General features: G+C 66.4%; 54 protein-coding genes (1 of these 54 running past the window's edge). 34 read left to right on the top strand and 20 right to left on the bottom strand.

Going from position 1 to position 56,060, the window contains the following annotated elements:
* Positions 1–52 carry the 3' end of an IclR family transcriptional regulator gene (locus tag ACN8ZM_RS32180; protein ID WP_043180948.1) on the top strand. The gene continues 722 nt to the left of window position 1, outside the view, so 52 of the gene's 774 nt are visible here — the last part of the coding sequence; its start codon lies beyond the left edge, outside the window; its stop codon occupies positions 50–52.
* 30 nt (positions 53–82) lie between these two features.
* Positions 83–1,615 carry an SLC13 family permease gene (locus ACN8ZM_RS32175; protein WP_420211808.1) on the top strand — a complete coding sequence of 511 codons (1,533 nt, stop codon included), beginning with the start codon at positions 83–85 and terminating at the stop codon, positions 1,613–1,615.
* 109 nt (positions 1,616–1,724) lie between these two features.
* Here ACN8ZM_RS32175 and ACN8ZM_RS32170 read toward each other — a convergent pair whose 3' ends face one another.
* Positions 1,725–3,236: a PLP-dependent aminotransferase family protein gene (locus ACN8ZM_RS32170; RefSeq protein WP_043180954.1), complete on the bottom strand. Its 1,512-nt coding sequence runs from the start codon at positions 3,234–3,236 to the stop codon at positions 1,725–1,727.
* A 120-nt stretch (positions 3,237–3,356) separates the two neighbouring features.
* Here ACN8ZM_RS32170 and ACN8ZM_RS32165 point away from each other — a divergent pair, with 120 nt between their 5' ends.
* The 6 genes from ACN8ZM_RS32165 to ACN8ZM_RS32140 all read left to right on the top strand — a co-directional run bounded on the left by ACN8ZM_RS32165 (position 3,357) and on the right by ACN8ZM_RS32140 (position 9,133).
* Positions 3,357–4,646: a 4-aminobutyrate--2-oxoglutarate transaminase gene (locus ACN8ZM_RS32165; RefSeq protein WP_420211807.1), complete on the top strand. Its 1,290-nt coding sequence runs from the start codon at positions 3,357–3,359 to the stop codon at positions 4,644–4,646.
* 89 nt (positions 4,647–4,735) lie between these two features.
* Complete coding sequence (gene gabD / locus ACN8ZM_RS32160; protein WP_021156413.1) at positions 4,736–6,205, top strand: NADP-dependent succinate-semialdehyde dehydrogenase; 1,470 nt, start codon at positions 4,736–4,738, stop codon at positions 6,203–6,205.
* A gap of 694 nt (positions 6,206–6,899) precedes the next feature.
* Positions 6,900–7,466: a PAAR domain-containing protein gene (locus tag ACN8ZM_RS32155; RefSeq protein ID WP_420211806.1), complete on the top strand. Its 567-nt coding sequence runs from the start codon at positions 6,900–6,902 to the stop codon at positions 7,464–7,466.
* Positions 7,453–8,124: a M35 family metallo-endopeptidase gene (locus tag ACN8ZM_RS32150; protein WP_420211805.1), complete on the top strand. Its 672-nt coding sequence runs from the start codon at positions 7,453–7,455 to the stop codon at positions 8,122–8,124. Before ACN8ZM_RS32155 ends, ACN8ZM_RS32150 begins: the two co-directional genes overlap by 14 nt.
* Positions 8,124–8,615, top strand: a complete 492-nt coding sequence (locus ACN8ZM_RS32145; protein ID WP_420211804.1) for a hypothetical protein — start codon at positions 8,124–8,126, stop codon at positions 8,613–8,615. The genes ACN8ZM_RS32150 and ACN8ZM_RS32145 overlap by 1 nt, the downstream gene beginning before the upstream one ends.
* Before the next feature lie 71 nt (positions 8,616–8,686).
* Positions 8,687–9,133, top strand: a complete 447-nt coding sequence (locus ACN8ZM_RS32140) for a hypothetical protein (RefSeq protein WP_420211803.1) — start codon at positions 8,687–8,689, stop codon at positions 9,131–9,133.
* 47 nt (positions 9,134–9,180) lie between these two features.
* Here the strand turns inward: ACN8ZM_RS32140 and ACN8ZM_RS32135 are convergent, their stop codons facing one another.
* Positions 9,181–10,725 (bottom strand): methyl-accepting chemotaxis protein, encoded by a 1,545-nt coding sequence (locus ACN8ZM_RS32135; RefSeq protein WP_420211802.1) that lies wholly within the window; start codon positions 10,723–10,725, stop codon positions 9,181–9,183.
* A 413-nt stretch (positions 10,726–11,138) separates the two neighbouring features.
* Positions 11,139–12,683: a methyl-accepting chemotaxis protein gene (locus ACN8ZM_RS32130; RefSeq protein WP_089451779.1), complete on the bottom strand. Its 1,545-nt coding sequence runs from the start codon at positions 12,681–12,683 to the stop codon at positions 11,139–11,141.
* 324 nt (positions 12,684–13,007) lie between these two features.
* Here ACN8ZM_RS32130 and ACN8ZM_RS32125 point away from each other — a divergent pair, with 324 nt between their 5' ends.
* The 3 genes from ACN8ZM_RS32125 to ACN8ZM_RS32115 all read left to right on the top strand — a co-directional run bounded on the left by ACN8ZM_RS32125 (position 13,008) and on the right by ACN8ZM_RS32115 (position 15,039).
* Positions 13,008–13,865 carry a class I SAM-dependent methyltransferase gene (locus ACN8ZM_RS32125; protein ID WP_420211801.1) on the top strand — a complete coding sequence of 286 codons (858 nt, stop codon included), beginning with the start codon at positions 13,008–13,010 and terminating at the stop codon, positions 13,863–13,865.
* Positions 13,862–14,422, top strand: a complete 561-nt coding sequence (locus tag ACN8ZM_RS32120) for a GNAT family N-acetyltransferase (RefSeq protein WP_420211800.1) — start codon at positions 13,862–13,864, stop codon at positions 14,420–14,422. The genes ACN8ZM_RS32125 and ACN8ZM_RS32120 overlap by 4 nt, the downstream gene beginning before the upstream one ends.
* Positions 14,423–14,538: 116 nt before the next feature.
* The gene (locus tag ACN8ZM_RS32115) at positions 14,539–15,039 is read left to right on the top strand and encodes a DUF523 domain-containing protein (protein WP_420212695.1); all 501 of its coding nucleotides are present in this window, start codon (positions 14,539–14,541) and stop codon (positions 15,037–15,039) included.
* 100 nt (positions 15,040–15,139) lie between these two features.
* On the opposite strand, the gene pcaF is transcribed toward ACN8ZM_RS32115, so the two are convergent.
* Positions 15,140–16,342, bottom strand: coding sequence for a 3-oxoadipyl-CoA thiolase (pcaF, locus tag ACN8ZM_RS32110; RefSeq protein WP_043180967.1), 1,203 nt, complete (start codon positions 16,340–16,342; stop codon positions 15,140–15,142).
* A 227-nt stretch (positions 16,343–16,569) separates the two neighbouring features.
* On the opposite strand from pcaF, the gene ACN8ZM_RS32105 reads away from it, so the two are divergent.
* Positions 16,570–17,358, top strand: coding sequence for an IclR family transcriptional regulator (locus ACN8ZM_RS32105; protein ID WP_043180969.1), 789 nt, complete (start codon positions 16,570–16,572; stop codon positions 17,356–17,358).
* 179 nt (positions 17,359–17,537) lie between these two features.
* Here the strand turns inward: ACN8ZM_RS32105 and ACN8ZM_RS32100 are convergent, their stop codons facing one another.
* From ACN8ZM_RS32100 to ACN8ZM_RS32090, 3 genes are all read right to left on the bottom strand, one after another.
* A complete protein-coding gene (locus ACN8ZM_RS32100; RefSeq protein ID WP_420211799.1) occupies positions 17,538–18,641 on the bottom strand; it encodes a PDDEXK nuclease domain-containing protein in 1,104 nt (367 codons plus the stop codon).
* Positions 18,642–19,216: 575 nt separating this feature from the next.
* Positions 19,217–20,332 carry a succinylglutamate desuccinylase/aspartoacylase family protein gene (locus ACN8ZM_RS32095; protein ID WP_420211798.1) on the bottom strand — a complete coding sequence of 372 codons (1,116 nt, stop codon included), beginning with the start codon at positions 20,330–20,332 and terminating at the stop codon, positions 19,217–19,219.
* A gap of 58 nt (positions 20,333–20,390) precedes the next feature.
* Positions 20,391–21,164 carry a transporter substrate-binding domain-containing protein gene (locus ACN8ZM_RS32090; RefSeq protein ID WP_043180973.1) on the bottom strand — a complete coding sequence of 258 codons (774 nt, stop codon included), beginning with the start codon at positions 21,162–21,164 and terminating at the stop codon, positions 20,391–20,393.
* Between the two features lie 136 nt (positions 21,165–21,300).
* On the opposite strand from ACN8ZM_RS32090, the gene ACN8ZM_RS32085 reads away from it, so the two are divergent.
* Positions 21,301–22,221 (top strand): LysR family transcriptional regulator, encoded by a 921-nt coding sequence (locus tag ACN8ZM_RS32085; protein WP_420211797.1) that lies wholly within the window; start codon positions 21,301–21,303, stop codon positions 22,219–22,221.
* 36 nt (positions 22,222–22,257) lie between these two features.
* On the opposite strand, the gene ACN8ZM_RS32080 is transcribed toward ACN8ZM_RS32085, so the two are convergent.
* Positions 22,258–23,589 carry an MFS transporter gene (locus ACN8ZM_RS32080; RefSeq protein WP_043180977.1) on the bottom strand — a complete coding sequence of 444 codons (1,332 nt, stop codon included), beginning with the start codon at positions 23,587–23,589 and terminating at the stop codon, positions 22,258–22,260.
* Between the two features lie 56 nt (positions 23,590–23,645).
* Entirely contained in the window at positions 23,646–24,833 is a 1,188-nt protein-coding gene (locus ACN8ZM_RS32075) for a M20 aminoacylase family protein (RefSeq protein WP_089451771.1), read from the bottom strand.
* A gap of 222 nt (positions 24,834–25,055) precedes the next feature.
* On the opposite strand from ACN8ZM_RS32075, the gene ACN8ZM_RS32070 reads away from it, so the two are divergent.
* From ACN8ZM_RS32070 to ACN8ZM_RS32060, 3 genes are all read left to right on the top strand, one after another.
* On the top strand, positions 25,056–25,694 hold the full coding sequence (locus ACN8ZM_RS32070) for a TetR/AcrR family transcriptional regulator (RefSeq protein WP_420211796.1): 639 nt from the start codon (positions 25,056–25,058) through the stop codon (positions 25,692–25,694).
* 53 nt (positions 25,695–25,747) lie between these two features.
* Positions 25,748–26,731 carry an MDR family oxidoreductase gene (locus tag ACN8ZM_RS32065; protein WP_420211795.1) on the top strand — a complete coding sequence of 328 codons (984 nt, stop codon included), beginning with the start codon at positions 25,748–25,750 and terminating at the stop codon, positions 26,729–26,731.
* An 85-nt stretch (positions 26,732–26,816) separates the two neighbouring features.
* Complete coding sequence (locus ACN8ZM_RS32060) at positions 26,817–27,395, top strand: peroxidase-related enzyme (protein WP_420211794.1); 579 nt, start codon at positions 26,817–26,819, stop codon at positions 27,393–27,395.
* Between the two features lie 118 nt (positions 27,396–27,513).
* Here the strand turns inward: ACN8ZM_RS32060 and gcvA are convergent, their stop codons facing one another.
* Positions 27,514–28,422: a transcriptional regulator GcvA gene (gcvA, locus tag ACN8ZM_RS32055; protein WP_420211793.1), complete on the bottom strand. Its 909-nt coding sequence runs from the start codon at positions 28,420–28,422 to the stop codon at positions 27,514–27,516.
* A 252-nt stretch (positions 28,423–28,674) separates the two neighbouring features.
* On the opposite strand from gcvA, the gene ACN8ZM_RS32050 reads away from it, so the two are divergent.
* On the top strand, positions 28,675–29,451 hold the full coding sequence (locus tag ACN8ZM_RS32050) for a hypothetical protein (RefSeq protein WP_089451711.1): 777 nt from the start codon (positions 28,675–28,677) through the stop codon (positions 29,449–29,451).
* 227 nt (positions 29,452–29,678) lie between these two features.
* On the opposite strand, the gene ACN8ZM_RS32045 is transcribed toward ACN8ZM_RS32050, so the two are convergent.
* Both ACN8ZM_RS32045 and ACN8ZM_RS32040 read right to left on the bottom strand, forming a co-directional pair.
* Positions 29,679–30,554, bottom strand: a complete 876-nt coding sequence (locus ACN8ZM_RS32045) for an SDR family NAD(P)-dependent oxidoreductase (protein ID WP_420211792.1) — start codon at positions 30,552–30,554, stop codon at positions 29,679–29,681.
* A 179-nt stretch (positions 30,555–30,733) separates the two neighbouring features.
* The gene (locus ACN8ZM_RS32040) at positions 30,734–31,312 is read right to left on the bottom strand and encodes a TetR/AcrR family transcriptional regulator (RefSeq protein WP_043180984.1); all 579 of its coding nucleotides are present in this window, start codon (positions 31,310–31,312) and stop codon (positions 30,734–30,736) included.
* 202 nt (positions 31,313–31,514) lie between these two features.
* Here ACN8ZM_RS32040 and zwf point away from each other — a divergent pair, with 202 nt between their 5' ends.
* Positions 31,515–32,990 carry a glucose-6-phosphate dehydrogenase gene (gene zwf, locus ACN8ZM_RS32035; RefSeq protein ID WP_089451708.1) on the top strand — a complete coding sequence of 492 codons (1,476 nt, stop codon included), beginning with the start codon at positions 31,515–31,517 and terminating at the stop codon, positions 32,988–32,990.
* Positions 32,991–33,073: 83 nt separating this feature from the next.
* On the opposite strand, the gene ACN8ZM_RS32030 is transcribed toward zwf, so the two are convergent.
* Entirely contained in the window at positions 33,074–34,015 is a 942-nt protein-coding gene (locus tag ACN8ZM_RS32030) for a LysR substrate-binding domain-containing protein (RefSeq protein ID WP_420211791.1), read from the bottom strand.
* 110 nt (positions 34,016–34,125) lie between these two features.
* On the opposite strand from ACN8ZM_RS32030, the gene ACN8ZM_RS32025 reads away from it, so the two are divergent.
* The 9 genes from ACN8ZM_RS32025 (at position 34,126) to ACN8ZM_RS31985 (ending at position 43,483) form a co-directional block, all read left to right on the top strand.
* The gene (locus ACN8ZM_RS32025) at positions 34,126–35,328 is read left to right on the top strand and encodes an MFS transporter (RefSeq protein ID WP_420211790.1); all 1,203 of its coding nucleotides are present in this window, start codon (positions 34,126–34,128) and stop codon (positions 35,326–35,328) included.
* A gap of 29 nt (positions 35,329–35,357) precedes the next feature.
* A complete protein-coding gene (locus tag ACN8ZM_RS32020) occupies positions 35,358–35,681 on the top strand; it encodes a MoaF-related domain-containing protein (RefSeq protein ID WP_043180988.1) in 324 nt (107 codons plus the stop codon).
* Positions 35,682–35,694: 13 nt separating this feature from the next.
* Positions 35,695–36,654 (top strand): TIGR03571 family LLM class oxidoreductase, encoded by a 960-nt coding sequence (locus ACN8ZM_RS32015; RefSeq protein WP_420211789.1) that lies wholly within the window; start codon positions 35,695–35,697, stop codon positions 36,652–36,654.
* Between the two features lie 133 nt (positions 36,655–36,787).
* A complete protein-coding gene (gene dkgB / locus ACN8ZM_RS32010; protein ID WP_420211788.1) occupies positions 36,788–37,594 on the top strand; it encodes a 2,5-didehydrogluconate reductase DkgB in 807 nt (268 codons plus the stop codon).
* Positions 37,595–37,664: 70 nt separating this feature from the next.
* The gene (locus tag ACN8ZM_RS32005) at positions 37,665–38,780 is read left to right on the top strand and encodes an alkene reductase (RefSeq protein WP_420211787.1); all 1,116 of its coding nucleotides are present in this window, start codon (positions 37,665–37,667) and stop codon (positions 38,778–38,780) included.
* A gap of 22 nt (positions 38,781–38,802) precedes the next feature.
* Positions 38,803–39,804, top strand: coding sequence for an aldo/keto reductase (locus ACN8ZM_RS32000; protein ID WP_420211786.1), 1,002 nt, complete (start codon positions 38,803–38,805; stop codon positions 39,802–39,804).
* Positions 39,805–39,962: 158 nt separating this feature from the next.
* Positions 39,963–40,484 carry a DUF3455 domain-containing protein gene (locus ACN8ZM_RS31995; RefSeq protein ID WP_420211785.1) on the top strand — a complete coding sequence of 174 codons (522 nt, stop codon included), beginning with the start codon at positions 39,963–39,965 and terminating at the stop codon, positions 40,482–40,484.
* A gap of 813 nt (positions 40,485–41,297) precedes the next feature.
* On the top strand, positions 41,298–42,686 hold the full coding sequence (locus ACN8ZM_RS31990) for an NCS2 family permease (protein WP_043181004.1): 1,389 nt from the start codon (positions 41,298–41,300) through the stop codon (positions 42,684–42,686).
* 203 nt (positions 42,687–42,889) lie between these two features.
* Entirely contained in the window at positions 42,890–43,483 is a 594-nt protein-coding gene (locus ACN8ZM_RS31985) for a hypothetical protein (protein WP_420211784.1), read from the top strand.
* 23 nt (positions 43,484–43,506) lie between these two features.
* On the opposite strand, the gene ACN8ZM_RS31980 is transcribed toward ACN8ZM_RS31985, so the two are convergent.
* The 4 genes from ACN8ZM_RS31980 to ACN8ZM_RS31965 form a co-directional block, all read right to left on the bottom strand.
* The gene (locus ACN8ZM_RS31980) at positions 43,507–44,592 is read right to left on the bottom strand and encodes a porin (RefSeq protein ID WP_420211783.1); all 1,086 of its coding nucleotides are present in this window, start codon (positions 44,590–44,592) and stop codon (positions 43,507–43,509) included.
* A gap of 175 nt (positions 44,593–44,767) precedes the next feature.
* On the bottom strand, positions 44,768–45,331 hold the full coding sequence (locus ACN8ZM_RS31975; protein ID WP_420211782.1) for a VOC family protein: 564 nt from the start codon (positions 45,329–45,331) through the stop codon (positions 44,768–44,770).
* Between the two features lie 28 nt (positions 45,332–45,359).
* Positions 45,360–46,136 (bottom strand): SDR family oxidoreductase, encoded by a 777-nt coding sequence (locus ACN8ZM_RS31970; protein ID WP_420211781.1) that lies wholly within the window; start codon positions 46,134–46,136, stop codon positions 45,360–45,362.
* 55 nt (positions 46,137–46,191) lie between these two features.
* Entirely contained in the window at positions 46,192–46,683 is a 492-nt protein-coding gene (locus tag ACN8ZM_RS31965) for a 2,4'-dihydroxyacetophenone dioxygenase family protein (RefSeq protein ID WP_420211780.1), read from the bottom strand.
* Positions 46,684–46,712: 29 nt separating this feature from the next.
* Here ACN8ZM_RS31965 and ACN8ZM_RS31960 point away from each other — a divergent pair, with 29 nt between their 5' ends.
* A complete protein-coding gene (locus tag ACN8ZM_RS31960; protein WP_143331047.1) occupies positions 46,713–47,828 on the top strand; it encodes a helix-turn-helix domain-containing protein in 1,116 nt (371 codons plus the stop codon).
* Positions 47,829–47,989: 161 nt separating this feature from the next.
* Here the strand turns inward: ACN8ZM_RS31960 and ACN8ZM_RS31955 are convergent, their stop codons facing one another.
* Together ACN8ZM_RS31955 and ACN8ZM_RS31950 are read right to left on the bottom strand one after the other, a co-directional pair.
* Positions 47,990–48,391, bottom strand: a complete 402-nt coding sequence (locus ACN8ZM_RS31955; protein WP_043181476.1) for a CopD family protein — start codon at positions 48,389–48,391, stop codon at positions 47,990–47,992.
* Complete coding sequence (locus tag ACN8ZM_RS31950) at positions 48,388–48,696, bottom strand: DUF3817 domain-containing protein (RefSeq protein WP_043181008.1); 309 nt, start codon at positions 48,694–48,696, stop codon at positions 48,388–48,390. The genes ACN8ZM_RS31955 and ACN8ZM_RS31950 overlap by 4 nt, the downstream gene beginning before the upstream one ends.
* A 106-nt stretch (positions 48,697–48,802) precedes the next feature.
* Between ACN8ZM_RS31950 and ACN8ZM_RS31945 the strand changes: the two genes are divergently transcribed.
* The 4 genes from ACN8ZM_RS31945 (at position 48,803) to ACN8ZM_RS31930 (ending at position 53,166) form a co-directional block, all read left to right on the top strand.
* A complete protein-coding gene (locus tag ACN8ZM_RS31945) occupies positions 48,803–49,750 on the top strand; it encodes a GlxA family transcriptional regulator (protein ID WP_420211779.1) in 948 nt (315 codons plus the stop codon).
* Between the two features lie 148 nt (positions 49,751–49,898).
* Complete coding sequence (locus tag ACN8ZM_RS31940; RefSeq protein WP_420211778.1) at positions 49,899–50,819, top strand: LysR substrate-binding domain-containing protein; 921 nt, start codon at positions 49,899–49,901, stop codon at positions 50,817–50,819.
* Between the two features lie 226 nt (positions 50,820–51,045).
* Positions 51,046–51,828 carry an ABC transporter substrate-binding protein gene (locus ACN8ZM_RS31935; RefSeq protein ID WP_043181012.1) on the top strand — a complete coding sequence of 261 codons (783 nt, stop codon included), beginning with the start codon at positions 51,046–51,048 and terminating at the stop codon, positions 51,826–51,828.
* A gap of 222 nt (positions 51,829–52,050) precedes the next feature.
* Positions 52,051–53,166, top strand: coding sequence for a succinylglutamate desuccinylase/aspartoacylase family protein (locus ACN8ZM_RS31930; protein ID WP_043181014.1), 1,116 nt, complete (start codon positions 52,051–52,053; stop codon positions 53,164–53,166).
* Positions 53,167–53,303: 137 nt separating this feature from the next.
* Here the strand turns inward: ACN8ZM_RS31930 and ACN8ZM_RS31925 are convergent, their stop codons facing one another.
* Entirely contained in the window at positions 53,304–54,110 is an 807-nt protein-coding gene (locus tag ACN8ZM_RS31925) for a MetQ/NlpA family ABC transporter substrate-binding protein (RefSeq protein ID WP_043181017.1), read from the bottom strand.
* 308 nt (positions 54,111–54,418) lie between these two features.
* On the opposite strand from ACN8ZM_RS31925, the gene ACN8ZM_RS31920 reads away from it, so the two are divergent.
* The gene (locus ACN8ZM_RS31920) at positions 54,419–55,576 is read left to right on the top strand and encodes a porin (protein WP_043181019.1); all 1,158 of its coding nucleotides are present in this window, start codon (positions 54,419–54,421) and stop codon (positions 55,574–55,576) included.
* 207 nt (positions 55,577–55,783) lie between these two features.
* The gene (locus ACN8ZM_RS31915) at positions 55,784–56,044 is read left to right on the top strand and encodes a DUF2866 domain-containing protein (RefSeq protein WP_011353838.1); all 261 of its coding nucleotides are present in this window, start codon (positions 55,784–55,786) and stop codon (positions 56,042–56,044) included.
* Positions 56,045–56,060 lie beyond the last annotated feature (16 nt).

Raw genomic sequence — 56,060 nt, 5'->3', positions numbered from 1 at the left:
TTCCGCCGAACTCGGCTACGTCCCGGCGCGCGCCGCGCTGCAACCGGCCTGACGGCCCGCTTCCCTCACCGACGAGGATCCGATGCCCGCCTCTTCCCCGAACCCGACCGGCGCGCGCGCCGCCGACGCCACCGCGATCGCGGCCCCGGCCGATGCCTCGACCGACAACGCGACCGACAGCGCAACCGGCGACGCATCGGCCCACGCCGATCGCGCGCCCCATCCGCACGGCCGGATGCTGCATCCGGTCGTGATGATGCTGTGGGTGCTGGCCGTCGCGATCGCGCTCACGTGGAGCGTCGATTCCGGCCGCTTCGAGCGCAACGGCCGCCTCGTCGTGCCGGGCACCTATCACGTGGTGCCGAAGACCACCGCGCTTGCGACGCTCGTCGCGCCGGCAGTCAGCCACAGCACGCCCACGCATGCGATGCCCGCGAGCCTCGTCTCGGCGTTCGTCGCGATACCGGAAGGATTGCTGAAGAATGCGCCGCTGATCGTGATGGTGATGTTCGTCGGCGGGATGTTCGGCGTGATGCGCCGCACCGGCGTGGTCGACGCGGGCATCGACCGGCTGCTGCAGCTCACCGGCAACAACGCGTATCTGCTCACGCCGCTGCTGATGATCCTGATCGGGCTCGGCAGCACGCTGCTCGGCTTCATCTCCGAGTACCTCGTGATCATTCCGATGGTCGTCGTGATCGCGCGGCGCCTCGGCCTGTCGGACCTGTTCGCGGTCGCACTCGTCGCGCTCGCCGCGAAGATCGGCTATATCGCGTCGGTCACGAACCCGCTCGCGCTGGCCGTCGCGCAGCCGCTCGTCGGCGTGCCGCTGTTCAGCGGCGTCGCGCTGCGCGCGGCCGTGTTCGTCGTCTTCCTGACGATCGGCATCCTGTACCTGCTGCGCTACGTGCGCAGCACCGGCTATCGCGCCGGGCAGACCGCCGCCGGCCACGCCGCGCACGCGGCCGCGAAGCTGTCGCTGCGCCACAAGGCGACGCTGGCCGTGTTCGCGGCGGCCGTCGCGATGCTGATCTACGGCACGCGCGAGCTGAAGTGGGGCAACGTCGAGCTGGCGGCGTTCTATACGTTCGTGAGCATCGCGACGGCCGTGATCGGCGGGCTCGATTCGCGCAGCGCGGCCGATGCGTTCGTCGACGGGATGAAGAACATGATCCTCGCGGCGCTGCTGATGGGGCTCGCCGCGTCCGTCGAGCTGCTGCTGCAGAACAGCCTCGTGCTCGATACGCTGATCCACTTCTTCACGCGGATGGCGGACGGCCAGTCGCCCGTGTGGGTCGCGAACGGACTGATGGGCGTGCAGATGGTGCTCGACGTGTTCATTCCGTCGGTGTCGGGCAAGGCCGCGGTCAGCATGCCGATCATCGGGCCGATCGCGCAGCTCTCCGGCGTAAGCGGCCAGACCTCGGTGCTCGCGTTCGTGCTCGGCGGCGGCCTGACGAACCTCGTCACGCCGACGTCGGGGATGCTGCTCGCGTATCTGGCAACGGCACGCGTCGATTTCGGTGCGTGGATCCGCTTCGTGCTGCCGCTGTTCCTGACGCTGCTCGCGCTATCGTGCGTCGTGCTGACGTTCGCGGTGTGGATCGGGTATTGAGGGTCGGGGCCGCCGTGAAACGCGCATTCTCTCCGCCCTGCGGAGAGAATGGCTTGGTCGGCCATCAGCCGTGTGCATCACGACGCCATGCCGCCGCTGGATGCGCCGTTCAAGCCACCTCGACCGCCCCGCCGAACGCCCGCTCGTCGATCGCCTCGGCGAGCGTTGCGAACGCGGTCGCGATCTCGTCCTCCGGCACGCACGCATAGCCGAGCAGCAACCCCGACGCCGCGCGCTCGCGATCCGCGTAGTAGCCGGACAGCGGCCGCACGACGATGTTGCGTTCGAGCGCGGCCTGCGCAACCGCGCGATCGTCGACACCCTCCGGCAACTGCGTGACGAGATGCAGCCCCGCATCGCTGCCGAGCGCGTGCAGCGTGTCACCGTAACGTTGCGCGACCGCGTCGAGCAGCACTTCGCGGCGCTGCCCGTACAGCGTGCGCATCTTGCGGATGTGCGACACGAAGTGCCCTTCCGCGATGAATTCCGCGAGCACGGCCTGCTGCAGCAACTGCCCTTCGCGATACAGCTCGGCGCTCGCGGTCGCGAAGCTTTCCGCGAGCGGCTCCGGTGCGACCAGGTAGCCGACCCGCAGCCCCGGGAACAGCGTCTTGCCGAAACTGCCGACGTAGATCACCTGCCCCGACGTGTCGAGGCCCTGCAGCGACGCAAGCGGCCGGCTGCCGTAGCGGAATTCGCTGTCGTAGTCGTCCTCGATGATCCAGCAGCCGTGCTGGCGCGCGTATTCGAGCAGCATCCGCCGCCGCGCGAGGCTCATCACCATGCCGAGCGGATACTGGTGCGACGGCGTAACGAGCATCAGCTTCGGCGGCTCGGCGAGATCGGCGGCCGACGGCGCGATCCCTTCGTCGTCGACCGGAATCGGCCGCGTCGTCAGCCCCGACACGTTCAGCACGCTGCGCACGCCCCAGTAGCACGGATCCTCGGTCCAGATCGCGTCGCCCGGGTCGGTCAGCAACCGCACCGCGAGGTCGATCGACTGGTGGATGCCGGTCGTGATCACGATCTGCTCGGGCGTGCAGCGCACCGAGCGCGACGTGCGCAGGTAGTCGGCCAGCGCCTCACGCAGCAGCGCGAGCCCGCCGCCCGGCGCGTAGGTCAGCAAATCGGGGCGCAGGCGCCGCCAGTACTTGTTGTGCAGCCGCGTCCACACGCGCGCCGGAAATCGCGACACATCGGGCACGCCCGGCATGAACGCGCCGCCCTGCCGCTTCGACACGCCGGCGCCTTCGACGAGCCGCGTGCCACGCGCGGACAGCCGCCGCGCCGACGACAGCACGAGCGCCGGACGCGCGGCGGCCGCGTCGGGCGGTGCGCCGACGATCTCGTCCGGCGCGCTGTCGGCCACGAAGGTGCCGCGGCCCGTCGCCGAATTCACATAGCCTTCGAGCGCAAGCTGTTCGTAAACCTGCGTGACCGTGTTGCGCGCGATCCCGAGCTCGGCCGCGAGCAGCCGCGACGACGGCACGCGCGTGCCGGCCGGCAGTTCGCGCGACAGGATCGCCTGTTGCAGCAGCCGGTGAAGCTGCCGGTAGATCGGCTGTTCGCCGCCGCGCACGAGGCGCTGCGCCAGCCAGTCCGACAACACGCTCGCGCGCATGATTGGCTCCTGTATATTTATTGAAATGGCTCTGATTGTCAGAGCCAAATGTGATTATAGTCGCCTCCATGGGCTGCCAACGCGCCCGATTCCCTACTCACCGGAAAGAACATCAAGGAGATGACCGTGAAGAATGCCGACCTGCTGGCCCGCAAGAACGCCGCCACCCCGCGCGGCGTTGGCGTGATGTGCGAGTTCTACGCAGCCCGCGCCGAGAACGCGGAACTGTGGGATGTCGAAGGCCGCCGCTTCATCGATTTCGCCGCCGGCATCGCGGTGCTGAACACGGGCCACCGCCACCCGAAGATCGTCAAGGCAATCTCGGATCAACTGAACCTTTTCACGCACACCGCTTACCAGATCGTCCCGTACGCGTCGTACGTCGAGCTGGCTGAAAAGATCAACGACCGCGCACCGGGCGACTTCCCGAAGAAGACCGCGTTCTTCACGACCGGCGCAGAAGCCGTCGAGAACGCGATCAAGATCGCACGTGCAGCGACCGGCCGTCCGGGCGTCATCGCCTTCGCAGGCGGCTTCCACGGCCGCACGATGATGGGCATGGCGCTGACCGGCAAGGTCGCTCCGTACAAGCTGAACTTCGGCCCGTTCCCGGGCGACGTGTTCCACGCGCCGTACCCGAACGCCGTGCACGGCGTGACGACCGCCGACTCGATCAAGGCGATCGAGATGCTGTTCAAGGCCGACATCGATCCGAAGCGCGTCGCCGCGATCATCTTCGAACCGGTCCAGGGCGAAGGCGGCTTCAACCCGGCGCCGGCCGAGTTCGTGCGCGCGCTGCGCAAGATCTGTAACGAACACGGCATCCTGCTGATCGCCGACGAAGTCCAGACCGGCTTCGCGCGTACCGGCAAGCTGTTCGCGATGCAGCACTACGACGTGCTGGCCGACCTGATCACGATGGCGAAGAGCCTCGCGGGTGGCATGCCGCTGTCGGGCGTCGTCGGCCGTGCGGACGTGATGGACGCGGCAGCGCCTGGCGGCCTCGGCGGCACGTACGCGGGCAACCCGCTGGCCGTCGCATCGGCACACGCGGTGCTCGATATCATCGACGAAGAGAAGCTGTGCGAGCGCGCGACGCAACTCGGCGACGTGCTGAAGGCGAAGCTGAACGCACTGCAGGCCGACGTGCCGCAGATCGCCGACGTGCGCGGCCCGGGCGCGATGATCGCGGTCGAGTTCCTGAAGCCGGGCTCGGGCGAGCCGGATGCGGACTTCACGAAGCGCGTGCAGGCGCGTGCGCTCGAGCGCGGCCTGCTGCTGCTCGTGTGCGGCGTGTACTCGAACGTCGTGCGCTTCCTGTTCCCGCTGACGATTCCGCAAGCCGTGTTCGACGAAGCACTCGTGATCCTCGAGGAAGTGCTGAAGGAAACGGTCGGCGTGCCGGCCTGAGTTCCCGTCGACTTCAATTGAATGCGCCGCCGCCGTCTTCATGACGGCGGCGGCCGTTTCATCCGTCCTTTTCGAAGCAGGTGATTCATATGAGCACTGTTCAGGAAACCCTGGCACTGAAAGACCCGTCGCTGTTCCGCCAGCAGGCGTACGTCAACGGCGAATGGCAAGGCGCGACGAACGGCGAGACGTTCGAAGTCCGCAACCCGGCAACGGGCGGCCTGCTCGGCACCGTGCCGGCGATGGGCACGGCCGAGACGCGTCACGCGATCGAAGCCGCGAACGCCGCATGGCCGGCGTGGCGCAAGAAGACCGCGAAGGAACGCGCGGTCGTCCTGCGCAAGTGGCACGACCTGATGATGGAAAACGCCGACGACCTCGCACTGATCCTGACGACCGAGCAGGGCAAGTCGCTGGCTGAAGCGAAGGGCGAAATCGGCTATGCCGCGTCGTTCCTCGAGTGGTTCGCGGAAGAAGGCAAGCGCGTGTACGGCGACACGATCCCGACGCCGGCGAGCGACAAGCGCATCGTCGTGACGAAGGAAGCGATCGGCGTGTGCGCGGCGATCACGCCGTGGAATTTCCCGGCGGCGATGATCACGCGCAAGGTCGGCCCGGCGCTCGCCGCAGGTTGCCCGATCGTCGTGAAGCCGGCCGAGGCAACGCCGTTCTCCGCGCTCGCGATGGCCGTGCTGGCCGAGCGCGCGGGCGTGCCGGCCGGCGTGTTCAGCGTCGTCACGGGCGACCCGAAGGCGATCGGCGGCGAGCTGACGTCGAACCCGATCGTGCGCAAGCTGTCGTTCACCGGCTCGACGCCGGTCGGCCGCCTGCTGATGTCGCAGTGCGCGGCGACGGTCAAGAAGGTGTCGCTGGAGCTCGGCGGCAACGCACCGTTCATCGTGTTCGACGACGCGGATCTCGATGCGGCCGTGCAGGGCGCGATCGCATCGAAGTACCGCAACAGCGGCCAGACCTGCGTGTGCACGAACCGTTTCTACGTGCATGAAGCCGTGTACGACCAGTTCGCGCAGAAGCTCGCGGCGGCCGTCGGCCAGCTGAAGGTCGGCCGCGGCACCGAGCCCGGCGTCACGCAAGGCCCGCTGATCAACGAAGCGGCGGTACTGAAGGTCGAGGCGCACATCGAGGACGCGCTCGCGAAGGGCGCGACCGTCGTGACGGGCGGCAAGCGCCACGCGCTCGGCCACGGCTTCTTCGAGCCGACCGTGCTGACGGGTGTCACGCCGGCGATGAAGGTCGCGAAGGAAGAAACGTTCGGGCCGCTCGCGCCGCTGTTCAAGTTCGGCAGCGACGACGAAGTGATCCGTCTCGCGAACGACACCGAGTTCGGCCTGGCCGCGTACTTCTACAGCCGCGACATCGGCCGCGTGTGGAAGGTGGCGGAAGCGCTCGAATACGGGATGGTCGGCGTGAACACGGGCCTGATCTCGAACGAAGTCGCACCGTTCGGTGGCGTGAAGCAGTCGGGCCTCGGCCGCGAAGGCTCGCACTACGGCATCGACGACTACGTCGTGATCAAGTACCTCTGCCTCGCCGTCTGACGGTTCAGGGCCTGGCGCGCCAGCGACAGGCCCTGACCGCCCGGCCGGAACCGGGCGGTCCGACGCGGGCCGGTGTCCCTCTCCGCCGTGCCCGCGTCATCTTGATATGCGCGATGTCGCTCCGCTCTGCGCACGCGATTTCGACGCCGTATCCGCCGATACGTCATATCGCGCACGAATTTCGTTCAAGTCTCGTTTCCCATTTCGCAGCAAGTCGCTAGATTGAGCGCTCCGCCTCGATCCGGGTTGCTCGCGTATGCACACCTCACCTGATGGTCCGGCGTACAAAGAGCCCGCATGGCGTACGGGCGGGTGACCTTCCCGCCGCACTCCTGGCATCGCTCCGCGTGCTCATCCAAACACGCTCACCGTTTCCACCACGCGCATCGCCTGCTGCCTCAGGCGTACCGATGCTGCCGCTTTCTGCTCGATCACCCCTCGCACCGGTTTCGATGGCCGTTTCACACCATCAAATTAAGTCGGACTACGAACCAGAAATCGTACTCGTTCTATAGACAGCGAAAAGCTCACCGGCCATTGTCTATGGCTTGTCCCCACACAACGCATCCGGGTCGATGGAAGAAGAACATGCCGCCGGTTATCTCCGTTGAAGATGCCGCGATCGGTCAATGCGCGATGCATGACTCGAAGTCAGCCGAACAGGTCCTTACCAACTTCAATTGAGGATATAACCATGAGCCGACGGGCAGTGAGGATCGGCGACCCGACGACGACAGGCGGAATCGTCATCAGTAGTTCGTCAGATATGCTTAGCGAAAACAAGACCATCGCCGTAAATGGCGACAAGGCGACATGTGGAAACTGCGAGGGGATGTTTCCGATAGCTGGCAGCGCGGTGGGCGTGATATCCAACGGGCGATGTATGGCTTTGGAGGGCGACGCGGTGCTCTGCCCGTGCGGACAAAACCTTCTCATGTCCGGCGGCGATTGCACGTTCTTTTACGAGGACGACGATGGCCACGGCGACGGCGACTACTACGCGGCAAACCCAACCACCACGCTTTCTTCGTTCGGGCCCAGGCGATACGGGCCTGCATCTGGCATCCATGACGAACAGTATGTGTTACGTGAGGCGGACAGCGGGCGACCTCTCGCGAATGTCCGATATCGGATTCGCCTATCGTCCGGAAAGATATTCAGCGGCGTGACAGACGCGACAGGTCACACGCAACGCATCACATCCGCGTATGCGGAATCGATCAAGTTCGAGATCACGAGGAACGGAAATGTCGAATCCTGACGACTACGTGCTGGTACACGACACGGCCATGACGAACACAAGGCCCGGTTCCAAGGTGTATGTCGATATCAACACGAAGCCGATTTGCCCGAACATGAGCAATGAAGCGTTCAGAAAGATCGTGATGCGCGCGCGCGATGAAGCCGTCCGTCTGATTAATGCCCGTATTGCAGCACTAGCAAGATGGGACGCGAACGAACAGGCGCGCGTCACCACCTATTTTGGACGTGCCAATGCGCAGATTCGCAACACGTTATCGGCCGGTCTTCCACGATTGCGCTCCGCGATGCAAGAGCTAGTGCCAGAAAAAATTGTCCGATGGGACAGCGAAACCGGCAAGAATCTATCTTGCACAGTCGTACCTGACAGCGGTCAAAACCGTGCTGCCGTTTGCAAGCCCGACTCCAATAAACGAGTCGTTGCTATCTATTCGTCATTTTGCAGCGACCCGTTTGGCGAGTTGTATCATGAGGCGCAGATAAAGGTGCTAATTCACGAATGCACCCACTTCACCGACACATTCGATGCAGATGACGCCATGTATGGAAATAGCGAATCCGGAATGAAATTTTTTGCGATGAACAACCCGGACCTCGCCATTAATAACGCCGACAGCATCACCGGATACATAGCAACCTTTGACAAGACGATCGAATAATGAATAGAAATTCTTTCAGATCCAGCGTTGCAGTCTGCGCGCTCACGCTGTCGTCAATGCTATTGACCTCAGCGGTGGCGTGCACGATCGGCGAGGAAGCACGTTTGCAACTTCCACTCAACACGACCACGCTTTCCAATGCAGACAGAGTGACGATAGCCGATAGCGTTATCGAGGCAAAAAAATGGCCGAATGTTGAAATTCAAGCAATAATCATTGCAGGTGCTTTTGTTTACGAGAGGAACATCGAAAAACTGAAGGATATACGCGGAGAAAATGCAAAGGAATATTTGCAACAGCTTGGGATCCGCACCGATCACATCCTCATCGACAAAAAGACATTTACCGATGAAATGATTACGCGACGACCGGACGGCACAATAAAAACCAATCAGCTCATCGTGGAATTTACGCCGATATGTAAAGGCGGCTGCGCATGGATGTGTGACGACCCTCGCGTGAAGCCACACAGCAAGCTCATCAATCGCTGACCACGGGGTGCCCGCGTATGCGGTGTTCTCATTCCAAAATGCCAGCAGTGTCGCCGGGTACGATATCGACGGTGACTCAGCTCGTGACCGCCCTCACGCTTGCGTTGAGCTGCGCACACACGGCGTTCGCCTGTGACGGCGCATCGAACATGCCCGCCCACTACATCGACATTGTTTTCGATGCTGATTCAAGCACGATTTCTTCGACTGAACTGTCGAGATTGTCCGCATGGTCGAGCGACATGCACAAGCGCTTTCCGATCATAGATACGGTATGGCTGATCGGACTGGCCGAACAAACCGAACTCGACGCGCAACAACTTGCAACGCGACGAGCGGAAAACGTGATGGCGGTCCTGGATCAGCATTCGATCCGTGGCGAGAAAAGCGCCTTGGCTGGGAAAATTTTCAAACCGGACGAGTTCGACCAATCCGGGCGACGCGTCGAAGTGAACGTTGGTCCGGGTTGCCCCAACCACTGTTGCCCGAACCTCAATCCCAAACCCAAGGTGCAATGACGTAGACGGCCAGCGCAACGCGGGCCGTCTACGTCCCGCACCACACATCACCGAAACACGTTCACCGCCTCCACCAGCCGCGTCGCCTGCTGCTTCAAACTCTCCGACGCCGCCGTGCTCTGCTCGACCAGCGCTGCGTTCTGCTGCGTGATGTTGTCCAGATGCACGACCGCCTGATCGACCTGCGCGACCCCCGTGCTCTGCTCCGCCGTCGACGAGCTGATCTCCGCGATCAGGTCCGACACGCGCTTCACCTGCGTGACGATGTCCTCCATCGTCTTGCCCGCGCCGTCGACGATCCGCGCGCCCGATTCGACCCGTTCGACGCTGGCGCCGATCAGCGTCTTGATCTCCTTGGCCGCGTTCGCGCTGCGCTGCGCGAGCGCCCGCACCTCGCCCGCAACCACCGCGAAACCGCGCCCCTGATCGCCGGCCCGCGCGGCCTCCACCGCCGCGTTCAGCGCAAGGATGTTGGTCTGGAACGCGATGCCGTCGATCACGCCGATGATGTCGGAGATCTTGCGCGAACTCGCGGTGATGTCGTTCATCGTCGTGACGACCTCGCCCACCGCCTGCCCGCCGCGCTCGGCCGCGTCGCTCGCCGACACCGATAACTGATTCGCCTGCAGCGCGGTTTCCGCGTTGCTCGACACGGTCGCCGTCATTTCGGCCATCGACGCGGCCGTCTGCTGCACGCTCGTCGACGCCTGCTCGGTGCGCGCGCTCAGATCATTGTTGCCCTGCGCGATCTCGTTGCTCGCGCGCTGCACGTTCAGCACCTGTTCGCTCACGTCGTCCACGAGCCAGCGGAACATCAGCCCGAGCTGGTTGATCGTACGCAGCGTCATGCCGATCTCGTCGACGCGATTCATCGCCACGCCGCTGCGGCTTTCGCCGGTCGCGACGCGCAACGCCTGGTCGCGCAACTGCATCAGCGGCCGCGCGATCTGCGCATCGAGCCACAGGCCCGCCGCCGCCGCGGCACCAGCCGCCACCGCAGCAAACGCGGCGAGCGCGCCGCCTTGCAGGCCGCATGCCCAGCCGCCGGCCACCACCACCGGCGCGAGCACGCACAGCGACGCATGGAGCCGCGCGCGCACCGACATCGTCTGGAACAGCGACATGAAGCCGGTCACGCCCTTGCGGACAATCAACCCCTTGTGGAAATGCCGGTTGCCGGCGTTGCCTTCGCGGAACGCCTTGTAGAGCGCCTCGGCAGCGGCGATCTCGTCGCGTGATGCCTTCGTGCGCACCGACATGTAGCCGGTCGGCTGCCCGTTGCGCATCACCGGCACCGTATTCGAGCGCACCCAGTAGTGATCGCCGTTCTTGCGGCGGTTCTTCACGAGCGCGGTCCACGGCTCGCCGCCCTTGAGCGTCGCCCACATGTCGGCGAACGCCTCCTTCGGCATGTCCGGGTGCCGTACCACGTTGTGCGGCTGGCCTTCGATCTCTTCGGGGGAAAATCCGCTGACCTGGATGAATGCCGCGTTCGCGTAGGCAATGTAGCTGTTCGCGTCGGTGGTCGACATCAGCGTCGCGTCGTCCGGAAAATCGAATTCGCGTTGCGTGACGGGCTGGTTGTTGCGCATGGTGTGGAGCTCCGGGTAGCGGATCTTGCGCCCGCTTGTCGATTGATTCTCGACCCCGCGCATTGCGGTCGATCCGCATGCGCATTGGTCTGGCTCCTGCGCTTTCGGCAAATTCGGCGAAAACATTATGCCGTATTCGGGTAAATATGCATTAAAAATGCATCATCTTGTTTTTACCAAACAATTCGTTTATGGATGAAACTAAACACCAGGCCGGGCAAGGGTTTGACGGCCACTCATCAAATTATTCCTGACTTGATCATCCCGACTCGATTCAACGCATCGACACACAATCCCAAATACGAATATTTCTCGTTTGGCGCAATGCGCTTGAATCGAAAAACCTGAATGCGCATCGCGCTTCAAACAGGATGCAACGCTTGGGCGCGCACACCGTGTGCGCGCCCCGACGATCACCGGAACACGTTCACCGCATCCACGAGACGCGTCGCCTGCTGCTTCAGGCTCTCCGATGCCGCCGTGCTCTGCTCGACCAGCGCCGCGTTCTGCTGCGTGATGTTGTCCAGATGCACGACCGCCTGGTCGACCTGCGACACGCCGGTGCTCTGCTCGGCCGTCGACGAGCTGATCTCGGCGATCAGGTCCGACACGCGCTTCACCTGCGCGACGATGTCCTCCATCGTCTTGCCTGCCTCGTCCACGCGCCGCGCGCCCGACTCGACGCGGTCGACGCTCGCGCCGATCAGCGTCTTGATCTCCTTGGCCGCGTTCGCGCTGCGCTGCGCGAGCGCCCGCACCTCGCCGGCGACCACCGCGAAGCCGCGTCCCTGTTCGCCCGCACGTGCCGCCTCCACCGCCGCGTTCAATGCAAGGATGTTGGTCTGGAACGCGATGCCGTCGATCACGCCGATGATGTCGGCGATCTTGCGCGAGCTGGCGGTGATGTCGCTCATCGTCGTGACGACCTCGCCCACCGCCTGCCCGCCGCGCCCGGCCGCCTCGCTGGCCGACATCGCGAGCTGGTTCGCCTGCAGCGCCGTCTCCGCGTTGCTGTCGACAGTTGCCGTCATCTCGGCCATCGACGCGGCCGTCTCCTGCACGCTCGACGCGGCCTGCTCGGTGCGCGCGCTCAGGTCGTTGTTGCCCTGTGCGATCTCGTTGCTCGCGCGCTGCACGTTGTGCACCTGCTCGCTGACGTCGTCGACGAGCCAGCGGAACATCAGCCCGAGCTGGTTGATCGTGCGCAGCGTCATGCCGATCTCGTCGACGCGGTTCATCCGCACGCCGCGCCGGCTTTCGCCGGTCGCGACGTTCAGCGCCTGGTCGTGCAGCCGCTTCAGCGGACGCACGATCTGCGCATCGAGCCACAGGCCGGCCGCCGCCGCCAAGCCGACCGTCGCCGCGGCAAAACTCGCGAGCCCGCCGCCGGCCAGCCCGCATGCCCAGCCCGCGCCGACGACCGCCGGCGCGAGGACACACAGCGCCGAATGCACGCGCGCGCGCACCGACATCGTCTGCGACAGCGACGCGATGCGCAGCAGCCCCGTGCGGATCACCAGTCCCTTGTGGAACCGGCGCTGGCCGGCCTTGCCTTCACGAAATACCTTGTAGAGCGCCTCGGCGGCGACGGTCTCGTCGTGCGGCGCCTTCGTGCGCACCGACATGTAGCCCTGTGGCTCGCCGTTGCGCATGACGGGAATCGCGTTCGCACGCACCCAGTAATGGTCGCCGTTCTTGCGGCGGTTCTTCACGAGCGCGGTCCACGGCTCGCCGCGCCTGAGCGTCGCCCACATGTCGGCAAACGCTTCGCGCGGCATGTCCGGGTGGCGCACCACGTTGTGCGGCTGGCCGACGAGTTCCTCGTTCGTGAAGCCGCTCACCTGCGCGAACGTCGTGTTGGCGTAGGTGATGATGCTGTCTGCATCGGTCGTCGACATCAGCGTGACGTCGTCGGGAAAATCGAATTCCTGTTGAGTGACGGGCTGGTTATTGCGCATGCAAGGCTCCGAAAGGCGGATCTGTCGTCCGCGCCGCGCTGAAATCACGCTCAGTAGCCGAAAAACGGTTTATCGCTTTACGACGGTCTTCATCTAACTGTCGGCACATCGGGGGAAAACCTTACCCTTTTCTCGCATAAAATATTCAATTCGGCCGCTGCCATGATTTCGATCAAATGATTCGGCAATAATCGCCGCGCGCGTTCATCCGCCTGTCATGCCACGCAGCCCGAACCCGCCGGGCGACATATCAATGCCGGCGACCGTTACACGCGGCGAAACGATTCCGTCTACCCCGCTCCATTCACCCGGCATTCGAATTCAATGAAAAAGGCATGGCACGAACTGAACCGGCTGTCCTGGAATAGGGCGACAGTCGCGCATAACAGTCATAAAGGCGATCAGGCCGCGTTTTTCCGCAAAGGCGGCTCGACGCTCTTTCCGGAAGAACGTGAGCTGCTCGGCGACGTCACCGGGCTGCGGCTCCTGCACCTGCAGTGCAACGCGGGGCAGGACACGCTGAGTCTCGTGCGCGACGGCGCGCATGCGACGGGCATCGACATTTCCGACGAAGCGATCGCCTTCGCCCGGCAACTGTCGGCCGACGCGGGCCTGCCCGCGCGCTTCGAGCGCGCCGACGTGCTCGACTGGATGCCCGAGGCTGCCGCGCGCGGCGAGCGCTTCGATCGCGTGTTCACGTCGTACGGCGCGATCTGCTGGCTGTCCGACCTGCACGCGTGGGCGCGCGGGATCGCCGCGCTGCTCGCGCCGGGCGGCCGTTTCGCGATGGTCGAGTTTCATCCGTTCGCGCTGTATTTCGACGAACACTGGGCGCCGCGCTACGACTATTTCAAGACCGACGCGACCGAGGAGCCGGCGGGCGTCGGCGATTACGTCGCCGCATCCGGCACGGGGCTCGGCGCGCAGCACGACCATCCGGGCGTCGTCGATTTCGCGAACCCGCATCCGAGCTACGAGTTCATGTGGGGCATCGGTGAGGTCGTGAACGCGCTCGTGTCGGCCGGGCTCGCGATCGACCGCCTGACCGAATATCCGTATGCGAATGGCTGGAAGGGCTTCGACGGCATGCGTGAACTGGACGGCCACCGGATGGTGCCGCCCGATCACCTGCCGCGCCTGCCGCTGATGTATGCGATCGCCGCGCACCGGGTGGCCGCATGACGCGCCGCACCGCCGCCGAACGCGACGCGCTTTGCCCACGCCCGCTCGCACGCGACGAGGTGCCGCTCGTGTGGACCATCGACCGGCGCGAGATCATCGAGCACCTGTATGTACTGCGCGACGGCGCGCTGCATCTCGTACCCGAGTTCTACGACGTCCGTGGCTGGCCGGATGGCGAAGCCGACCACTACACGCCGATCCTGCTCGACTGTCACGATCGCGGCGGCTGGTGCGTCGGCATGTTCGACGACGCACGGCTCGTCGCGGCGGTGGTCGTCGACAGCCAGCCGCTCGGCCCGCACCGCGACATGCTGCAGCTGAAGTTCCTGCACGTGAGCCGCGACTGGCGCGGCTGCGGGCTCGGCGAGCAGCTCTACCGCGCGGCCCGTGAGCAGGCGCGCGCGATGGGCGCCGCACGCCTGTATGTATCCGCGACACCGTCGCAGCGCACGATCGACTTCTACCTGCGGCTCGGCTTCACGGTCAGCGCATCGCCCGACCCGGCGCTGTACGCGCTCGAGCCCGAAGACATTCATCTGGAAAGCCCGGCGGCCTGACGCACCGGCACGCGGGTGAAGCGTAGAATTTCCCGCTTTGCCACTGCCGCTATCAGCCATCGGCCATCGCGGCATCACGGAGAGCGAAATTGCAGAACGAAGCGCAGCCGCCAGCCATGCCGAAGATCCTCGTCAGCATGTGCGTGGTCGGTCATCCGGTCCGTTACAACGGCTCGGCCAAGACTGCCGCGCACGACGCACTCGAACGGTGGCAACGCGAAGGGCGCCTCGTGCCCGTCTGCCCCGAACTGGCCGGCGGCTTCAGCGTGCCGCGCCCGCCCGCCGAAATCGCCGGCGGCGAATCGGGGCAGCGGGTGCTGTCGGGCGCCGCGCGCATCGTCGACGTGAACGGAACAGACGTGACGGCGCCGTTCGTATCGGGTGCGCACACCGCACTGGCACTCGCGCGCACGCACGATTGCCGCTTCGCGATCCTGGCCGACGGCAGTCCGTCGTGCGGCAGCACGTTCATTTATGACGGGAGCTTCGAGAACCGGCGGCATGCGGGCGCCGGTGTCACGGCGGCATTGCTGCGCGAGCACGGCATCGAAGTGTTCGCGGACACCGAGATCGACGCACTCCAGGCGCGCCTCGCGCAGTTGTCGCAGGCCGGTTAACGACAATGCGCGGCACGAGAATCCTCGTGCCGCGCATCGTTTCGGAAACGGCGAAGCGGTTAAGCAGCGCGTGCCCTACCGCTTCGCCGCGAGACGCGGATCAGACGCGTTCGATCGCGATCGCGATGCCCTGGCCGACGCCGATGCACATCGTGCACAGCGCAAAGCGGCCGTTCGTGCGATGCAGCTGGTACATCGCGGTCGTCACGAGACGCGCACCCGATGCGCCGAGCGGATGGCCCAGAGCAATCGCGCCGCCGTTCGGGTTCACGCGCGGATCGTCGTCGGCGACGCCGAGCATGCGCAGCACCGCGAGACCTTGCGAGGCGAACGCCTCATTCAGCTCGATCACGTCGAACTGGTCGATCGTCATCCCGAGCCGGGCGAGCAGCTTCTGCGTGGCCGGCGCGGGGCCGATGCCCATCACGCGCGGCGCGACGCCGGCCGTAGCAATCCCCAGCACACGTGCGCGCGGCGTCAGGCCGAAGCGCTTCGCGGTTGCTTCGTTCGCGAGCAGCAGCGCGGCGGCGCCGTCGTTGACGCCCGACGCGTTGCCGGCCGTCACCGAGCCGTCCGGGCGCACGACACCCTTGAGCTTGGCCAGCGTTTCGAGCGAGGTCTCGCGCGGATGCTCGTCGCGCGACACGATCACCGGATCGCCCTTCTTCTGCGGAATCGTGACCGACACGATTTCCTCGGCGAGCGTGCCGTCCTGCTGCGCACGCGCGGCCTTCTGCTGGCTGCGCAGCGCGAACAGATCCTGGTCGGCGCGGCTGATGTTGTAGTCGACCGCGACGTTCTCGGCCGTCTCCGGCATCGAATCGACGCCGTGCAGCTGTTTCATCAGCGGATTGACGAAGCGCCAGCCGATCGTCGTATCGTAGATGTCGGCCTGGCGCGCGAACGCGCTCGCGGCCTTGCCCATCACGAACGGCGCGCGGGTCATGCTCTCGACGCCGCCCGCGATCATCAGCGCGGCCTCGCCGGACTTGATCGCACGGGCGGCCACGCCCACCGCATCCATCCCGGAACCACACAGGCGGTTGATCGTCGAACCCGGCACGCCCTGCGGCAGCCCGGCGAGCAGCGCCGACATGCGCGCGACGTTACGGTTGTCCTCACCGGCCTGGTTCGCGCAGCCGTAGATCACGTCGTCGATCGCCGTCCAGTCGACGTCGCGGTTGCGCTCGACGAGCGCCTTGAGCGGCACCGCGCCCAGGTCATCGGCGCGCACGCCGGACAGTGCACCGCCGTAACGCCCGATCGGCGTACGGATCGCATCACACAGAAAAGCTTCGGTCATCAGTGTCTCCGGTCCCAGGACAGGCTGGGGAATGAACAGGGCGCCCCCCTTGCATTGCCCGCCGGGATGCGCTTAAATGTTCTATATACGAACATAAGATCGTGTATCGAACGTTCAACGCATCATAGGGAGTGCGGGGACGACCTGTCAAGCGCCCGGTCCGCCGGGCGGTTGGCGTGTCAGGCCCCATGCGCTATCTTCTCGGCTGCACGATATTCCCATCGCTCATGACAACCGAAGACACTCAGACGAAACCCGGCGACTCCTATGTCCAGTCGTTCGCGCGCGGCCTCGCGGTGATCCGCGCATTCGACGCGGCCCGTCCGGAGCAGACGCTCACCGAGGTTGCCTCGGCCACCGGGCTTACGCGCGCGGGCGCGCGCCGGATCCTGCTTACGCTGCAGACGCTCGGCTACGTCGAGGCCGACGGCCGGCTGTTCCGGCTCACGCCGAAGATCCTCGAGCTCGGCTTCGCGTACCTGACGTCGATGCCGTTCTGGAATCTCGCCGATCCCGTAATGGAGCAGCTGTCCGCGCAGATCCACGAAAGCTGCTCGGCGGCCGTGCTCGACCGCACCGAGATCGTCTACGTGCTGCGCGTGCCGACCCGCAAGATCATGACGATCAACCTGTCGATCGGCAGCCGGCTGCCCGCGTACTGCACGTCGATGGGCCGCGTGCTGCTGTCCGCGCTCGACGATGCCGCACTCGACGAAACGCTCGCACAAAGCGGCATCCGCGCGCACACGCCGCGCACGATCACCGACCTCGGCGAACTGAAGGCGGCGATCGCACAGGTGCGCCAGCAGGGCTGGGCCGTGGTCGACCAGGAACTCGAAGTGGGGCTGATGTCGTTGTCCGCCCCGATCCGCAACCGGCGCGGGCAGATCATCGCGGCGATGAACATCAGCGGCAACGCGCAGCGGCATACCGCGAAGCAGATGGTGAAGGAGTTCCTCGGGCCGCTGCAGCAGGCCGCGCAGACGGTGTCGGAGCTGGTGGCACGGCGGGGGTGAGCGCAAGCTGTCACACTCGGCGACGATGAAACCGTCGCCGCCCCGCTGGTTCTTCGACAGGGGCGGCGCGGCATCGCCTCCCGGCATCGTCGTTAGTACCCGCCGGCAATGATGTCGTTCCGACGCAGATCGATACCCTCCGCAAAAACCAACGTGGCCAGCCGTATCGGAGCGCGCCGCTACCGTCGCAGCGGCCTGACGCGAGACTCCAGCATGCGTCGCGTGTTCTCCAATTCTCGTTGCAACAACTCGGCATCCGGCAGCATGGTTCGATAGTTCGCTGCCATGACCTTGGTGGGCAAGCCCTCCAGCGCATACCGCGCGAGTGCGTGCCCTTTGTCGGCGCAGAGGATCAGCCCCACCGGCGGGTTCTCGTCGGGAAGCGTCCAGTGCGCCTTGGCGTAGTTGCAATACAGGTGCATCTGGCCCACGTCCGCATGGGTCAGGCTGCCGAGCTTCAAGTCGACGATGACGAGACAGCGCAGCCGGCGATGGAAGAACAGCAGGTCCACCCGATACCAGGTCTGGTCGATACGCAACCGGCGCTGACGCCCGACAAAGGTAAATCCCTCGCCGAGCTCGATCAGAAGATCTTCCAGCCGCGCGATCAGCGCACCTTCAAGGTCGGACTCCGAATACTCGTCCTTAAGGTCCAGAAACTCCAACACATAAGGGTCTTTGATCGCATCGTCGGGCGTGACAGCGTCCGCCGGCTTGCGTACCTTGCCCTTGACCAGCATCGAGGCCTTGTCCTTGGACAGCGCCGTGCGCTCGTAGAACTGGCTGCCGATCTGCCTGTCGAGCTGGCGCACGCTCCATCCACCACGCAGCGCTTCGGCCTCGTAGAACCGGCGGGCCTGGTCGTCCTTGACCGACAGCAGGCGCACATAGGCCGACCACGGCAGTGTGAAGCACTGCGCCAGTTCGTCGAGCCTCCTCGGGTGTACCGGCGCATGGGATGATTCGCCAGACACTGTCTGGCGAATTGGCCAGGTCAGGAAGAATGACCGCATCTGCTGCAGGTTCTGGCGACTGAACCCGCGACCGAACCGCCCAGTGAGATCGTTCGCCAGCCGCTCGATCAACTGCTCGCCGTATCCCGCACGCCGCCTCCCTTGCTGCTCGGCCTCCACGATGCGGCGGCCAATTTCCCAATAACTCGCCGTCATCAGCGCATTGACTGTGCGGGCCGCCGCATGGCGCGCGACTTCGAGCAATTCGACGATGCCACTATGGACGCCGGCATAGCCGGCCGGCACGACAGCTTGTTTCGCGGTTGTCATGGAAAGCTTCCTCTTGCCCATGCAGTCACCTTTGCGGAACACGGCGGTGACCACGCCACACAATTTAGTGACGGGGCAAGACTCGGTCTATCTGACACGAACGAAATTGCGCTGCGCCTGTAGGACACCATACCGCTCACATGGCGATCACCATGCTCATTCGCACCGGCACCGTGCTCGTCCCACGCTCGCCGCGCCTCATGCCGCCTCGGCGAACGCATCCGCGCCGCGCACGTTCAGCGGTGGCACAGAGGGCTTCAGAGTTGGCGACAACGAGCGGTTGAGCAAGCGCCGGATACCCGCCGTCGACAGCGAGTAGCCACCGCCCGCTCAAACCAGTGGCTGCGCACGCTCACCTACGACCTGTGTCACGACCTTCGCCTCGATGCGTTGCCGTAGACGCACCGAAAAAAAACGGGCAGCCCAGGGCTGCCCGTATCAACTCCACTTGGTTACAACGTTCTTCTCACGGAACACGGAGCGAACCCCGCGCCGCACAATTTAGTGACGCACGGAAACACGGTCAATTTGACAAGAACGAAACTGCGTCGCACACCGGTAGGACACCGCGCCGCTCACGCGCCGAGCAACATCCCCTTGCGCACCGGCACCGTGCCCGTCACGCGGCCGAGCGGCGCACCGGCCGTCACGAACCGAATCGCGCGGCGCATATAGAACACACCATCGGTCCCGCTCGAGATCGTCGTGATCGCATCCGTCAGCGGATCGACGATGTCGAACAGCGGATCGCCGGCGCGGATCGTCGCGCCGATCGCCGCGCGGTGCACGAGTATTCCGCTCACCGGCGCATGGAACTGCTCGCTGCCCGCGAGCGGCGTGGCCGGTGCGGCGAGCGGCGGTAACGGCTTGCGTTCGCCGTGTACCGCACCGCGCCACACGAGATAGTCGACGAGCGCATCGGCATCGCGCTCCGCGTATTCGTACGTCACGTCGCGCTGGCCGCGGCACTCGACCGTCACGGCCACGGTACCGGCCGCCATCGGCCTGCCCGCCGGCAAGTGCTGCCGCAACTGCGACCACAGCAGATGATGCGCATCGTCGAACGCGTGCCCGCCCGAATCCTCGGCGAGCAGCGACACCTCCGAGCCAAGATAACGCGCGAGCGGCTCGACTTCCGGCCATGCGGTATCGCTCGTGTACACGTGCATCACCGCTTCGAGCGAACAATGCAGGTCGATCACGACCTCGGCGTCGAGCGACAGCTTCAGCAGCGCGAGCTGCAGCGCGTCGAACTCGGTGCGCGGTGCGATCTCGCCGAGCGCCGCGCCCACGCATTCGCGCACGATCGCGCGATTGCGTTCGCCGTCGTCGCCGAGCCTGTCGCGCGCACGCGCGGCGATTTCCGCGAGCGGCAGGAAGCCGCGATTGAAATTGCGGCCGCTCGCGAGGTCGAAACGACCGATGAAATGCCCGAGCAGATGGTGATTGAGACCGACCGGGTTCGCGACCGGCACGAGCACGATCTCGGCCGCGAGCCGGCCTTCGGCATCGAGCTGCGCGAGACGCTGCTTCAGCACGAACGCCGCGAGCATCGCGGGTGTCTCGTCAGCGTGTAGCGCGGCCTGGAGGTAGATCTTGCGGCCGGCGTCAGCCGGCCCGAAATGAAAGCTCGTCAGCGTGCGCTGCGTGCCGATCGACGGCGACAGGAGCGGCGTGGTGCGAATCTGCATCGATGGTCTCGAACGAAATGAAGACGAAAAAGGGGGGAACGGCGGAGTGACTCGACGCTCAGTCGCCGTACGGGTTGAAGTCGAAATACTTCTTCGCGATCCGGTCGTACGTGCCGTCCTTCAGCATCGACGCGATCGCGCCGTCGATCGACGCCTTGAGCGCCGTATCGGACTGCCGCATGCCGATGCCGACGCCACGATCGCCCATGTCGAGCGGTGCGCCGACGAACGCGAAGCCCTTGCCCTTCGGCGTGCGCAGGAAGCCGTAGTCGGCTTCCACGGTGCCGAGCAGCGCCGCGTCGAGGCGGCCGTTGACGAGATCGGCGAACACGTCGTCCTGGCTCTTGTACGGCACCACGCTGACGCCGGCCGGCGCCCAGTGCGCGAGCGCCCACGATTCGAACTGCGTACCCGACTGCACGCCGACGCGCTTTCCGGCCAACGATGCGGTCGTGCTGTCGACGCCACTCCCGGGCCGTGCGACGAGCCGCGACTTGAAGCGAAACAGTTTCGACGAGAACAGGATCTGCTTCTCGCGCTTCTCGGTGATCGCCATCGACGACAGGATCGCGTCGATCTTGCGCGCCTGCAGCGCCGGAATCATCCCGGAGAATTCGAGCTCGACCCACTGGCAGCGCAACTGCGCGCGGCGGCAGATCTCGTTGCCGAGATCGACGTCGAAGCCCTTCAGGCTGCCGTCGGGCGCCTTCGAATCCATCGGCGGATAGGTCGGATCGATGCCAAGGCGCACGGGGCGCGCATCGAGTGCGTGCGCGGCGCCGGCCGCGAACGCAAGGCATAAGGAGACGAGCGGAAGGAAGGTGCGTTTCATGGTCGACGAAGGACGGGACGATGGGCAAACGGCACGAGCCGGACTGCCTGCGATCGTAGTGCGCACGCGCCGCCGCCGGAATCGCCCGCTGCCTTATCATGATCACTTTTCCCGATCACCGGCCCCGCGCTTGCCCATGGCGTTCACGCTCTCCCAGCTCCGCATCTTCCAGGCCGTCGTCGAGCACGGCAGCCTGCGCGCCGCCGCACGCGCGCTCGATCTCGCGCAGAGCGGCGTCACGCAGCAGTTGCAGAGCCTCGAGGCGACGCTCGGCGCGACGCTGTTCACGCGCACCAATCGCGGGATCGTGCCGACGGCCGTCGGCCAGCGGCTACTCGCGCGCTCCGGTTCGATCCTCGGCGAATGCGAACAGGTCGAGCGGGAAATCCGGCAACTGAGCGGCGCGTACGAAGGCACCGTCACGCTCGGCCTGGTGGCCGAACCGCTGATCGACGCGTTCGCGCCCGTGCTGAGCGCGTTCCGCGCGCGCTTCGACAAGGTCGACGTGCATCTGCGCACCGGCACGTCGCGGATGATGATCGCCTGGCTGCGGGAAAGCGCGGTCGATTTCGCGATCGCGCTCGTCGCGAAGCAGACCGACACGACCGATCTCGCGGTCACGCCGCTGCGTGCTTCCGCGCCGGTGGTCGTGTGCCGCAACGGGCATCCGGCGATACATGCGCAATCGCTCGCCGAACTGGCCGACTACGCATGGGTGTCGACGCGCTCGCCGAACCTGAGCGCCGACCCCGTCGTCAACCGGCTGCTCGCGTACTTCGACGTGCACGGCCTGCCGCCGCCGAAGATTCTCGCCACCGTCGAAGGGATGTTCGAGACGCTGCAGCTCGTTACGCAGACCGACTGCCTGTCGCTCGAAACCGAAGCCGTGACGCGGCACGGGCCGTTTGCCGGCGCGCTCGCGAAGGTGCCGGTGCGCGAACAGGCCGAATCGCAGGACATCTGCCTGCTGCAGCGCGCGGCCGTGCCGCTGACGCCGGCCGCACAGGAACTCGCGACGATGCTCGCGTCATACCTGAGGGTCGTGCGCGGGCGGTAAGCACGGATTGCCGCGAGCCGCCCGCCGCGCCGCCCGTCAGTCGATCGCGTCCTGTGCCGTCTCGCGCAGCATCGCCACCGCGACCAGCGACAGCACCACGCACGCGGCCACGTAGCCGGCCGGCGCGAGCTTGCTGCCGGTCGTCTTCACGAGCCAGGTCGCGATCAGCTGCGCGGTGCCGCCGAAGATCGTCACCGCGAGCGCATATGCGATCGAGATGCCGGTCGCGCGCACGTGGCGCGGCAGCGACTCGCACATCAGCGCCATTTCCGACGCCGAGCCGAGCGAATAGAACAGCAGCATCAGCGCGGTCAGCGGCAGGATCACCGACAGCGTCGGATGATGGTTCATCAGCCAGAACGCCGGGAACAGCAATACGACCAGCACACCGCGGCCGACGAAGATCGGCAGGCGCCGGCTGCCGAGCCGGTCCGACAGCCAGCCGAATAGCGGGCACGTGACCAGCATCACGCAGCCCGACGCGACGCCGACGAACATCGACAGCTTCATCGGCAGGCCGAGTGTGTGGATCGCATAGGTCGGCATGTAGAACGTCAGGATGTAGGTCGACACCGTGCCGCCCATCACCGTGAGCATCAGCAGCACCACCGTGCGCGTGTGCTTCGAGAACAGCTCGTGCAGCACGCCGCGCTCGATGCCGTGATGGCGATCGCCGGGCGCATCGTCGGCGAGCCGGCGGCGCAGATACATGCCGACCGGCGCGATCAGCACACCCACGAGGAACGGCAGCCGCCAGCCCCAGCTTTCGAGCGCATCCTTCGTCATCGTGTTCGACAGCAGCGCCGCGAAGCCCGAGCCCATCAGCGCGGCGCCGCCCTGCGTCGCGAGCTGCCAGCTCGCGCGGAATGCACGGCGCGACGTGCCACCCTGTTCGAGCAGCGTCGACGTCGCCGCGCCGAATTCGCCGCCCTGCGAGAAGCCCTGCAGCAGCCGCGCGAACACGACCAGCAGTGGCGCGGCCACGCCGACCTGCGCATAGGTCGGCGCGATCGCGATCAGGCCCGTGCCGAGCGCCATCAGCATGATCGTCAGGTTCAGCGCGGCCTTGCGCCCCTTGCGGTCTGCATAGACGCCGAGCACGACGCTGCCGAGCGGCCGCGTGAAGAAGCCGGCCGCGAACGTCGCGACCGACAGCAGCAGCGACGTGGTCGGGTCGCTCGACGGGAAGAACAGCTTGCCGATCAGCACCGCGAAGAAGCCGTACACGGTGAAATCGAAGAATTCCAGCCAGTTGCCGATCACGGCCGCCGCGATTGCACCGCGCCGCGTGACGGCCGGTGCGCCTGACGTGCTGGTTTCGGCGGCCCCCGTCGACGCGGGGTGCAGCGCGAGATGGTCTTTCTGCATCGTTATCGTCTCCTCTCAATGCGGCCGGAAGCGCCGGCCGCCCTCCGCCGCCGCGCTCACTGCCCGAGGTAACGCTCCACGAGACGTGTCCAGTACGCCGCGCCGATCGGCAGGTTGCGATCGTTGAAGTCGTACTTCGGGTTGTGCACCATGCAGCCGTCCTCGCCTTCGCCGTTGCCGAGCCGCACGAACGAGCCCGGCCGCTGCTGCAGCATGAACGCGAAATCCTCGCTGCCCATCAGCAGGTCGGTCTGCTCGACCACGTGCGCGTCGCCGACGAGTTCGCGCGCGACCTGCGCGGCGAAATCCGTTTCGGTATCCGTATTGACGACGACCGGATAGCCTTCGATGTACTCGACGTTCGCGCTCGCGCCGTAGCTCGCCGCCTGCGTTTCGGCCAGCTCGGTGATGCGGCGCTTGAGCAGTGCGCGCACGTCGGGGCTGAACGAGCGCACGCTGAGTTCGAGGCGCGCGCCGTTCGGGATCACGTTGTTCGCGGTACCCGCATGCATCGAGCCGACCGTGACGACCGCCGGCTGCGCGGGGTCGACGTTGCGCGCGACGATCGTCTGCAGCGCCATCACGATGCTCGCCGCGACGACCACCGGGTCGACCGTCAGGTGCGGGCGCGCCGCGTGACCGCCGACGCCTTCGATCGTGATGATCGCCTTGTCGCCGGCCGACATGAACGGGCCGCGCCGCGTGAGGAACACGCCGGGCGCCGCGCCCGGATGGTTGTGCATGCCGAACACGGCGTCGCACGGGAAGCGTTCGAACAGGCCGTCGTCGATCATCTTCTTCGCGCCGCTGTCGACGCCATGCTCTTCCGCCGGCTGGAAATACAGGTGCACGGTGCCGGAGAAATTGCGGGTCTTCGCGAGGTGCTGCGCGGCGCCGAGCAGCATCGTCGTGTGGCCGTCGTGGCCGCATGCGTGCATCTTGCCGTGCGTGCCGCTCGCATAGGGCAGCCCCGTCGCCTCGATGATCGGCAACGCATCCATGTCGGCGCGGATGCCGATGCTGCGCGTGCCGTCGCCTACGCGCAGCGTGCCGACCACACCCGTCTTGCCGACCCCGCGCGTCACCTGCCAGCCCCACTGTTCGAGCTTCTCGGCAACGAGCGCGGCCGTGTCGTGCTCTTCGTACGCGAGCTCGGGATGGTGGTGGATGTGGTGACGGATCTCGCGCAACCCGCCGGCGGCGGGCATCAGATCCTCGATCTCGGTGAATCGGGCGTCGGTCATCTAAGGGGCTCCAGCTTGTTTGTGTGTGCACGCGTGTCGCTGCGTGCGGGAAAGCGAGCCACTATAGCGAGCCGATATCAGTTCAATAAGATGCGGAATTTTTCACCGCGATAAGGTTTTTTAATCAGGGTTAATACGGGCACGACTCGCCGCAGCGACCTCATCGAACGCGCTCGACACACGACCCGTTGATTTTTGAGACGAACGGTCTATTATTCGCACATGGACGTTCGAACTGATCCGCCTCGCCGTCGCGGCAGGCCACCGAAGCAGCACGAAGAACTCGTCGCCACGCGCGACATGCTGTTGCGCACCGGGCTGGTAGTGCTCACCGAGAAGGGCTTCTCGGCCACCGGGCTCGACGAGATCCTCCGGCGCGCGGGCGTGCCCAAGGGCTCCTTCTATCACTACTTCGACAGCAAGGAGGCGTTCGGCCTCGAACTGATCGACCGTTATGCCGACTTCTTCGCGCGCAAGCTGGACCGTCATTTCAGCGACCCGGCGCGCTCGCCGCTGCAGCGCGTCCGCGCGTTCGTCGACGATGCCCGGGATGGCATGGCCCGCTACGCATACAGTCGCGGCTGCCTGATCGGCAATCTCGGGCAGGAAATGGGCGCGCTGCCCGAAAGTTTCCGCGCCCGCCTGCGCACCACGTTCGAGGACTGGCAACGCCGCCTCGCCGATTGCCTGGCCGCCGCGCAGCAAGCCGGCGAGCTGGCCGGTTCAGCCGATCCCGCCGAGCTGGCCGCCTTCTTCTGGATCGGCTGGGAAGGCGCCGTACTGCGCGCGAAACTGGAGCGCAGCGACGGGCCGCTGGCATTGTTCGCGCAGTTTTTCTTCAATGGATTACCACGCCGCTGAATTTTTTTGCCATTAACTAGACGATCGGTCTAGAAATTAGGAAGGAGGACGGGATGTTCCAGGGCATCGTGATCGACAAGGACGAAACCGGCCAGCACGCGCGGCTGCAAACGCTGGACGACGCGCAGTTGCCCGCGGGCAACGTGACGGTGCGCGTGGGTTATTCGACGCTGAACTACAAGGACGGGCTGGCGATTACCGGCAAGAGCCCGGTGGTCCGCAAGTTCCCGATGGTGCCCGGCATCGATCTGGTCGGGGAAGTCGAAGCGAGCACGCACCCGGCCTATCGCCCCGGCGACCAGGTCGTACTCAACGGCTGGGGTGTCGGCGAAACGCACTGGGGCGGCCTCGCGCAGAAAGCCCGCGTCGATGGCGACTGGCTGGTGCCGCTGCCGTCCGCCTTTTCGCCGCAACAGGCGATGGCCATCGGCACGGCGGGCTACACCGCGATGCTGTGCGTGATGGCGCTGGAGCGACACGGCGTGCGCCCGGACGACGGCGAGATCGTGGTGACCGGCGCGGCAGGCGGGGTGGGCAGCGTCGCCACGGCTATCCTCGCGCGGCTCGGATACCGCGTCGTCGCGGTGACCGGCCGCCCCGCCGATGCCGACTACCTGCGCCAGCTCGGCGCGGCGGAGATCCTGGAGCGATCGCAATTCAGCGAACCCGGCCGGCCGCTGGGCAAGGAACGCTGGGCCGGCGCGGTCGACGTGGCGGGCAGCCACGTGCTCGCCAACGTGTGCGCGACCACGCGGTACCGCGGCGTCGTGACGGCCTGCGGCCTGGCCGCCGGCATGGATTTCCCCGCGACCGTCGCGCCGTTCATCCTGCGCGGCGTGACGCTCGTCGGGATCGACAGCGTCATGTGCCCGCGCGCCGATCGCCTGGAGGCATGGCGCCGGCTCGCGTCCGACCTCGACGTCGAGAAGCTGGGCACGATCAGCCACCAGGTCGGCCTGGGCGACGTGATTCCGCTTGCCGAGGCATTGATCGGCGGCAAGGTTCGCGGCCGCATCGTCGTCGACGTCAACGCGTGATGCCGCCGACGGCTCCCCGCGTTTCTTTATTCGGACGGCAGCTCGCGCATCGAGCGCGCCCGTGCCACTTTATCCAGGAGACCTCATGACCGCCGCAAACACCGCCCCCATCAGCCGCTTTCCCGTGCCCGCGCTCGACGATTTGCCCGAGGACATTCGCGAACGCATCGAGGCCGTCCAGGAAAAGTCGGGCTTCATCCCGAACGTGTTCCTGACCCTCGCGCATCGTCCGGACGAGTTTCGCGCGTTCATGGCTTATCACGACGCGCTGATGGACAAGCCGGGCAACCTGAGCAAGGCCGAACGCGAGATGATCGTCGTGGCCACCAGCAGCGTGAACCAGTGCCAGTACTGCGTCATCGCGCACGGTGCGATCCTGCGGATTCGCGCGAAGGATCCGCTGATCGCCGACCAGGTCTCCACCAACTACCGCAAGGCCGACATCACCGCCCGGCAGAAGGCGATGCTCGACTTCGCGATGAAGGTGTCGCAGGCCGCGCATCTGGTTGGAGAAGCAGACTTCGACATGCTCAAGTCGCATGGTTTCGTCGAAGAAGACGTGTGGGACATCATGGCGATCTCGGCGTTCTTCGGCATGTCCAACCGCATCGCGAACGTGACGAACATGCGGCCGAATGCGGAGTTCTACGCGCTGGGGCGCTGAGCGCGCACGCCGTTCGGCCGCGCGGGCGGGACGCGGCGCGTTCGTCGCGCCCGCCCGTCGTGTCGTTGAAGGACGCGAGCGCAAAGGTGCCCGCCGCAGCGGCCAAGGTCGCCGGCGTTCAGCTCGTCCCGTGCAAAAACAATCGGATCTCCTCAGCGAGCCAGTCGCGCAACGCACACACCTTCGGATCGTCGCGGCTGCCGATCCGGTAGATCAGGTCGTGACCGCGCTCGGCCTGCAACGCGTACTGCGGAAACGGCGCGACGAGACGCCCGGCGGCGATGTCGTCCGCGACGATCACGCTGCGCCCGAGCGCGACGCCCTCGCCGCGCATCGCCGCCTCGATCGCGAGGCTGCCGTGGCTGTACGCCGGCCCGCGATCGCTGCGCACCCCGCGGATCCCAGCCAGCGCGAACCATTGCTCCCAGTTCGCCAGCATCCGGTCCTCGTGCAGCAACGTGCAGCCGGCGATGCTCTCGACCGACGTCAGCCCGCCCATCTTCGCGCGATAGGCAGGACTGCAGACGGGTGTCACGGTTTCCTCGAGAATCCGCTCGGCCAGCACGCGCGGATAGCGGCCGCTGCCGTAGCGGATCGCCACGTCGGCCTCGCCTTCGTTCAGGTCGACGTGCGCGTCGGTCACGTCGAGATGGATGTCGAGTTCCGGATGCAGCGACTTCAGCCGGTGCAGCCGCGGCGCGAGCCACTTGTTCGCGAACGACACGCTCGCGTTGATCTTCAGCCGCGTGACGCTGTCGTGCGCGCGTAGCCGCTCGGCCGCCTTCGTCAGCTCGCCCAGCGTGCGGTTCACGTCCAGCAGGAATTCGGCGCCGGCCTCGGTGAGGACGATGCGCCGCGTCAAGCGCCGGAACAGCGCGACGCCGAGATGGGCTTCGAGGTTCTTGATGTGCCGGCTCACCGCGCCGTGGGTGACGTGCAGTTCCTCGGCCGCCAGCGTCATGCTCAACAGCCGGCCGGTCGCCTCGAAGGCGCGCAGCGTTTGCAGCGGGGGAAGCCGGTCGAACACGATGACGTGACGTGTGAGTTGGACTCACGCATTGTATGTCGATAAATGATTTGTCAGCGCGGGCGGCGGCTCGCACTATCGAAGGCAGGCGCAGCAATCGACGGCCGTGCCGGCCGATATGGCGAATGCGCTCGTGCACCGCCTTGCGTCGCATGTCGGCGCCGGCATCGCGGCTGCGCTTCGTGCCTGAAGCCGCGACGCCCGGCGCGCGCTTCATTTGAGGCAGGCAGGCGCCGGGACGTAACGCTCATCATGGATCATCTTCTTTTCAAGCTCGTCGCCACCCCGCTGCTGCTCGTGGCGGCCACGCTCGCCGCGCGCCGCTGGGGCGAAGCGATCGGCGGGCTGCTGGTCGGACTGCCGCTCACGTCGGGGCCGGTGTCGGTATTCCTCGCGCTGGAGCACGGCCCGGCGTTCGCCGCGCACGCGACGGCCGGCTCGCTCGTCGCCACCGCCGGGCAGGCCGCCTTCTGCATCGCCTACTGCAAACTGGCGAAACGCGGCTGGCCCGCTGCGCTGGCCGGCGCCGGCATCGCGTTTTCCGTCGTCGCGTTTTTGCTCAAGGCGAGCGCGCTGCCGGAGACGAGCCTGTTCCTGATCGCGATCCTCGCGGTCGCGCTCGTGCTGAGCATCGTGCCTGCCAGCCCGGTCAGGGCCGCGCGGCTCGATCCGCCGCGCTGGGACTTGCCGCTGCGCATGGTGCTGATCGCGGGCCTCGTGGTCGGCGTGACGATGATCGCGCCCTACGTCGGGCCGGAAACGAGCGGCGTGCTCGCGTCGTTCCCGTTCATGGTGATCATCCTGGCCGTCTTCGCGCATCGCATGAACGGCCCGGCCGCCGCGCAGCAATTGATGCGCGGGATGGCCACCGGGCTGCTGAGCTTCGCCGCGTTTTTCCACGTGCTGAGCCTGACGCTCACGCGGCTGCACCTCGTGCCGGCCTACGGGCTCGCGATCGTCTGCACGCTCGCGGTTCAGGCCGTGTCGCTATACCGGATGCGCGTGCCGGTCGCGGTGTCGACCGAGTAAGCCGAACCGGGCGGTGCGTCGAAGGCACCTCGCAGGGCGCGGAGGCGGCGCAAGCGGCGATCGCGAAAACCGGGCAGGCATTGCATGCGCTGGTGGAACAGGCTGGTTGATACGAAGGCGCGCCCGTCGATCGCATGGGCGCTGCCGACCGATGCCGGCGCGCAGGTGCATGCGCCAGCATCGGTCAGCCGCTCACGCCGCCTGCGTAGCACGGCGAATGTCAGCGCTCACTCCAGCCCCTTCAGCACCTCCAGCCCGTCCGGCAGCTTCGCATCCGGAAACTGCGTCGACAGCGTCGCGTCACGCCACCGCGCGGCCTCTTCCGCGCGCTGCTTCTCCGCCTGCTCGCACACGAACAGCGCGTCGCCACCGAGCAGCAAACGCATCGGCACATCCTCGCGGCGCGACAGCTCGACGATCAGCGCCGCGATCCGCGCCGGATCGCCGACTTCGTGGCCGCCGTACGCGCCGAGCAGCTCGAGAATCTTCCCGACCGACGGCTGATAGTCGGGCAGCAGACCGTCGACACCGCGCTTCGCCTGCGCGGCCCAGTCGGTACGCATCCCGCCCGGCTCGAGCGTGCAGACGCGCACGCCGAACGGCGCGACTTCCTTCGACAGCACGTCGCTGAACCCGCCGACCGCCCACTTCGCGGCCTGATACGCGGACAAGCCGGCCGTGGACGTACGCCCGCCGACCGACGACACCTGGAAGATGTGTCCCGCGCGCTGCGCGCGCATCGTCGGCAACACCGCACGCGTCAGGTTGATCACGCCGAACAGGTTCGTTTCGATCTGGTCGCGGAAATCGTCGGCACCCATCTGCTCGAACGGCGCCGTGTGGCCGTAGCCCGCGTTGTTCACCAGCACGTCGATGCGGCCGAACGCGTCGCGTGCCGCCGCGACGGCCTGCGCGGCCGCCGCTTCATCGGTGACGTCGAGCGCGACCGGCAGCAAGCGGTCACCATGACGCTCGGCCAGATCGGCCAGCCGCGCGGGATCGCGCGCACCGGCCACCAGCCGGTCGCCCGCCGCCAGCACGGCTTCCGAAATCGCTCGCCCCAGGCCGCGCGCGGCCCCTGTTACCAGCCAGACTTTCGACATTTTTCCACTCCTTGATCGTAGTGAAACCACAAAATGAATGATTACTCACTCATTAATAACGGCGATGTATCGGTCGTTCATGACCTCCATCGCCCTGCCTGAAACCCGCCACCCGTCATCACCGCGGCGCGGCGCGTGAGCGTGAAACCGCACACGCCGCCACGACGGCAACTCTTGCCTCACACCGCGTGCAACACGGCCCACAACGCGCGAAACCCGGCCTCCCGGTACGCGTCGGCCCGCGCCGGATCGCGTGCGATCGACTCCATCGCCGTTTCCGCGATCGACGTAAACAACGCTGCGCAGAACGCATGCGCTTCGTCGGGTTTCAGCGCGCCCGACGCCGCCACCTGCTCGCGCAGCAGCGCATTGATCCCGCCGAAGCCTTCGGCGCCGGCCGCGCGATGCGCATCGTCGATGCGCCCGCTCACGCCGAGCTGCTGCAGCGCGCGCCGCCCGTCCGGATTCGCGACGCCCCACGACACATAACCGTTCCACGCATGCCGCACGGCCTGCTCGACCGGCGCGTGTTCCGGAAACCCGGCCATCATCGCTTCGCGCATCCCGGTCTTCAGGCTCACGTACAGCGCGTTCAGCAACGCGTCCTTGGTCTCGAAATACGTGAACACCGTGCCTTCCGCCACGCCGGCGAGCCGCGCGATGCGCGCGGTCGTCGCGGTTGCGCCGTCCTCGGCGAGCGCGCGAGCGGCCGCGGCGAGGATGGCTTCGTGCTTGTCGGGACTGCGCGGTCGGGCCACGTTCGATTCCTTTAATGAGTGAGCGCTCAATCATAATGGGGCGATCATGCGGAATGCAAGGCCTGTTACATCCGGGCGAACCCATACACAATCCGTCAAAACCGGGCACTATTAGCGTTTTCACGTACTGGTGCGTTCACGTATCGGCGCCCGGTGCCTTGACGTTCGTTTCACGTTCACCGTTTCACACCGCGAACCTCCCATGACGAATCAGCCTACCCAGACCGCGGCCGACCGGCCCGTCGACATGATCATCTTCGGCGGCGGCGGCGACCTGGCCGCCCGCAAGCTGTTGCCCGCGCTGTACATGGCGCACCTGCACTGCAACCTTCCGCCCGAGACACGCATCATCGCGGTCGGCCGCCGCGACTGGGGCATCGACGGCTATCGCAAGTTCATGGACGAGCAGTCGCGCCCGTTCATCGACGAAAAGGCGTTCGACGCCGCGGCCTGGAGCCGTTTCCTCGACCTGTTCAAGTACGTGCTGATCGACGTGAACGCGCCGGACGACTACCTGCGGCTCGCCGAAGCGGCGCGCGGCGATGCGATCCGCGTGTTCTACCTGTCGACGTCGCCGGAGCTGTTCACCACCATCTGCGACAACCTGTCGGCCGCGCACCTCGTCGACAAGCACTCGCGCGTCGTCCTCGAGAAGCCGCTCGGCCACGATCTCGCGTCCGCGAAGGCGATCAACGATGCGGTCGGCAAGCACTTCGAGGAATCGCAGATCTATCGGATCGACCACTATCTCGGCAAGGAAACCGTGCAGAACCTGATGGTGCTGCGTTTCGGCAACCCGATCTTCGGGCCGCTGTGGCAGGCGCCGAGCATCCGCAGCGTGCAGATCACGGTGGCGGAGTCGGTGGGTGTCGGCAGCCGCGCGGGCTTCTACGACCATACCGGCGCGCTGCGCGACATGGTGCAGAACCACCTGCTGCAGTTGCTGTGCATCGTCGCGATGGAACCGCCCGTGTCGCTCGACCCGGACGCGGTGCGCGACGAGAAGCTGAAGGTGTTGCGCTCGCTACGGCCGATGGCGGTGGCCGACGTCGCGCGCGACACGGTGCGCGGCCAGTACACGGCCGGCGCGGTCGACGGCCAGCCGGTGAAGGGCTATCTCGAGGAAGACAACGTGCCGGCGGACAGCCGCGCGGAAACCTTCGTCGCGCTGCGCGCGCACATCAACAACTGGCGCTGGGCGAACGTGCCGTTCTTCCTGCGCACCGGCAAGCGGCTGCAGCGCCGCCAGTCGGAAATCGTGATCGAGTTCGCGGACATGCCGTTCTCGATCATCCCGACCGGCCCGCGCCACTACAGCAACCGTCTCGTGATCCAGCTCCAGCCGGAAGAGTCGATCCAGCTGCAGATGCTCGCGAAGGAACCGGGCAGCGGGATGAACATGGTGCCCGTGAGCCTGAACCTCGACCTGCAGCAGGCGATTCCGGAGCGGCGCGCGGAAGCGTACGAGCGTTTGCTGATCGACGTGATCCGCGGCCGCCTCACGCACTTCATGCGCCGCGACGAGCTCGAAGCCGCGTGGTCGTGGGTCGAGCCGATCCTCGACGGCTGGAAGCAGCTCGGCGACCGGCCGCGCCTGTACACGGCCGGCACGTTCGGTCCCGCGGCTTCGTCGGCGCTGCTCGCGCGCGACGGGATGTCGTGGTCTGAAGAGGCGTAACCGCCGCACGACGGCGTGCCGTCAGTGCGGCACGCCGGATCGCACCTCAAATGGGGGCGTGCCCCGCCCCGTCCCTCTGCCGCCTACCGCAGCTCCAGCCACGACGCAGCCTTGCGCCGCCCCGGTGCCTCATTGCCGCCGCCGCCCAGCGCCTCGATCAGGTAATCGACGAACGACGCGATCCGCGACGAGATCGCGGTATTGCGGTAGTACACCGCGTGGATCGGCTGCTCGACCTCGAGCGTCTGGCGCGCGAGCACCTGCACGAGCCGGCCCGCTTCGCGATCCTGCGCGGTCAAGAAATCCGACAGGCACGCGACGCCCGCGCCATCGAGCGCGAGTTGCCGGAGCGTCTCGCCGCTCGACGACCGGATGCCGGGCTCGATGCGGCACGGTTCGCCATCGGTACCGAGAATCGGCCACACGTTCAGCGATTCGGGCTGCGTGAAGCCGAGCAGCGTGTGCTTGTCGAGATCCTCCACCTTGCGCGGCTGGCCGTGCGCCGCGACATACGCGGGGCTCGCGAGCATGCGTATCCGGCTGGTGCCGATGCGCCGGCTGTGCAGCGTCGAATCCTTCAGCCTGCCGATCCGGAAAGCGACGTCGGTGCGCCGCTCCAGCAGGTCGATGATGCCCTCGTTGCTGTTCAGCTCCAGCTCGACCTTCGGGAAGCGTTCGCGATAGCCGCGCACGAGCGGCACGATCACATGCAGCATGAACGGCGTCGCCGCATCGATACGCAGCCGCCCCGACGGCATTTCGCGTCGGGCGAGCATCTGCTCCTCCGCCGTCTCGACCGATTCGATGATCGCGCGCGCGTCCTGCAGGAACGCGCGCCCTTCCTCGGTCAGTTCGAGCCGGCGCGTGGTCCGGCGCAGCAGCGTGGTCTTCAGCTTCTCCTCGAGCCGCCCGAGCGTGCGGCTCGCCGCCGACACCGTGAGGTCGAGCTGCTGCGCGGCAGCCGTGATCGAACCGGAATCGACCACGGCGGTAAAGGCCTGGAGTTCGTCGAGCGTGATCTTCATGGCGGCACTATTGATTTGAAATCAAAACAATTTGGTTTATAGACCCGTTTTTCGGCAAAAGTAAAGGCGGCACACTGCGCTCCATCCTCACCGGACCTGGAGCACCCATCATGCCACTCGCCCTGCTTGCGCTGACCATCAGCGCATTTGCCATCGGTACCACCGAATTCGTGATCGTCGGGCTGATCCCGACGATCGGCGCCGACCTCGGCGTCAGCCTGCCGTCCGCCGGCCTGCTCGTCAGCCTTTACGCACTGAGCGTCGCGATCGGTGCGCCGCTCCTCACCGCACTCACCGGCCGCGTGCCGCGCAAGACCCTGCTCGCCGCGCTGATGGCGCTGTTCACCGTCGGCAACCTCGTCGCGTGGCAGGCGCCCGGCTATGAATCGCTGATCGTCGCGCGCATCCTCACCGGCCTCGCGCACGGCGTGTTCTTCTCGGTCGGCTCGATCATCGCGACCACGCTCGTACCGAAGGAAAAGGCCGCCAGCGCAATCGCGACGATGTTCAGCGGGATGACCGTCGCGTTCGTCGCCGGCATTCCGCTCGGCACCTTCATCGGTCAGCACTTTGGCTGGCGCGCAACCTTCCTGGTCGTCGCGCTGTTCGGCCTCGTCGCGTTCATCGGTGCGGTCGCGTTCGTGCCGCGCGGGTTGCCGCAAGCGGCGCCCGCGCCGCTCGCCCGCCAGTTCCGCGTGCTCGCGCAACCTCGCCTGCTGCTGGTCTATGCGATGACGGCCGTCGGCTACGGCGGGTCGCTGATCGCGTTCACGTACATGGCGCCGCTGCTCGAGCAGATCGCCGGCTTCACGCCGTCGCAGGTCAGCCTCGTGCTCGTCGGCTACGGCGTGTCGGTCGCGTTCGGCAACGTGTGGGGCGGCAAGCTCGCGGATAGCGCCGGCCCCGTGAAGGCGCTCAAGCGGATCTTCCTGCTGCTCGCGATCGTGCTGCTCGCGCTGACCTTCACGATCCACATCAAATGGCTCGCCGTGCTGACGATGCTCGCGTGGGGTGCGGTGGCGTTCGGCAACGTGCCGGGCCTGCAGGTGTACGTCGTCAAGCAGGCACGCCACTTCGCGCCCGACGCCACCGACGTCGCATCGGGCTTCAACATCGCCGCGTTCAACCTCGGCGTTGCGGGTGGCTCGGCACTCGGTGGCGCGATCGTTGCGCACGTCGGCCTCGGCCATACGCCGTGGATCGCGGCGGCCGTCACGCTCGGCGCATTCGCGCTCACCGCACTGAGCGGCCGGCTCGACCGCAGCGCTGGCCTGCCGGAACGCACGGCCGAACCGGTTCAACTCGCGCATTGAACGTCACTTTTTTGCAGGAGTTTGCACCCATGAACGCATCGACCCCACGCCCCCCGTTCGCCGGCAAGACGTTCGAAGTGCGCTACGACGGCCTCACCGCGCTCAACGCGTACGACGATGACGGCCGCCACATGCGCTACGAGATCACCGAAGGCCCGTACGCGGGTGCGAAGGGCGAAGTCGCCTGCACGTGGCAGCACATCGCCGGCGAAACCTACGCGATCTCGTGGCAGGAAGCCGACCGCGCGACGGTCGTGCATATCGACGATTTCGCCGCCGGCACGTCGCGGTCGTTCTTCACCGCGTCGTCGCTCGACTTCTACCGGCTCGAAGGCAGCCTGCGCGCGATCTGAACGGAACCCGACCATGTCCCCTGCTCTCACTGCACTCGACAGACTCGCCGACGGCGGCTTCAGCATCGGCCTCGAACTGCCGCTCGACAACGACTGGGCGCCGGCCGGCGACGCGCAGCGCCAGCGCGACGGCCGCCGGCCCGGCGTGCCCGATCTCGACATCCATGCGGAGCTCGCGCAACTGGCCGACACGCTCGGCTTCCGCGCGCTCTGGGTGCGTGACGTGCCGGTGTACGACCCCGCGTTCGGCGACGCCGCGCAGGTGTTCGAAACCTTCTCGTATCTTGGCTACCTCGCCGGCATCACGAACGACATCCTGCTCGGCACGGCGGCCGTCGTGCTGCCGCTGCGCGAGCCGCTGCTGACGCTGAAATCGGCTGCGACGATCCAGGAACTGAGCGGCGGCCGCCTGCTGCTCGGCGTCGCCAGCGGCGACCGGCCCGTCGAATATCCGCTGTTCGGCCGCGATTTCGCGTCACGCGGCGCGAATTTCCGCGATCAGATCGCGCTGCTGCGCGACGGCGCACGCGGGCACCTGCCGCCCGGTCTCGACGTGCTGCCCGCCACCCGTTCGCCGCTGCCGCTGCTCGTCGCCGGTCTCGCGCAGCAAACGCCCGCGTGGATCGGCGAGCACATGGACGGCTGCCTCGCGTATCCCGGCACGCCGGACGACCACCGGCAGCGCGCCGCGAACTGGCGCGCGGTGGCCGGCGACAAGCCGTACGTGAGCTTCATCCACCTCGACCTCGCGGAAGACCCGCACGCGCCACTGCAGCGGCACCGCTTCGGCGCCCGCGCGGGGCGTCTCGCGCTCATCGGGGAGCTGGCGGCCATGCGCGACGCCGGCGTGCGGCACATCGGCCTGCATCTGCGCCGCAACCGCCGCTCGCTCGACGAAACGATGGCCGAGATCGCAGCAGACGTGCTGCCGGTGTTCCACGCGGATGAAAACACGCGGACGCGCGTTGCATGACGCCGGCAAAACCCACTTCCGATACTTGATTTCAGATCAAATATTTTTGACCTGCAACGGCGTTTATCTCACCAATCCAACACGCCAGAATGGCTTCCATAGCGAACCCGTTCCACTCTCCCAGGAGCACACGATGAGCAAGATTCCCGCATTCGGCCTCGGTACTTTCCGCCTGCAAGGCCAGGCTGTCATCGACTCGGTCCGCAACGGCCTCGAGGTCGGCTACCGCGCGATCGACACCGCGCAGATCTACGGCAACGAAGCCGAAGTCGGCGAAGCGATCGCCGCGTCGGGCGTGGCCCGCGACGACCTGTTCCTCACGACCAAGATCTGGGTCGACAACTATGCGCCGGACAAGCTGGTGCCGAGCCTCGAAGAAAGTCTGCGCAAGCTGCGCACCGATCATGTCGACCTGACACTGATCCACTGGCCGGCACCGGACAACGGTGTCGCGCTCGACACGTTCATGACCGCCCTCGCCGATGCGAAGGCGCAGGGCCTCACGCGCCAGATCGGCATCTCGAATTTCAACATCGAACGGACGAAGCAGGCGATCGCGGCCGTCGGCAAGGAGGCGATCGCGACGAACCAGATCGAGTTGAGCCCGTACCTGCAGAACCGCAAGCTCGTCGAGTTCCTGAACGCCGAAGGCATCCACGTGACGTCGTACATGACGCTCGCGTACGGCAAGGTGCTCGGCGATCCGGTGATCGGCGCGATCGCGCAGCGTCACGACGCGACGCCCGCGCAGGTCGCACTCGCGTGGGCGTTGCAGCTCGGCTACTCGGTGATCCCGTCGTCGACGAAGCGCGAAAACCTCGCGAGCAACCTGCTCGCGCAGACGCTGCGCCTGACCGACGACGACATGGCGCAGATCGCCGCGCTCGAACGCAACGGCCGCGAAGTCGACCCGGCCGGCCTCGCGCCGAAGTGGGACTGAACGCGCCACCCCGTCATTCACCCTTTGATCCGCCGTGGCCCGCAGGCCGCGGCACCGACAGGACATCCCCATGACCCCGGACCCGCTTTTTCAACCGCTGCGACTCGGCGCACTGACGCTGCCGAACCGCATCGTGATGCCGCCGATGACGCGTTCGCGCGCCAGCCAGCCCGGCGACGAAGCCAACGAACTGATGGCCGCGTATTACGCGCAGCGCGCGAGCGCGGGCCTGATCGTCAGCGAAGGCACGTATATCGCGCCGCTCGGCAAGGGCTACGCATGGACGCCCGGCATTCACACGCCGTCGCAGGTCGCCGGCTGGCGCAAGGTGACGGACGCGGTGCATGCCGCGCATGGCCGGATCTTCGCGCAGCTGTGGCACGTCGGCCGGCTGAGCCACACGAGCCTGCTCGGTGGCCAGCAGCCGGTGTCGTCGTCGCCGCTCCAGGCGAAAGGCGTGAACGTGTTCGTCGCCGGCGAAGACGGCAGCACGCCGGGCTTCGTGCAGGCATCCGAGCCGCGCGCGCTGTCGATCGACGAAATCCGCGAGATCGTCGATCAATACCGCGCCGCCGCGCGCCACGCGATCGAAGCCGGCTTCGACGGCGTCGAGCTGCACGGCGCGAACGGCTATCTCGTGAACCAGTTCATCGACTCGAATGCGAACACGCGCACCGACGCGTACGGCGGCTCGCTCGAAAACCGGCTGCGCTTCCTGCGCGAAATCACGCAGGCGCTGATCGAAGGCACCGGCGACGCGTCGCGCGTCGGCATCCGCCTCGCGCCGCTGACGACGCTGAACGGCTGCGTCGACGACGATCCGGAAACGACCTACCTCGCGGCCGCGACGCTGCTCGGCGAACTCGGCGTCGGCTACCTGCACATCGCGGAAGCCGACTGGGACGACGCGCCGCTGATGCCGGTCGAGTTCAAGCGGCAACTGCGCGCCGCGTACCCGAGCGTGCTGATCTACGCCGGCGCGTACACCGCCGAGCGTGCGCGCGACGCGCTCGCCGCCGGCTGGGCCGACCTCGTCGCGTTCGGCCGCCCGTTCGTCGCGAACCCCGACCTGCCCGAGCGCCTGCGCACCGGCGCGGCACTCGCGCCGCACGACCGCAACACGCTGTTCGGCGGCGGCAAGCGCGGGCTGACCGATTACCCGACGCTGGCCCAGGCCGCGGCCTGAGCCGGCATACCGGAGACTGCTCATGAGAATCACGCTCCCTTCCCGCCTCGGTTTCGGCACCGCGCCGCTGGGCAACATGTACCGGGACATCCCGCACGAAGAAGCGCTGGCCACGGTCGACGCAGCGTGGGAAAGCGGCATCCGCTACTTCGACGCCGCGCCGCTGTATGGCGCCGGCCTCGCAGAGCTGCGTCTCGGCGAAGCGCTCGCGGGGCGCCCGCGCGACGCGTATTCGCTCGGCACCAAGGTCGGCCGGCTCGTCCTCGACGAACATGAGGACGCATCGCAGCGCGATCTCGGCGAAAAGGGCGGCCTGTTCCGCCACGGGCTGCCGAACAGGATCGTCTACGACTACACCGAAGACGGCACGCTGCGCTCGATCGATGCAAGCCTCAAGCGGCTGCGCACCGACCGGCTCGACACCGTATGGATTCACGACCCGGCCGTCGACTTTCATGGCGACGCGTGGCGCGACGTGTTCGACGTCGCGATGTCGGGTGCAGCGAAGGCGCTCACGCGGCTGCGCGACGAGAAGGTCATCCAGGGCTGGGGCCTCGGCGTGAACCGCGTCGAGCCGTGCGAACTCGCGCTCGAACGCGCGGACCCCGACGGCTTCCTGCTCGCCGGGCGCTACACACTGCTCGATCATGCGGGCGCACTCGAACGGCTGATGCCGGCAAGCGCCGCGCGCGGGCTCGGGATCATCGTCGGCGGCCCGTACAACTCGGGCGTGCTGGCGGGCGGAACCCACTACGAATATCAGCCGGCCACGCAGGCCATGCTCGACCGCGTCGCCCGCATCCGCCAGATCGGCGAACGATTCGGCGTCGATGTCCGCGCGGTGGCGCTGCAATTCTCGCTCGCGCACCCGGCCGTCGCGGCCGCGATCCCCGGTGCGAGCCGGCCCGAACGCATCGACGAGAACCTGCGCCTCGCGGCGACGCCGATCCCGGCCGAACTGTGGGATGCGCTGAAGGCCGAGCGCCTGATTGCCGCGCATGCACCGACGCCGGCAGGCGCGTGATGACGCACGGTTGCATCGCCGCATGCGGCCGCGCAACCGCGTGCAATCGCGGCTTCTATCGTCGCGATTGCCATTTCCGAATTGCGGCCTGCGCAATCGGCGTCTAGCGTTTACGGGATCGACTCCCCCGTGCCCGCTGACTTGAAAGGACGCCCGCCATGCCAAGCCGCTCCCCGACACGCGACATGCTGCTGGCCATCGCGGCCGGCGTTTCATTCACGGCCTGCTCCGCGCCGGCGTACGCCGACGCGGGTCTCACGCCGCCCGAACCGGCGACGGCGGTGCTGTCGACCACCGCGACCGGCGTGCAGATCTACGCGTGCGAATACGACCACGACCATCGGCTCGCGTGGACCTTCCAGCGCCCGGAGGCGACGCTGTTCGATGCGAGCGGCACACTCGTCGTCCGGCACGGCGCGGGGCCGTCGTGGGAAGCGCTCGACGGCAGCCGCATTACCGGCAAGAAACTCGCGGAAGCGCCGAGCGCGCGTGCCGGCAGCATTCCGCAACTCCTGCTCGCCGCGACGCCGGCCGCAACGGGCGCGACCGGCACGCTCGCCGGCGTGCGCTTCGTCCAGCGGCTCGATACCGTGGGCGGCACGCCGCCGGACGCCGCATGTTCGACCGAGCATGCGGTCGGTCGCTTCCCTTATTTCGCGCGCTACGTGTTCCTGAAGTAACACTCGACGACACCGCGCCGCACTACGCTATTCCGGCGCACCCGGCGCACCGGAAACCCAAGCGACCGGCAACCGCATCTTCCGGGCATCCATGGGCGAGGCACTTGCCCGATGCGCCCGAGGCCACGCTCGCGCTCGCGTGCGACCGCGTCACCACCGTGCTCACCACGGCGGGCAAGGCGTTTTCGGAAAACGAGCGATCCTCCGACCGGCGAAACCTACACGTCTCCGAACGCCACGATCGACATGTTCCGCCCATATCTCGACCATCTCGCGCACAATTGAGGCCCGGGCGAACACGAGAACCGCCCCCCGCGATGGCGGTATCGTCCGAATGCAGGTTGCGCGCGGCGGCGAATCCCGTCACCGGCCCCTGTTTCCACCGGCCTGCCTGGCCCCAATGAAAGATATTCGTAATTTTCGATGCATCACCCGCATTCCCCCTGCCCGTCGACCCTGCATTCAAATAATCGCCTTAACGGATTCAAACTAGGCGTATACACGCGTGTCGTCGCGACGGAGCCCCGTTGCACGCCGATATAAGCGCTGAGACATGCGCTGCATGCTCTTCCCCCAATGGGACGTGATGGGCGGTTCGCCTAACCTTCGCTACGGCAAAGCGCACGTGACGGGGTCGACGACACAACGCGTCGCACGACGCGACACCCTCGCGATCGTTTCGATTCGCACGTCATGACACGGATCACGCGTCATGCGTCCCCACGACGTTGCCGACAATCCCAACTAGATACGAGACACCCTGACGACGGTTCGCTACGGGCCGTTTCAGCATGCTGATAAAGGAGCAAGCTCATGAGTGATACCCCGGTGCAGCCGACGGTCGACGTCGGCGCGGCAGAAACGGACTTTGGCACCCAGGGAGTCATCGACCGGTACTTCGGCATTTCGTCGCGCGGCAGCACGCAGCGCCGCGAAATCGTTGCCGGCGTCACGACCTTCCTCGCGATGGTCTATTCCGTGTTCGTCGTCCCCGGCATGTTCGGCAAGGCCGGCTTCGACACGAGCGCCGTGTTCGTCGCGGTCTGCCTCACCACCGCGTTCGGCTCGCTGCTGATGGGCCTGTGGGCGAAGCTGCCGATCGCGATCGGCTGCGCGATCTCGCTGACCGCGTTCACCGCGTTCGGCCTCGTGCTCGGCAAGGGGCTGTCGCCGACGGTCGCACTCGGCGCCGTGTTCCTGATGGGCCTCGTGTTCACCGGCATCTCGGTGACCGGCGTGCGTTCGTGGATCCTGCGCAACCTGCCCGCGGGCGTCGCGCACGGCACCGGGATCGGCATCGGCCTGTTCCTGCTGCTGATCGCGTCGAACGACGTCGGCCTCGTGATCAAGAACCCGGGCGCCGGCCTGCCGGTCTCGCTCGGCCAGATCACCGCGTTCCCGGTCATCATGTCGGTCATCGGCCTGGCCGCGATCTTCGGCCTCGAGAAGCGTCGCGTGCCGGGCGGCATCCTGCTCGTCGTGATCGCAATCTCGATCTTCGGCCTGATCTTCGATCCGAGCGTGAAGTACCACGGCATCTTCGCGCTGCCGTCGCTGAGCGCACCGGGCCATGCATCGCTGATCGGCGCGATGGACATCAAGGGCGCGCTGTCGATGGCCGTGCTGCCGAGCGTGCTGGCGCTGGTGATGACGGCCGTGTTCGACGCGACCGGCACGATCCGCGCAGTCGCGGGCCAGGCCGGCCAGCTCGACGAGAACGGCCGCATCATCAACGGCGGCCGTGCGCTGACCGCCGATTCGCTCAGCTCGATCTTCTCCGGCTTCCTCGGCGGCGCGCCGGCGGCGGCCTACATCGAGTCGAGCGTCGGCGTGGCCGCCGGCGCAAAGACCGGCCTCGCGGCCGCCGTGGTCGGCCTGCTGTTCCTCGTCGTGATGTTCTTCTCGCCGCTCGCGGGCCTCGTGCCGTCGTACGCCACCGCACCGGCGCTGATGTACGTCGGCCTGCTGATGCTCGGCAGCGTGAGCAAGCTGCACATGGACGACATGGTCGACGCGATGTCGGGCCTCGTGTGCGCGGTGTTCATCGTGCTGACCGCGAACATCGTGACGGGCATCATGCTCGGCTTCTCGACGCTCGTGATCGGCCGCATCGCCAGCGGCGAATTCCGCAAGCTCAACGTCGGCACCGTGCTCATCGCCGCCGTGCTCGTCACGTTCTATCTCGGCGGCTGGGCGATCTGACCGCGAATCGTGCGCGACGTCGCCGGCAGAAGGACGGCGCGCATCGGGACGACATCGTCTCCTCCACCATCATCGTTGATGGTCTCCAGGCCTGGAAACGCAAGTTTCCAGGCTTTTTTTGTCGATGCCGCACGGCACGGCGCGCACCGCGACACGAATCCACGCGCGGTGCTACGATCGCGCTTTGCCTTCAGGAGCCCCCCATGAACGCGCTCGGCATCGTCTCCGAATCGAGCACCCGGAACTCGGCGCGCAAGCCGCCGTTCATCCCGTCGTTCGGCTTCCACGAAGTGCATGAATCGAAGCCGATCGATGCCGCCCCGGCACGCATCATCGACACGGTCACCGCGCTCGACATGCGCACGGATCCGGTCGTCAACGCGCTGCTCAACATCCGCGAATTCCCGGGGACCCTTGCCGCCGCGCTGCGCCGCGACACCACGCGACACGAACGCGAACCCTTCGGCCTCCATGCGTTCACGCCGCTGCACCGCGATGAAACGTCGCTGTCGCTCGGCCTCGTCGGCCGCTTCTGGCGTCCGGAACTCGGCGTGCTGCCGATCGCCGACGCAGCGGCCTTCATCCAGCACGACGACCCGCGCGACGCGAAGCTGGTGCTCCGCTTCGAAGTCGTCGGGCTCGCGTCGGGTGCGCACATGCTGCGCACCGAAACCTTCGTGCATTGCCCGACTGCCCGCACGCGGCTGCTGTTCATGCCGTACTGGCTCACGATCCGGATGGCGAGCGGCTGGATTCGGCGCCGCACGCTGACGGCGGTGGAGATGGCGCTGGCGTGACGCACGCGTGCGGCCGGCTCCGTTCAGAACACGTGACGCAGGCCCGCGTTGACACCGGTCGTCGTGCCTGACGCGCCGAACAACGCATTGGTGGCGGACAGGCCCGTGTTCATCGCGCCATGGTTGTTCACCATCCCGACCTGCGCGTAGAGCGTCGTCGCCTTCGACAGAAAATACTGCGCCCCCATCGCGAACATCAGCGAGTGATTGCCCGGATCGTTCCGGTCGCTCGTGATCCACACGCCCCCGTTGAGATCGAAGGCCGGCGCGACCAGACAATCGGCGCCGGCGCCGTAGACGTCGCTGCTGAAGGAGCCGGCCACCTTGAAACGGGTCCACGATGCCTTCGCCGTGAGTTTCCCCCAGGTGTAGGCGGCGCCCAGCGTGCGTCCGACGAACGGCTGGTCGGAGGGAACCGGCGTGCGCACCGGTACGCCCGCGTTGCCGTCGTACATCGCGGCGACGAGTGTCAGGCCACCGTGCGCGTAGTCGAGGCTCGCCGAATACTGGCGTCCCGCGCGAAAATCGCCGGCCTTCCCGCCCGGCGCGAACATCACGCTGCCGGCGAGACCGAACCAGCGCGGCGTGGTGTAGCTCAGCGCATTCGCATTGAAGATGCCGGTCGCCAATACGGCATCGCCGTACGTGAGGAGGCCACTGCCGAACAGCGCCATCTGACGGGGATCCGACGCATACACGGCGAGAAAGAACGGGGAGGGTTGCAGGCCGGCCTTGACCTCGCCGAACCGTCCGCCGAGCGCCATCCAGGCCTGCCGGCCCCATGCGAACCCGTTCGAGTTGTTGAAACCGCCGTTCGCGACGCTGATGCCGCTTTCGAGCTTGAACGTCGCGCGCAGGCCGCCGCCAAGATCCTCGGTCCCGAACAGCCCAAACTGGCTGGGCGCGTACCCGCTGTCGAGAAACGAAAACTGCTTTCCGGCCGGTTGCCCGCCGGCCGGGGCGGCCGTCTTGCTCAGATACAGCAGGCCGCCGTCGACCACGCCATACAGCGTCACGCTGCCCTGCGCATGGACGTGCGCGTGAGCGCCGGTCAGCAGACCCGCCAGGCAAGCATGCCGAATCTTCCCGACCACCCTTCTTCCTGACATTCCCGTCTCCTTGTCTTTCGTATTATTTTGATCAGTATTTCTAATCGATCTACCTGAAAAGATCGCGACCGGACGACGAGCAACGACCCGCTTCATCCGCGGATCGCTTCGTGCGGGCCGGCACTTGCCGGCCCGTCCCCGCGCTATCGATCGATTCGACTCATGCCGCGCGCCTTCACGCGCCCAGCGGCCCGCCAAACGGCAAGACGGTGCCTGCCGGATAGCCCCTCGTCGTACTGTCGCGCATCTGGGTGAACAGTGCCTCGACCGGCCCGGTGATCTCCATCAACTCGATGTACCCGCCCAAAGCCGAATGGGCATCGACGTACGCGGCCCGGCTGCCTCCGCCGACCACGGCATCGAGGATCACCGGGTAGCCCTGTCCGGTCAGCTCGTCGAGCCTGCGTTGATACGCATCCGGCGTGGCCGCCACGCCCCAGTGATGGAAGCCGGTACGCGGCTTGCCCGCGGCGTCGATATAAGGGCTCGGCGACGCGCAGTTCTGCTGGATCAGTTCGATCGTCATCGAACCGGAAAACCCCAGGCACAGGGTGATGTCCGGCGCGACCGGCGCGCCGCGATACGTGAGTGTCTCGAAGGGGAAATGCTCGGCAAGAAACCACGGCCCCACGTGCAGCGCGCTACCGTAGCGAGACATTGCCGTATGGATGTCGTCCACGACGTATGCCATCTGGATAATGGCATCGGACGGCTGGCCCCATTTCAAGTTCATGTTCATGTTCGATCCTCGTTGATGGTTGGCCCGATCAGGCAACCAGCGTGTATCCGCCGTCGCAGGCAATCGCCTGCCCGGTGACGTAGCGGGACTCGTCGCTCGCCAGGAACAGCGCGAGATTGGCGATGTCGACCGGCTCCTGGAGGCTGCCCAGCGGGACGTTCGCGGCGACGAAGTCGTCGGTCAGCTGCTCGACGGGCACGCCCTGCTCGGCCGCCATCGTGCCGAACAGCGCCGCCAGCATCGGCGTGCGGACCTGCCCCGGATGAACCGAGTTGCACCGGATACGGGTGTCGCGGCGCGCGCAATGAAGCGCCACCGACGTGGTGAACTGGCTGACCGCCGCCTTGGACGCACCGTAGGCGGTCAGGAATGGGGTCGGCACCAGCGCCGCGACCGATGACAGGTTGACGATCGACCCGCCGCCCGACGCCGCGATCAGCGGGACCAGGTGCTTGCAGCCGAGAAACGTGCCGGCGGTGTTGATCGCGAAGATGGCGTTCCAGTCGGCCAGCGACGTGTGCTCGGGATCGCGGGGCGCGCCGCGCCGGCCGTCGATTCCCGCATTGTTGACCAGGATGTGGAGCGAACCGAACGTCTTTTCCACATGTGCCTTCAGGTCGGTCCAGCCCGTCTCGGACGACACGTCCTGAATCGCGAACGTCGCACCGATCGCGTCCGCCTCGGCTTGCCCCGCCGGATCGACATCGGTCATCACGACACGCGCGCCCTCCTCACGCAGCCGGGCGGCAATGGCCAGTCCCAGCCCTTTGGCCGCGCCGGTGACCAGCGCAACCTTCCCTTCCACTCGTCCTGTCATGTCATCTGTCTCCTGTATGGGTATCGAGCGTGCTCCACCGGCATCACGCTTCCTGAAACTCGTACATCACCGGCACACGGATGTGATCGGCCGCATGATTGGCGCGCGCGAGACCCAGCATCAACTCCGCGTCGATCAGCCCGGCCACCCGGCCGTCGTCCTCATATCCGGCAAGCGGGCCGTACACCGTCGCATAGAGCACGAAGCCGGTCGTCGTGGTGGGCGTATGAATGGCGCCCGTTTGCTCCCACACGTACCAGCCGGCCGTGCCGCGATCCGCGTCGTAGCCGAACTCGCCCTCGAGCATGAAGCCCTCGATCGCGCCGAGGTGATGATGAATCGGCGCCTGGGTGTCGGCGCCGACTTTCAACAGCATCGTGAAGCCACCCGTCTTCAGGTCGACGTTCAGCAACTTGAACCAGGTATTCGGCATGACCCAGTCGGTCCACGGCAAGGTGGCCGGGTTGAAGAAGACGTTGGTCTTCTGGTGACGCACGCGTGGCGTGCCGGACGGGGTGGCGGAAATAGCGTTCATGGCCTTCTGGACTCCTTGGAATGTCCTGATTGCGGTGGAAAACCTGCGTGATACGATCAGGCAAACGGTGCCCGGCCGGCTTGGCACACAGCGCCAATCGATTGACCTGGGGCGCCACCGTCCCGAAAGCAGTGCGTTCGAAGGTGGAGCACGAATTGGATCGACCAGCAGGCATGTCGGGCTCGGCCCTCGCGGGCGAGGCCGGTCTATCGGAGTGGGAAGCCGTCATCCGCGGCGTCTACGGGCCGTCGACGTTCGAAATGAGCCGGCCGGACGCGTTTGCCGGCCTCTATCGGCAGGCCGCCGGGTCGCTGGTCAGCACGATCTCCGGCAATGTCGCCAGCGTCCGGACCGACGGCAGCGTCGGTCAGTGGCGCGATGGGCAGTCGGTGTTCGTGGTCGTTGCGCAGGAAGGGGAAACCCGCATGAGCCAGGACGGCGCATCGCTCGTGCTGCGCCCGGGCGACATCACCATCGCCGACCCGCACCGCTCATGGGACTACCGGTTTTCGGGCCGCTTCTCGCATCTGTCGGTGATCGTGCCGCGCTCGGTGCTTTCCCTTCATCCGGACGGCCCCGACGCAACGGTGTTGTGGCACTGCCCTTCGCAAAGCCGCCTGGCGCGGGCAATCCACGCATTGTCCCGGCTGATGGCCGAAGACGAGGCCGACGCACCGGATCGGCCGGGCGAAGCGGCGAGCCTGCATGCGGCGTTGATCGATCTACTGGCGGGCGGCCTCGCGACCGGTGCGGCAACCGAACCCGCATGCGACTCGCCGGCCCCACGCCAGGATCCGCGCTATCGCCGTGCGCTGCTCGCCATCGACGACCATCTGCGCGATCCGGGCCTGTCGTCGGCGCACCTAGCCAACCTCCTGGGCATGTCGCTACGCACGCTTCACCGGTTGTTCCAGCAACAGGGGACGACCGTATCCGGCCATTTGCTCGCCCGCCGCCTCGATCTTTGCTACCGGCAGTTGCAGAGCCCGCGCCATCGCGACCGGACGATCACCGATATCGCGTTCGAATGCGGCTTCAACGACCTGAGCCACTTCTCGCGCAGCTTCCGGCGGCGCTTTGGCGTGACGCCGGGCGCGGTGCGATCGCATCCCGGCCATGCCGGTGCGCGCCGCGCGGCAGAATGAGCGGGCTGCCGCTGCCGCGCAGATGGCGCTCGCAGCCATCGCAACCCGTCTCGTGAACGCATACGTGCACGACCCGCAGCGTTCGCTGCGATGTCGCGCACCGGCCGAAGAAGGTTCGGCCTCGCCGCGCCTGCCATTGCGGCATGCGCGGGCGATCCGCATCAAAACGGCTTGATCACGACCAGCCCGACGACGATCGCCGTCGCGGCCACGACCGCGCCCGCCGCCTGCCCGAGCCAGGGCGCCGGCACGACCACGAGATCGTCGCGTTCCATGCGCCGCAGCGTGCCGGACAGGATCCCGTGCAGCGCCGACAGCGCGACCACCACCACAAGCTTCACCGACAGCCACGCCGCGCCGAACCAGTGGCCGTTCAGCGCCAGCGCGATCCCCGCGATCCAGACGAGCGCGAGCGCGGGTGCCGTCACCGTGCGGTCCCAGCGCCGCACCGCGCGATGCACGGCGAGGTTGGCGATGCGCACGCCAACGGACAGCAGCAGCAAGCCGCCGACGAACGTGACGACGGCGACGACATGAATGGCCTTGAGCCATAGATAGATCATCGCGCGTGCCTCCTGCGCGCGATCCATCCGGCACTCGTCAGCCCCACAAACGGCACCACGGCGGCCAGCACGAGCCGCGCGACTTCGGCCTTGCTCCACAACCCGCTCGACGCGGTGCCGACAACCGCCCACACGTACATCGCGAACGCGATGCCGTGCACCGGGCCCATGATCGATACCGCGGCCGGATAACCGGCCAGGTGCTTGAGCGGCACGGCGACGCACACCAGCACGACGAGCGTGGTCGCCTCCAGCAACGACAGGTATTGCAGGTTCCGCAATGCATTGCGATCGTCTTGTTGCATCGGCAATCTCCAGGTTGGCCTGCGACGATTGTCGCGTGTGGTGCCGTTTCGAGCCATTGGCTAAAATGACATCTTTAAACGGATTCTGGCCAAACCCCCGAACGCCATGCATACGGTCGCCGTGCTCGCCCTGCCCGATGTCGTCCCGTTCGATCTGGGCATTGCGTGCGACACGTTCGCGCGCGTGCGGTCGCCCGACGTCGCGCAGCCATACCGCGTGCGCGTGTGCAGCGAGCACGCGCGTGTCGCGGGCGACCTGTTCGACCTGCGCCCGCCGTTTCGTCTCGACGCGCTCATCGATGCCGATACGATCGTCGTCCCCGGCACGTCCGTGCCGCTCGCGCCCACGTCGCGCCACGTGATCGCGGCACTGCACGCGGCGGCCGCGCGCGGGTGCCGGATCGCGTCGATCTGCAGCGGCGCGTTCGTGCTCGCGGAAGCCGGGCTGCTCGACGGCCTGCGCGCGACGACGCACTGGCTCGCGGCCGCCGAACTCGCGCGCCGCTATCCACGCGTGACGGTCGATCCGAACGTGCTGTTCGTCGACAACGGGCAGATCCTGACGTCGGCCGGCGCGGCGGCCGGCCTCGATCTGTGCCTGCACCTGATCCAGGCCGACTACGGTGCGGCGGTCGCCGTCGACGCCGCGCGCTGCGCGGTGGCCCCGCGCGTCCGCGAAGGCGGGCAGGCGCAGTTCATCGCGCCGGAATGGCCGAGCGGCACCGACGGCCTGCAAAGCCTGATGGACTGGCTGCAGGCCAACCTGCGCAAGCCGCTCACGCTCGACGCGATGGCCCGCAAGGCGTCGACGAGCGTGCGCACGCTGACGCGGCGCTTCCAGGAGCAGACGGGCACATCGCCGCGGCAATGGCTGCAGACCGCGCGCGTCAGGCATGCGCAGCAGTTGCTGGAGGTCACGGAGCTGTCGATCGAGCATGTCGCGACGGAGGCCGGCTTCGGTTCGGTCACCGCGTTTCGCGAACGGTTCGCGCGCATCGTCGGCACGTCGCCGCAGCGGTATCGTCAGGCGTTCCGCGCGCGAACCGGCGCATGATGATCACCTCGCCGATACCCACCGCGCCCCGGCTCGCGATGCTTCGCTCCGTCGGCGTAAAAGCCTGCGTACGCAACCGTCAGGATCGCTACCGAATTCCGTCACAGAAAATCGCCCGCCACAGCATCGCGCCAACCGGACCCGATCGATGACCCGCATCCGCAACCCCCTGAACCTCGCGCAGCTGCAGGCGTTCGTCTCCGCCGCGCATCACAAGAGCCTGCGCGCGGCCGCACGCGAGCTCGGCGTCACGCAACCCGCGATCACGCATACGATCCGCGAGCTCGAAACGGCGCTCAACGCTGAGCTGCTCGTGCGCAGCGTCCGCGGCGTCGAGCTGACCGCGTGCGGCCATGCGCTGCTGCCGCGCGCCGAGCAACTGCTCGGCGATATCCGCCGCACGGTCGAAGCCGTCGAGCAGGTGAAAGGAGAAATGTCGGGGCGCGTCGCGGTCGGCACGATGCCGTCGATCGCGCTGACCGCGCTGCCGCGCGCGGTGACGGCATTCCGCCAGTCGATGCCGAACGTGAACCTGCATCTCGAGGAAGTGACGGTGCCCGACGCGCTCGCGCAGCTGCGCAACGGCACGCTCGACATCGCTGCGATGCACCACGTGCCCGCGCTCGATCGCGATTTCACGCAATCGCCGCTGCTGTCGACCGAATTCACCGTCGTGATGCGCGAAGGCCACCCGCTGGCGCACGCGCGCCGGTTAGAGGAATTGCTCGATGCCGAGTGGATCGTCACGGTCGGCGCCGAGCAGTTTCCGCACAGCGTGATGGTCGGGATGTTCGAGGCGCGCGGGCTGCCGCTGCCGAAGCGCCTGCTGCGATCGCCGATGTCGTTCGCGGTGACGCTCGGGCTCGTCGCACGCTCGGACGTGATCGGCTGCTTCACGCGCCCGCTCGCCACCATGGTCGCGCCGCTCGGCATCCGCACGGCCGACCTCGACGAAAGCATGCCGCGCTTCGACCTGTCGATCATCGCGCGGCGCGACCTGCTGCCCACGCCCGCTGTCTCGCAATTCGTCACGTGCCTGCAGCGCGCGGTCAACGAAACGCTCGGCTGAATCGTTCCTGTGTCTGAAACGGCGGCGCATCCGACGCGCCGCCGCCGGGCCCGGTATCGGGGCTTGTCCTAGGCGCCCTGCCGGTATTTTGTCTTGATAATCTTGCGCACGTCGCGCGCCCGCATCGGGTGGGCGAAACGGACAGCCTGACGCGAAGCCGCGCCAGGCCGAAGGCTTACGGCGCGGCACAACCGCGCACCCATCGAACAAAACGAGGAGTCACCGAGTGAAAAAGATTCTTGCGGCTGTGACCGTCGCCCTGCTCGCCGTATCGGCTGGCGGCGCGTACGCGAAGGACTGGTCGACCGTGCGGTTCGGCGTCGACGCAAGCTACCCGCCTTTCGAATCGAAAGGCGCTGACGGCAAAGTGGTCGGGTTCGACGTCGATCTCGGCAACGAAATCTGCCGCCGCATGAACGCGAAGTGCGTGTGGATCGAAAACGACTTCGACGGGATGATTCCGGCGCTGAAGGCTCGCAAGTTCGACGGCGTGCTGTCGTCGATGTCGATGACGCCGGCGCGTCAGGAACAGATCGCCTTCTCGGCGAAGCTGTTCAACACGCCGACGCGCCTCGTCACGAAGAAGGGCGCCGGCCTGATGCCGACGGCCGAATCGCTGAAGGGCAAGTCGGTCGGCGTCGAGCAGGGCACGATTCAGGAAACCTATGCGAAGACGTACTGGGCCTCGAAGGGCGTGAACGTCGTGCCTTACCAGAACCAGGACCAGGTCTACGCCGACCTGATCTCCGGCCGCCTGGACGGTGCGCTGCAGGACGCAGTGCAGGCTGACATCGGCTTCCTGAAGACCCCGCGCGGTGCGAACTTCGATTTCGCCGGCAAGGATCTCGACGATCCGAAGACGCTCGGCGAAGGCGCCGGCATCGGCCTGCGCAAGGAAGACACCGACCTGAAGGCGAAGATCGACGGCGCGATCGCCGGCATGCGCAAGGACGGCACGTACGCGAAGATCGCGAAGAAGTACTTCGATTTCGACGTCTACGGCAAGTAATTCGCCGGCAATCGCACGCTTCGCTGCGACGCAAACGGGCTCCGCGAGGAGCCCGTTTTTTTGCGCATGCGGCGCCGGCAGCGTTATTTTTTTCGCACCAACCTGATGATTCTCAACGAAAATCGACGTGCTCTGGCGCCGGTTTGATGGCGGCGAGGGGGCAACGTACAATCGATCTTCCACGCACACCGGATCATTCGCGGCTGCGCCGCACTCCCCATCATGCAAACGCAGACCCATCCGCTGATTTCCCCCGCCGTCGGTACCGAACGCCAGATCACGAGCTTTCACTACGGCCCGCGCGGCGGCAAGAAGGTCTATATCCAGTCGTCGCTGCACGCGGACGAACTGCCCGGCATGCTGGTCGCCACGCTGCTGCGCCGCAAGATTGCCGCGCTCGAGACGGCCGGCAAGCTGCGCGGCGAAGTCGTCATCGTGCCCGTGCCGAACCCGATCGGCCTGTCGCAACACGTGTTCGGCGATCACCTCGGCCGCTTCGAGCTCGGCTCGATGCAGAACTTCAACCGCAATTTCTACGATCTCGCGGCGCTCGTGCTGCCGCGCGTCGAACACCGCCTCACGAACGACGCGCAGCACAACCTCGTCGCCGTGCGCGCCGCGATGCGCGAAGCGCTCGACGAGCAGCAGCCGCGCACCGAGCTCGACTCGCAACGCCTCGCGCTGCAGAAGCTGTCGTTCGACGCCGATATCGTGCTCGACCTGCACTGCGACAGCGACGCGGTGATGCACCTCTACACGAACCCCGATCTGTGGCCCGACGTCGAGCCGCTGTCGCGCTATCTCGACGCGCAGGCGTCGCTGCTCGCGCTGAATTCGGTCGGCAACCCGTTCGACGAGATCCACAGCTTCTGCTGGTCGGATCTGCGCAACCGCTTCGGCGACCGCTTCCCGATCCCGAACGGCGCGATTTCCGTCACGATCGAACTGCGCAGCGAGCGCGACGTGTCGTACGAATTCGCCGAAAAGGACGCGCAGGCGATCGTCGAATACCTGACCGAGCGCGGCGTTGTCGACGGCAAGCCGGCGCCGCTGCCGCCGCTCGCGCATCCGGCCACGCCGCTCGCGGGCACCGATCCGCTCGTCGCGCCGGTGTCGGGCGTGATCGTGTTCCGCACGCCGGTGGGCGTGATGATCGAGGCCGGCGAGGCCGTGGCCGACATCGTCGATCCGCTGACCGATCGCGTCGTCACGCTGAAGAGCAGCGTGTCGGGCGTGCTGTACGCGCGCCAGATCGTGCGCTTCGCGACGGCCGGCATGGAAGTCGCGCGGATTGCCGGCGCGACCGCGATCCGCACCGGTTCGCTGCTGTCGGCCTGAGCGGCCGGCCCGCGCGCCGGGTCACGGCGCGCGGCGCGCTGACCCGCACGCACCAACGAAATCGCCCGCTTGCGCGGGCGATTTGCTTTCCGGACCGGCGAGATCCGGCAATCCGGCGTGCCGTCGTATGAAACCGTTCAGAACGCCGGCACGATCGCGCCGCCGAACTTCTGGTCGATGAACTTGCGCACGTCGTCCGATTCATAGGCCGCGACGAGCTTCTTCACCCACGGCTTGTCCTTGTCCTGCGCGCGCACCGCGATCAGGTTCGCGTACGGCCCGCGCAGATCCTCGATCGCGATCGCATCCTTCACCGGCGTGAGCCCGGCCTTCACCGCGTAGTCGGTGTTGATCGACGCGACATCGAGATCGGGCAGCGCACGCGGCAGTTGCGCGGCGTCGAGTTCGACGATCTTGATCTTCTTCGGATTCTCGGCGACGTCGAGCGGCGTCGCATTCACGCCGTTGGTGCCGGCGCCCGCCTTCAGCTTGATCACGCCGTATTTCTGCAGCAGCAGCAGCGCACGGTTGCCATTCGACGGATCGTTCTGGATCCCGACCTTCGCCCCCACCGGCAAGTCCTTGAGCGACTTGAGCTTTTTCGAATAGAAACCCATCGGCGCCGTGTAGGTGAGCCCGACGTTGACGATCTTGTAGCCGCGCTGCTTGATCTGGCTGTCGAGGAACGGCTGGTGCTGGAAGCCGTTCGCGTCGAGATCGCCGGCATCGAGCGCCGCGTTCGGCTGCACGTAGTCGTTGAATTCGATGACCTTGATCGCGAGGCCTTCGCGCGCGGCGACCTTCGTCACCTCGGTCCAGATCTGTGCGTCGGGGCCGCTCATCGTGCCGATTTTCAGGGTTTGCGGGTCGGCGTGCGCGCCGGGCGCCGCGAATGCCAGCGCGGCGGCGAGTGCGCCCAGGCCGGTCAGGAATGAACGTCGCATGGTGTCCTCTTGTCCCGTGTCGTTTGTTGGAACACGGATCGTGGCATGGGGCCGGAACGCCACCAACCAAGCTTATTTCATGTGCATATTCCTGATTCCGATCGAATCTCAGTCTGAATCGGTATAACCACCGACTATACAAGCGGGCAGAATTCAGTGTCGCATCGACGCCACAGATTCTTCATATGACAGTCGCTGTCATATTCATTACGTGGCCCCTCGATAAAGTTGCCGCCGGTACGTGAAAGCGCCCATAGAGAGCGCCGGAACCGCAACTGGACACGCCATTTATTCGCTCGGAGATTCCTTTGAACAAGAAACTGTTGACCATCGCCGTCCTGGCAGCAACGGCCGGCACGGCGCACGCACAAAGCAGCGTGACCCTGTACGGCGTTATCGATGCCGGTATCAGCTACGTGAACCACAGCAAGACCGCCAACGGTGGCACGGGCAAGCTGTTCAAGTATGACGACGGCGTTGCCCAAGGCAGCCGTTGGGGCCTGCGCGGCACCGAAGACCTCGGTGGCGGCCTGAAGGCGATCTTCGTGCTCGAAAACGGCTTCAACAGCGGCAACGGCACGATCGGCCAGGGTGGCGCGATCTTCGGTCGTCAAGCTTACGTCGGCCTGAGCCAGTCGCAATACGGCACGGTCACGTTCGGCCGCCAGTACTCGTTCTCGACCGACGTCCTCGGCTCGAACTACTCGACGGGCGGCAACACGGTCGGCGGTAACTACGCTTACCACGTGAACGACATCGACCAGCTCACGTCGAGCCGCATCAACAACGCCGTGAAGTTCCAGAGCGCGAACTACTCGGGCTTCACGTTCGGCGCGTTGTACGGCTTCTCGAACTCGACGGACTTCGCAGGCGCAGCCGCGACGACGTCGGGCACGACGACGACGGCAGGCTCGTCGCGCGCATACAGCTTCGGCCTGAACTACGCGAACGGCCCGGTCTCGGTCGGTGCTGCGTACACGGACATCCGCTTCCCGAGCCAGTCGACGCCGTCGTTCTCGACGACGATCGCGAACATCAGCACGGGTAACGTCCGCGACCTGCGCACCTACGGTGTGGGCGGCCGCTACGTCTGGGGCCCGGCAACGGCATGGCTGCTGTGGACGCGTACGCAGTTCTCGACCGTTTCGGGCGCGGGCGGCACGTTCTACAACGCATACGAAGCAGGCGGCAAGTACGCCTTCACGCCGGCTCTGTCGGCTGGCCTCGGCTACACGTACACGAACGCAACGCAGAACGGCAACTCGTGGCACTGGAACCAGGTCAACGGTATCGCCGACTACGCACTCAGCAAGCGTACGGACGTGTACGGCCTGGTCGTGTACCAGCAGGCATCGGGCAAGGGCGTGCAAGCGCAGATCGGCTCGAGCACGAGCTACTTCAACACGTCGGGCACGGGTTCGAAGAACCAGATCGCCGCACGTATCGGTATCCGTCACAAGTTCTAAAGCATCCGCTTAACTCGCGGATCACGACGGCAAGAAGCGCCCCGCTCCACGCGGGGCGCTTTTTTATGTGCTTTTAAGTTTCGCTTAATTCTGGGCTGAGAGGATGCTCTCACCCCCCCTGTTGGCCGCCTGAGCATCGGCGGCTTTTTTTTTGAACCGCCGACGGCGCCGCCATCGATTGCCCACAAGACAGGATCGGAGGCCATGATGATCGAAGATACCGTTTTCAGCCATCTGCACGCGATTCTGACGTGCCAACACTCGATGCCGGTCCAGAGCTGCCGCGTATCGGTCGAAATGCAGCGCCCGTGGGGCCGGCCGTACCGCCTCGTCGAATGGACGATGCATCTCGACGCGCCCGCGCGGCGCCAGATCGTGCCGGCCGAATCGACCGACGAAGAGATCGCCGAGGTCGTCGCCTCGCACGTGCCGGGCCGGCTTTACGGCGACGGCCGGCTGCAGTTCTGAACCCCTTCCTGTTCCA

Origin of the sequence: Burkholderia aenigmatica (assembly GCF_048627025.1) — a bacterium.
In the GTDB taxonomy this organism is placed as follows: domain Bacteria; phylum Pseudomonadota; class Gammaproteobacteria; order Burkholderiales; family Burkholderiaceae; genus Burkholderia; species Burkholderia aenigmatica.
The sequence above is the reverse complement of the archived record's forward strand: the minus strand, read 5'-3'. Positions and strand labels throughout refer to the sequence as shown.

Bases quoted from the DNA above. Each gene is read 5' to 3' on its own strand.
- ACN8ZM_RS32175 (WP_420211808.1), top strand. From the start codon at position 83: ATGCCCGCCTCTTCCCCGAACCCGACCGGCGCGCGCGCCGCCGACGCC.
- ACN8ZM_RS32170 (WP_043180954.1), bottom strand. From the start codon at position 3,236: ATGCGCGCGAGCGTGTTGTCGGACTGGCTGGCGCAGCGCCTCGTGCGC.
- ACN8ZM_RS32165 (WP_420211807.1), top strand. From the start codon at position 3,357: ATGACCGTGAAGAATGCCGACCTGCTGGCCCGCAAGAACGCCGCCACC.
- gabD (WP_021156413.1), top strand. From the start codon at position 4,736: ATGAGCACTGTTCAGGAAACCCTGGCACTGAAAGACCCGTCGCTGTTC.
- ACN8ZM_RS32155 (WP_420211806.1), top strand. From the start codon at position 6,900: ATGAGCCGACGGGCAGTGAGGATCGGCGACCCGACGACGACAGGCGGA.
- ACN8ZM_RS32150 (WP_420211805.1), top strand. From the start codon at position 7,453: ATGTCGAATCCTGACGACTACGTGCTGGTACACGACACGGCCATGACG.
- ACN8ZM_RS32145 (WP_420211804.1), top strand. From the start codon at position 8,124: ATGAATAGAAATTCTTTCAGATCCAGCGTTGCAGTCTGCGCGCTCACG.
- ACN8ZM_RS32135 (WP_420211802.1), bottom strand. From the start codon at position 10,725: ATGCGCAACAACCAGCCCGTCACGCAACGCGAATTCGATTTTCCGGAC.
- ACN8ZM_RS32130 (WP_089451779.1), bottom strand. From the start codon at position 12,683: ATGCGCAATAACCAGCCCGTCACTCAACAGGAATTCGATTTTCCCGAC.
- ACN8ZM_RS32125 (WP_420211801.1), top strand. From the start codon at position 13,008: ATGAAAAAGGCATGGCACGAACTGAACCGGCTGTCCTGGAATAGGGCG.
- ACN8ZM_RS32120 (WP_420211800.1), top strand. From the start codon at position 13,862: ATGACGCGCCGCACCGCCGCCGAACGCGACGCGCTTTGCCCACGCCCG.
- ACN8ZM_RS32115 (WP_420212695.1), top strand. From the start codon at position 14,539: ATGCCGAAGATCCTCGTCAGCATGTGCGTGGTCGGTCATCCGGTCCGT.
- pcaF (WP_043180967.1), bottom strand. From the start codon at position 16,342: ATGACCGAAGCTTTTCTGTGTGATGCGATCCGTACGCCGATCGGGCGT.
- ACN8ZM_RS32105 (WP_043180969.1), top strand. From the start codon at position 16,570: ATGACAACCGAAGACACTCAGACGAAACCCGGCGACTCCTATGTCCAG.
- ACN8ZM_RS32100 (WP_420211799.1), bottom strand. From the start codon at position 18,641: ATGACAACCGCGAAACAAGCTGTCGTGCCGGCCGGCTATGCCGGCGTC.
- ACN8ZM_RS32095 (WP_420211798.1), bottom strand. From the start codon at position 20,332: ATGCAGATTCGCACCACGCCGCTCCTGTCGCCGTCGATCGGCACGCAG.
- ACN8ZM_RS32090 (WP_043180973.1), bottom strand. From the start codon at position 21,164: ATGAAACGCACCTTCCTTCCGCTCGTCTCCTTATGCCTTGCGTTCGCG.
- ACN8ZM_RS32085 (WP_420211797.1), top strand. From the start codon at position 21,301: ATGGCGTTCACGCTCTCCCAGCTCCGCATCTTCCAGGCCGTCGTCGAG.
- ACN8ZM_RS32080 (WP_043180977.1), bottom strand. From the start codon at position 23,589: ATGCAGAAAGACCATCTCGCGCTGCACCCCGCGTCGACGGGGGCCGCC.
- ACN8ZM_RS32075 (WP_089451771.1), bottom strand. From the start codon at position 24,833: ATGACCGACGCCCGATTCACCGAGATCGAGGATCTGATGCCCGCCGCC.
- ACN8ZM_RS32070 (WP_420211796.1), top strand. From the start codon at position 25,056: ATGGACGTTCGAACTGATCCGCCTCGCCGTCGCGGCAGGCCACCGAAG.
- ACN8ZM_RS32065 (WP_420211795.1), top strand. From the start codon at position 25,748: ATGTTCCAGGGCATCGTGATCGACAAGGACGAAACCGGCCAGCACGCG.
- ACN8ZM_RS32060 (WP_420211794.1), top strand. From the start codon at position 26,817: ATGACCGCCGCAAACACCGCCCCCATCAGCCGCTTTCCCGTGCCCGCG.
- ACN8ZM_RS32050 (WP_089451711.1), top strand. From the start codon at position 28,675: ATGGATCATCTTCTTTTCAAGCTCGTCGCCACCCCGCTGCTGCTCGTG.
- ACN8ZM_RS32045 (WP_420211792.1), bottom strand. From the start codon at position 30,554: ATGTCGAAAGTCTGGCTGGTAACAGGGGCCGCGCGCGGCCTGGGGCGA.
- zwf (WP_089451708.1), top strand. From the start codon at position 31,515: ATGACGAATCAGCCTACCCAGACCGCGGCCGACCGGCCCGTCGACATG.
- ACN8ZM_RS32030 (WP_420211791.1), bottom strand. From the start codon at position 34,015: ATGAAGATCACGCTCGACGAACTCCAGGCCTTTACCGCCGTGGTCGAT.
- ACN8ZM_RS32025 (WP_420211790.1), top strand. From the start codon at position 34,126: ATGCCACTCGCCCTGCTTGCGCTGACCATCAGCGCATTTGCCATCGGT.
- ACN8ZM_RS32020 (WP_043180988.1), top strand. From the start codon at position 35,358: ATGAACGCATCGACCCCACGCCCCCCGTTCGCCGGCAAGACGTTCGAA.
- ACN8ZM_RS32015 (WP_420211789.1), top strand. From the start codon at position 35,695: ATGTCCCCTGCTCTCACTGCACTCGACAGACTCGCCGACGGCGGCTTC.
- dkgB (WP_420211788.1), top strand. From the start codon at position 36,788: ATGAGCAAGATTCCCGCATTCGGCCTCGGTACTTTCCGCCTGCAAGGC.
- ACN8ZM_RS32005 (WP_420211787.1), top strand. From the start codon at position 37,665: ATGACCCCGGACCCGCTTTTTCAACCGCTGCGACTCGGCGCACTGACG.
- ACN8ZM_RS32000 (WP_420211786.1), top strand. From the start codon at position 38,803: ATGAGAATCACGCTCCCTTCCCGCCTCGGTTTCGGCACCGCGCCGCTG.
- ACN8ZM_RS31995 (WP_420211785.1), top strand. From the start codon at position 39,963: ATGCCAAGCCGCTCCCCGACACGCGACATGCTGCTGGCCATCGCGGCC.
- ACN8ZM_RS31990 (WP_043181004.1), top strand. From the start codon at position 41,298: ATGAGTGATACCCCGGTGCAGCCGACGGTCGACGTCGGCGCGGCAGAA.
- ACN8ZM_RS31985 (WP_420211784.1), top strand. From the start codon at position 42,890: ATGAACGCGCTCGGCATCGTCTCCGAATCGAGCACCCGGAACTCGGCG.
- ACN8ZM_RS31980 (WP_420211783.1), bottom strand. From the start codon at position 44,592: ATGTCAGGAAGAAGGGTGGTCGGGAAGATTCGGCATGCTTGCCTGGCG.
- ACN8ZM_RS31975 (WP_420211782.1), bottom strand. From the start codon at position 45,331: ATGAACATGAACTTGAAATGGGGCCAGCCGTCCGATGCCATTATCCAG.
- ACN8ZM_RS31965 (WP_420211780.1), bottom strand. From the start codon at position 46,683: ATGAACGCTATTTCCGCCACCCCGTCCGGCACGCCACGCGTGCGTCAC.
- ACN8ZM_RS31955 (WP_043181476.1), bottom strand. From the start codon at position 48,391: ATGATCTATCTATGGCTCAAGGCCATTCATGTCGTCGCCGTCGTCACG.
- ACN8ZM_RS31950 (WP_043181008.1), bottom strand. From the start codon at position 48,696: ATGCAACAAGACGATCGCAATGCATTGCGGAACCTGCAATACCTGTCG.
- ACN8ZM_RS31945 (WP_420211779.1), top strand. From the start codon at position 48,803: ATGCATACGGTCGCCGTGCTCGCCCTGCCCGATGTCGTCCCGTTCGAT.
- ACN8ZM_RS31940 (WP_420211778.1), top strand. From the start codon at position 49,899: ATGACCCGCATCCGCAACCCCCTGAACCTCGCGCAGCTGCAGGCGTTC.
- ACN8ZM_RS31930 (WP_043181014.1), top strand. From the start codon at position 52,051: ATGCAAACGCAGACCCATCCGCTGATTTCCCCCGCCGTCGGTACCGAA.
- ACN8ZM_RS31925 (WP_043181017.1), bottom strand. From the start codon at position 54,110: ATGCGACGTTCATTCCTGACCGGCCTGGGCGCACTCGCCGCCGCGCTG.
- ACN8ZM_RS31915 (WP_011353838.1), top strand. From the start codon at position 55,784: ATGATCGAAGATACCGTTTTCAGCCATCTGCACGCGATTCTGACGTGC.